Raw genomic sequence first — 57671 nt, 5'->3', positions numbered from 1 at the left:
ATGCTGTCTACGAGTTCATCAATCCAACTCGGGTCACCCATGACAAATTTAAAGCCTGTCGGCTTACCCGTTATCGTGCGGACTTTATCAATAAAATCGAGGAGCTCTTCATTGTTGCTAATCTCAAGATGACGGTTTGGACTAATGGCATCCTGACCGACCTCAATGCCCCGAATTTCTGCGATCTCTTGATTGACTTTAATGCCAGGTAAAATGCCGCCCTTACCAGGTTTGGCGCCTTGGCTGAGTTTTATTTCAAACATTTTAACCGAATCATGACGCCCTAACTCCGCCAAGCGGCTTTCATCAAGCTGTCCATCTTTAGTGCGCACACCAAACTTTGCAGTCCCCATCTGGAACACCACATCACAGTGACCAGAGAGGTGATAGGGCGATAGTCCTCCCTCACCAGTATTCAGCCAACAGCCTGCCTTTTTAGCGCCAGCAGATAATGCTTTAACTGCAACCGGTGAAAGGGCGCCATAGCTCATACCCGAAATATGAAAATATGAGGTTGGAGAATACGGCTTATCACAATAAGGACCAATTTTAACGGGTTGAGGGCTGACCGACTGCTCGGCGAGCGGCGGATAGGGCGCGTTACTAAAAATAATGGTCCCTGTGCGAGTCAAATCTCGCGTTGAACCGAAAGCAACGTTGCGATCGGCGTTTTTAGCCGCGCGATAAACCCAGCTTCGTTGCGCACGGTTAAACGGCATTTCTTCGCGATCCATAGCAAAGAAATATTGCCGCATAAACTCGCCCATGCGTTCGAATATATAGCGAAACCGACCCACCACAGGATAATTGCGGCGGATAGTGTGGCGAGTTTGGATCTTATCGACAACATACATCACACCGATACTCACGATCAGCGTAATGATGCCTAAAACAAAAAGCGCTGCTAACCATTGAGCAAGAGTTAGCAGCGCCGAGTTATCAAACCAAGATTGATTTTCCATTATCGAGCTTCTTGTACCTTATTCAGTGAAGCTGTGATGGAATCGGCATTAACGCCTTCCATTGAGTGCGTTTGCAACTGGCTCCAATCGACAGGTCCACCAACATGACTTTCAATCAATCGACGGCTTTCATCCTTGGTGAGAGGACCATCCACTTTAATCGTGTACAAGCCATCGCTCTCCTTCGTTTCCGCATTTGCAGAATTCGGCAAATAAATAGTGCCGTTGTTAAAGTCTACCGCGTAAGCGATTAAACCGGGAATAACGAATAATAATAAACCCACTCCGTTGAGCGCCGCTACACCTGGGTCAATACGTCCACTCGTCTGCCCCTTGCGCTCGGGGTACATCAGTGTGCCGCATGCCGTTAAATGCAAAATCAGTGTGGCACTCACAGCCGCCTTTAACAATGACTTGGATTTCATAATCGTTCCTTTAATTTTGTAATGAATAATTAACAACATCATTAAGTAAGGCTGTGATCTACAAAGAGATCAAGAAAAGTCATCAAAATCTACAATTAATACGTATACTAAAAATATTCAAAGCTATACAAGTTAAGAGTGGAGGCTCTATGAAAAGTACCCTTACCGCAGTGGCTGCTGCCCTGCTATCAACCACTATGGGCACTACAGCGCTCGCCCAAGAAGTCGAAACAGAACGTCATACGCTATCGCTTGAAACCATCAGCGAAGGGCTCAATCACCCTTGGGGAATCGTCTTCCTACCCTCAGGCGACATGCTAGTAACCGAGCGCTCGGGTACGTTGAACGTGATTACCCCCGATGGTAAAAAAACCGCTATCAAAGGCACGCCAGAAGTGGTGGCTAAGAGCCAAGGCGGTCTACTTGATGTTAATATCGACCCTAATTACGCAGACAATGGCTGGGTTTACATCAGCTATTCAGAACCCGATCCAGACGGTGGCAAGGGCAATAGTACAGCGGTTATGCGTGGCAAAATTGATGGCGATAACTGGACTCAAGGCGAAGTCGTTTTTCGTCAGGCACCAAAGTATGAAAGCAACGCTCACTTCGGTTCACGCTTGATATTCTCCCCTGAAGGTCACCTCTTTATTACCTTGGGCGACCGCTATTCACGTATGCAGGACGCGCAAACACTCGATAACCATCACGGCAAAGTTGTACGCATTTGGCCAGATGGCTCTATTCCAGAAGATAACCCGTTTGTCGGTCAGTCTGACGCGCTCGATGAAATCTGGTCATATGGTCACCGCAACGTACAGGGTGCCGCTATTCACCCAGACACAGGTGAACTATGGACAATCGAACATGGTCCACAAGGTGGCGATGAAGTGAATATCCCAGCAGCTGGTAAAAACTATGGTTGGCCAACGGTCACCTATGGTGAAGATTACGGCGGCGGTGAGATTGGTATCGGCACGCACAAAGAAGGCACAGAGCAACCTTTTTATTATTGGTTACCTTCCATCGCTACAGCTGGCTCAATTTTCTACACGGGTGATCAGTTCCCTCACTGGAAAGGCGATCTCTTAGTCACTGCGTTACGCGGACAGACCATCGCGCGCTTAGATCTTGAAGACGGCCGAGTCTTACACGAAGAACGCATGCTTGAGGATGCAACCAGCTTCCGAATTCGTGATATTGAGCAAGGTCCAGACGGATTTCTATATATCTTAACCGACGCTGATAGCGGTCAGCTTATTAAACTATCTCCTGTAAAATAACTATGAAGTATTTACTTACCATGACAGGGCTGGCACTCGCGCCAGCCCTTTGTTTTAGCCAAGAAATTAATGAGATCATCGAAGTAAACGCACAACAGCCTGATACCGAATGGCGCATGGCGCCGGGTAGCGTTGACTTCATTGATATTACTAATCAGTTACCCTCCCTGAGCATTGATGCGGGCGATACACTAAGAGCAATTCCCGGTATTCAAGCCGATACGCGCTACAACTATGCTCAGGACACGCGCCTCGTTGTGCGTGGCTACGGCGCCCGCGCGGCGTTCGGTGTGCGAGGCCTACAATTAAACGTAGATGGGATCCCGCTATCCATGCCCGATGGCCAAGCGCAAACCTCAAGTATCATTTTAGATGAGGCGGAAACCGTCGAAGTATTCCGCGGACCGCTCGCAGTGCTCTACGGTAATACGGGGGGAGGCGTAGTCGAGTGGAATACGCGTGCACCACAACAAACAGCCAGTCACATCACGCTCGCTGCGGGTGCGAATGATCTGACTCGTGGTAAAGGTCAATTCGATTGGGTTAACGATGTGCACAAACTTCGCTTCATCGCGACTGATTTGTACACTTCGGGACCGCGCCCCCACAATACGGCAAAGCGCCAACAACAAGGGCTACGGTATTACTTTGATATCAACGACCAGCAACAACTTATTGTGCGCTACGATAATAACAAGGCACCACTTTTAGAAGATCCGAGTGCACTCACCCCTGATGCTTGGCGCCAAGATCCCGAGCAGACCGTAGGTCGCGCAATCGACTTTAATACACGTAAGTCGATTCATCACCGACAAGGCTCAATGACATGGAAACTCGAGGCAAGTGACTACCGAGCTCGTGTTGCAGCCTGGCAAGGTGATCGCGATGTCGTGCAATTTCTTCCCTTTGCAGGTGACGATATAGGCAGTTCGGGCGCGGTTATTGATTTATCTCGTCAATTTGAGGGAAGTTCAGCTTACTTTGAGTGGCAAGCAACGTCGCAAACGGACATCGGTTTTGGATTGCGCTATGAGCGCCAGCAAGACCATCGATTTGGGTTTGTAAACGACCAAGGTGAAAAGGGCGATCTACGCCGTAGTGAGTTCAATCACGTTCGCAAACAAGCGGTGTATACTCGACTTACTCACCAGTTTAATGAGCAGTGGCGGCTAACCGCAGGCGCGCGACACAGTCGGTTCGATTTCTCGGTTGATGATCAATTTATAATGCCGGGCGACCCCGATGATAGTGGTCAGAATGAACTGAGCGACAACTCAGGAGCCGTTGGTCTGTCATGGGCTTTTGCACCTAATTGGTCAAGCTATGTTAGTTTGGGATCGGGTTTTGAAACACCAACACTCACCGAGCTTGCTTATCGCAATAATGGTAGTGGTCTCAATACCGAGCTCTCACCCAGCCAATATCGCCAAACCGAATGGGGTTTAAAGTTCAGTCAACCGGGACAGTTCTCGTCGCAGTTAGCAATGTTTGATATCCAATCTGAGGATGACATTGTTATTGATCAGTCAAACGATGGCCGCACTACTTACCGCAACGCGGGCGAGACAGAGCGGCAGGGTATCGAATGGCAACTCAATTTACAACTGACCGAGCAAATCGATGGGTTTATCTCATACAGCTACATTGATGCCACCTATCAAGGCGGTATGTTTAGCGGTAATCAACTGCCTGGCGTAGCCGACAGTCAATGGTTTACCCGACTGACTTGGCAGCCTATAGCCACAACCCAAGTACAGCTATTGGGGCAGTATCGTGGCGAAACTTATGCGGATGATAGTAATGCAGTTAACGCGCCCAGTTATGTCAAATGGGACTTAGCCGTAACCCAGGACTGGCAAATCGGTAACAATGCCTTCGAAGCGTGGCTTAGAGTAGATAACTTACTTGATAAAGACTACGTAGGCTCTGTTGTGGTCAACCAAGGGAGTGGACGTTCGTTTGAACCCGGCATCGGCCGTTCTGCAAGTATCGGAGTAAGCTGGCATCATACATTTTGATGCCAGCTTAGCCGTTTCTTTTTAAATCATAGCTCTTAGCACATCGAGCAGACGTTCGGCCGTTTGCTCAGATGATGCTGGGTTTTGGCCTGTAATCAACATACCGTCTTGTACGGCATATGACTGCCAATCATCGACCTTACGATAATGTCCACCTTTAGCGCTCAGCTCATCTTCGAGTAAAAACGGAACCACTTCGGTCAGCCCAACGGCCTCTTCTTCAGAATTACTAAACCCAGTAACCGTGCGACCTTGAATGAGCGGATCGCCACCCGGTGTTTTAGCGTTTAGTAGCACCGCTGGCGCATGACAAACTGCTGCGACCGGCTTTCCTTTTGACCAGAACTTCTCAATTAGGTCAATCGATTGCTCATCATTCGTCAGATCCCATAACGGACCATGACCACCTGGGTAGAAAATCGCGTCAAAGTCATCAACGCACACTTCATCAAGCTTGCACGTGCTACTTAACTTCTTCTGCGCTGCTTCATCTTTATTAAATCGATCAGTCGCCTCAGTTTGAGCATCATCCGCTTCACTGTTAGGGTCGATCGGTGGTTGACCGCCTTTAGGCGATGCAATTGTTACTTCAGCACCTGCATCGACAAATGTGTAAAACGGTGCCGCGAACTCTTCAAACCAAAAGCCCGTTTTGTTACCTGTATCACCTAACTCATCGTGAGACGTCATAACCATTAGAATCTTCACGGTATACTCCTTTGCGTGTGTACTCTGATGCCTCTATTACGCTTTTAGCTTTCAGATTGATCAGTCTGACCGTCCAACCAACGATAAAGCGTGCGCCGCGTAATACCTAAAATTTCAGCCGCTTTCTTTTTATTACCCCCGACATGATCCATAACATCCTGAATATATGCGTCTTGGTGTGCTTGTAACGTATGCCAGTGCGGCTGCGTATCCGCCGTTGGATCACGCACCTCCAGCATACGCTCAGGTAAATCGTCGACTTGTAAATGATGTGATTGAGCAAAGGTCACTGCGCGCTCAATCGCATTCTGTAACTCTCGTACGTTGCCAGGAAATCGATAACGATAGAGCACATCGAGTGCATCGGTATCAATATCAGTAATACGTTTACCGGCTTTTTCTGCGTACACGCTAATAAAATGATGAGCTAAACGCTCAACATCTTCGCCGCGCTGGCGCAATGCAGGAACCTTCACACTGAAGGTTTCAAGTCGATAAAACAAGTCTTCACGAAACTCGCCATCACGCACGCGCTGCTCTAAATTTTGATGGGTGGCGGCAATAATACGTACATCAACTTGTTCTTCCTCATCGCTACCGACCGCTCGCAAGGTTCCTTCTTGTAGTACCCGAAGAAGTTTAGCTTGCAATGCCAGCGGCATTTCACCAATCTCATCAAGTAACAGCGTGCCACCATCAACCTGTTTAAATAGCCCCAAACGTTTACCTTGTGCGCCAGTGAACGCGCCTTGTGTATGACCAAAAAACTCGCTTTCCATAAGTTCAGAAGGAATACCCGCACAGTTCACGGCTTGAAAAGGCTTGTCACGCCGATCACTGAGTTCATGAATAGCGCGAGCAACCAATTCTTTACCGGTTCCCGATTCACCCGTAATAAGGACGCTTCCACCCGCAGTCCCTAAGCGTTCAATTTGATGATACAGCTTACGCATTGCAGGACTTTGACCAATCAGTCCCGCAGGGCCTTTCTGTTGTGACTTAAACCGGGTTAACTCTTGTTTCAGTAAACGGTGTTCTAATACTCGCTGAACGCTGAGCAGGAGATGCTCAACATCAAGAGGCTTAGTCAAAAAGTCAGCCGCCCCTTGCTTTAACGCATCAACCGCCTGATCGACTGTGGCGAATGCAGTAATCAGGATAAGTGCTGGCGCACCCGCCTCATTAACGTGTTCTAGTAGCGATAAGCCCGAAGAGCCGGGCAAGCGTATATCGCTGACAATCACATCAACCGGGGGGCGTTCACTTTGATACTCCTCCACCGAGGGATAAGCAGAAACGATATACCCCTCGGTCTCAAGCTCCTCAACAAGTAACTCACGAAGTGCAGAGTCGTCCTCGATGACAGCTATCTGCGCTTTACTCGATATCATTCGGTTCTCCTGTTCTGAAGGCTGCGTGCGGAAGCGATAGAATGACACAGCACCCACCTTCTGGGCGGTTCTCAAGTTTTAGCTCGCCCTCATGGTCGCTCATAATATGTTGCACAATGGTCAGCCCCAATCCTGTTCCTTCACCTGTCGTTTTGCTGCTATAAAAGGGCGAGGTCGCATGCGTTTGAGCGCGCTCAGTGAGACCCTCACCATCATCCATAATCATAATTTCAGTTGCACGCGGAGTACGGCTGACAACAATACATACTTCCGATTCAGCGGCTTGATAGGCATTACGAAGTACATTGACTAATGCCAGTTCCATGCGCGATATATCCACCCGACACGTGTCATTACCTGAGTAATCGAACACACAGTGAATATCATCGTGCTCTAGCTCAAAACTAATGCTTGTTTGAGCACGCTCAATGAGTGTCTTAATCGCCACATCTTGGCGTTCACTCACGGGCGTCCGAGAGAAAGCAAGTAACTGATTCACAAGCCGTGTTAAACGATGAACCTGTCCACGAATCGCTTGCAGTTGGCGCTTATCGTCGTCCGCCGTTGCATGTCTCAGCAGTTTTTTCGCTCGGTTATCGATTACCGTAAGTGGTGCACCTAATTCATGCGCTACGCCACTGGATACTGAACCTATCGCGGCCATTTTCTCTTGTGCTCGTAGCGCTTCATTCAAGCGCTGTTCTTCCTGTCGTCTATCGCGAATCTCGTGTTCGGCACGCGTAATGGCTTCGAGCATTTCATTCAACCCTTGGCTAATTGCCACGATCTCGCTCGGACCTTGGGTATCAACACGCACATCGCGGCGACCATCGGCCACCTGCTGCATGATATTTCGTAGATACAATACATGCCGACCCACACCACGGTAGTGACCAAAGACCAGCACCGCGATAGTCACCACTGCAAAAATAAACCAACTGATCCAAGCCACTTGGCTCAGTTGTTCAAACCGTTCATCAAAATCACTGGCTCGCCGATTAATTTGCAGAAGCCCAATAATACGTCCTCCACGATCCACGATGGGGAGAAACTGAGAGAACACCTCACGACCTTCAACTTGGCGATAATCATCTTGCGACACCCCAGTTTGCACCGTTTGCCGTGCTAACCAGCTATCGGATAGGTCAGTTTCTGTAACACCCGCTTCAGCGACCTGCTGGCCATTTACATCGTAAACCGAAGCGCCGTAAACGCGACCAATATTAAATACTGAATCTAAGTTAGCTTGTACCGTCGCGAGATCGTTGTTTAACAGAGCATCACTGATCGGCAAGCTAATCGCTCGACCAATCAGTTTAAGGTCGGTCTTTAAACGTTCCTCTTCTTGTTGCCCAGCGATATTCAAACCAAACGTAATCGCGGCGCCCGACATAAAGAGCATTGGAATCACGACATAAAGCAGCAATCGGCGCTGAATACTTGAGAGTGGCAAAGTGTATCTTTTTGTCACGTTACCTCCTTTGTGTGTATCAAAAGGATACATAAGAAACGGTAAATTTTCCTTGTATGATTTTCGATATTTACTTTTTCTATATATTTCAAACGGTTATAAAGTTGGCACGATATTGGCTTTAGTAGAAGTGAGTAAATTTTTGAACAACAGGAGTTCACCATGAAAAAGACAATGATTGCACTTGCATCAGCTATGACATTGGCTACTACTGCAGCAGCGGCGCAAACTCAAGACAATGCGGCGCAAAATCAGATGGCTCAGCAACAAGCTCAACAAGAAATCACTGAAGGTATGTTGGTGAAGTTTGTTGCAGCAATGGAAGACGTTCAAAAAGTGACGACTAAATATCGTGACAAATTCCAAAATGCTGAGAACCAAGAAGATGCGCGTAGCATTCAGCAAGAAGCGCAAAAAGAAATGATCGCGGCGGTTGAGGATTCTGGCCTGACTCCACAACAGTACAACATGATTATTCAACGTGCGCAAAGCGATGAAGGGTTGCGTACTCGTCTTCAAGACATGACTTCAAGCGAAGATAACTCTTAATCGAGTTTAACGCTGTATAACGAGGGGCGGTCCTAGTCACCGCCCTTTTTTGATCATAATTGCCCGTCACCACGTAACACTTCAATATTCATACGAATTTAAAAGGAGTGTCTTAGTGAAAGCGGCAGACCTCATGGTAAAAGCGCTCGAGAACGAGGGCGTTGAATATGTATTTGGGATTCCAGGAGAAGAGAACCTCGACCTACTCGAGTCACTTTCAAAATCATCCATCGAATTAGTACTCACTCGACACGAACAAGCTGCTGGCTTTATGGCGGCAACCTATGGACGCTTAACTGGCAAGCCTGGTGTCTGCTTATCGACCCTTGGGCCCGGTGCTACCAACTTAGTCACTTCGGTCGCGTATGCGCAGCTTGGCGCGATGCCAATGGTCGTCATTACCGGTCAAAAACCGATAAAAGACAGACCACAGGGTCAATTTCAAATTATTGATGTCATCGACATGATGACGCCGATTACTAAGTACACACAGCCTATCATCAGCGCTAAAACGATACCTTCACATGTACGCGAAGCATTCCGCCGTGCAGAAGATGAGCGCCCTGGTGCCGCACACCTTGAGCTGTCTGACGATATTGCGGCCGAAGAAGTGGATGCCACACCGATTACGCCGAGCTACTCTCGCAGACCAATTACCGAACATAAGTCAGTCGACTATGTCCTCAAACTATTGAAAGAGGCTAAGCATCCGCTGATTGTCATTGGCGCAGCGGCAAACCGAAAAATTACTGCGAAAATGCTCCGCGCATTTGTCGACAAGACGGGTATTCCTTTTATCACGACACAAATGGGCAAAGGCGTCATCAATGAGGACCACCCACGTTGGTTGGGTAATGCGGCGGTTTCGGATGGTGACTATCCCCATCGCGCGATAGAGCAAGCGGACTTAATTCTTAATGTCGGACACGACGTCGTCGAAAAACCGCCGTTCATGATGAAGCCTGATCAGCGTAAGGTGGTTCACATTAACTTCCAAGGCGCGCAAGTCGATTCTGTTTACTTCCCACACGCCAGCATGATCGGCGATATCGGTAACAGTATCTGGCAGCTTAAAGAGGGCATCGAGCCACAGTCACATTGGGATTTCGAGTTCATGCTGAAAGTACGTGAACATATGCGCGACCACACCGATGAAGGAGCGCATGACGAGGCTTTCCCCATGTTACCGCAACGCTTGGTAGAAGAAGTGCGAGAGGTCATGCCGGACGACGGTATCATTGCCCTCGATAACGGTATCTACAAAATTTGGTTTGCCCGCAATTATCCAGCGCGCCAGCCCAACACCGTTTTACTCGATAATGCGTTAGCCTCGATGGGAGCAGGCTTGCCGTCAGCAATGGCAGCGAAACTGGTTCATCCAAACCGCAAAGTAGTATCCATCTGTGGGGATGGTGGCTTTATGATGAACTCGCAAGAAATCGAAACCGCTGTCCGCATGAACCTCGATCTGGTGGTGCTTATCCTCAACGACAGCGCATACGGTATGATCAAATGGAAGCAAGAGCACATGGGGTTACAGAACTTTGGTCTGGACTTCAAAAACCCAGACTTTATCAAGTATGCGGAAGCCTACGGTGCTAAAGGCTATCGATTGAATGCTACCGAGGAGTTACAACCACTGATGCGCGACTGCATGGAACAAGGTGGTGTTCACATTATCGACGTCCCCGTTGATTACTCACGTAACGTAGAGCTTCTCAACGAGGAAATCCCAAAACGCGCAAAAGCAATCCAAGCCTAATCTTTTAGGCTTGGATGTGTATCAGCGAAAATAGGGTAGTCGTTAATTTTATCTAAAAATGCCTGCAGCTTGGGGAATTCGTCGAGCGAGAGCAATGAACGAAATAATCCCCAGCTCAGGAAACAACCGAGACGCAGTTCACCATCACTGAAAGGATGAGGCCCTTCGTACGCCACTGCGTGGTCACGGCGCTCCAGTAACGCAAGTATTTCATGAACACGTGCTTGCTGGCGCTTCATGTAGCCGTTGTTTTCTGGCGTCACGCCCTCTTTACTCAGCAGGAATAAGTTAATCGTCGCGTCCATCGCTGTATTGACCAAGCAATACTGGTCATAGTCTGTAGTATCCGCAAAAAAACGTTCGCCATTCTTTTCACGTACATACTTTAATATGCTCGACGAATCAAAAAGCCGTAACTCATTATGATGCAAGAAGGGCACCTTCTTTGCTGGACTCAATTTTGCACTCATATCGTGGTCGGTTTCAGTGAGCGAGTACGCGATGCCCGTTTCTTTAAATACGATCCGACAGTGACGTACATACGGTGAAGTATAGCTTCCAAACAATTCCATAAATCGGTCTCCTATTAATGGTCTCGACAGGGTTCGTCGGGATACTCAAGTTCGATTGTCGTATGCGCCAAATTAAACCCTTGTAGCGCTTCAGAAATTCTCAATTTCAGCTGAACACGTTGTGCCGCGGTAAGCTCACGCGCAACCACAATATGCGCCGTTAATACGTGACGCTCCCCATCAAGCGACCAAAAATGAATATGGTGGGCATCTTTAACGTCATCTAGTTTTATCAGTTTTTCTTGAATGGCGATATAGGCTTCTTCGCTAGGCGACGCTTGCACAAACAGTTTTACAGTCGAGGCAAGGGTACGGATTACATTCAACAATATAAACAGGGTAAAACCGATAGATAACAAAGGATCCAGAATGGGCCAATTAACAAAATACAGCACGATTGAAACGATCAATACCGCGACCCAACCCAACACATCCTCAATTAGGTGCCAGTTTAAGACACGTTCATTTAGCGTCTCACCCGCGCTTAATTTAAAAGCCGCATAACCATTCACTGCAACCCCAAACACTGCCAAGCCAATCATGCCCTCGACAACCGGCATAACAGGATCCAATAACCGAGGAATAGCGGTATAAAGAACCCATATCGAGCCAGCAATAAGAATAACCGCATTGATAAAGGCGCCGACCAACGACAGCCGTTGATAACCGTAAGTGAATGTTTGGGAGGGATCGCGCTTACTAAATTTATTAAGTAACCAGGCGAGTCCAATTGATAAGCTATCACCTAAGTCGTGCACCGCATCAGCTAAAATCGCTGTACTGTTGGTTAACACGCCACCAATAAACTCAATAATGGTAAAGCCTAAATTAAGAAAGAACGCCCATCCAATTCGGTTTGACGACATATCGTGGTGGTGGTGATGGTGATGATCGTGACTCATAAACTCCACTTCTTAATTCAGTGAAACGGACAACAGAGCATATGTTGACTAAGTAGCTACTATGACACGATAGCATGCATATGCGAAGCGCATCATTCAGAGAGGCAACCCGATAATGATGTCATTTAATGCTGACAAAACAGTATTACTATCGTAATGTATCTTTAATGTTACAAAAAGAGAAAGCACAATGCGCAAAATTCTTCTACTCGGACTGCTTTTAGCCAGCTTCAACTCACTCGGCAAAACACTTGAAACACCTACTTATCTTATCCAATGCCAAGATTGCACTACCCCTCAGCTGCGCGACTGGTTCTTTAACACGATTGTTGTTAATACAAATGAAAACACCGAAAAAGAACATCAAGCTATCTACTCACAATACCGCATCATCGTACATCGACCGGACTCATCTCATTATGACGCCTTTAAGGTGACCGCACCCGTAACACGCTTAATGCAGGGTGATATTAAACCAGAAACCTTTAACGTTTCAGAAACCTCTTATACAAACAGTGAAACGTACCTCGCTACTCAGCTATTTGCTTATGCCGAGCAACTCGATAAGCAATTAGATCGTATTGGCGACCAATTAAGTCGCTCATTTGAGGCTGCGGATGAATACCAGCAATGGCTTAACTCGAATAGCACACAAGCTAACAGCCACGTCTGCTCAAAGGATCCTCACTATCTCGGATTAACGTCTTTCTTTTCTGTCGACGCGCGTAACCAGTTACAACAACAAGCGAATCAACTGTTCAACCAAATCGACTTCAACATCGAACCGACGACGATAAAATTAGCCAACCAGTCTCGTTTTATTAAGGGTACATTCAACCAGTCGTCGATTTACTTAGTTAAAGGACCGGCACCCAATAAATCGACAGTATCCTTAACCTTTGCCGATCCAGAGGACACTAAAAGCTCAGCAGAAGCAGCGTTTCTCCTCATATTAGATGGCGACACGCTGACTATTACCCCAAGTGAGGCACTCACTCAGTTAGGCAATAAAAACCTGAGTCTTTTCGAGGATTTTGGTGGGGAGGTTTCGCCATGTGCTGTTGCCGCAATGAGTAACTATCAAACACCTAAAAAAGTAAGACAAACGCAGAAAGAGCCTACGCTTGCAGCCAATGTTAATCCTGATAATCCCCATTTATGTGCATACATTTATGGCAAACAAGATGATACTCGTAGAATGATTTTGGGCGCAACATGCAAGGCCGCGCCCAGTGGGGCTGATATAGTTGATTTATAGTGTGGGCCACTGTGGGCGGACATTAAAGTTCTTAAATAAAAGACTAGAAACAACGATCTTTAAGGCTAAAAAGCATAAAATTGACAATAAAGATCTAAAAAAAAAGTTTAATCAGTTACTCGAGTAAGCTAAAAAAACATTAAAGATCTTAACTCCTATCACACAAAATTAGTTTTTATATGAATTTCTTTTATAATCAGCCAAACTCGCTAATCAAAATCGTATCCATACTCCTTCATTTTGTTATAGTATTCACCGGTTTCATAACCACATTCTTTAAGCAACTCTACAGTTTGCTGAGCATATTTTAATAGATCAGCCTTATTCTCAGAAAGGTGTTTATCAACATCTAGCGAGGTACTTATCTTATCGATAGCTTTAGTTGCAGATTGAAACTGAGAAAAAGAAAGATCTCTTTTTTCCTTCACTCCTTCAACTAAGCCCAAACTATCCGCTTGGGTAACGTCCTCCTTATAGAAGCGAAAGACAAAAGAATGCATATCAGACACATCCGAATAGAAATCAATTTTATACTTAAATGAACTAACTAATTCAACTTCATGTTCATGTTTGTAACTTTCCTTTATAACCCAAAGTACTAAAGAAATTTGCAGGAGAGTATTAAAATCTGACTCCCTTTCAACGGATGATAAAGCTTCACTGGTCTTGAAAGCTTCATAAATTTCCGAAAAACAATCTTCAACCTTTTGCGATACAGGTTGGTGCTTTAAATATTCGGTGATTATTCTTTCGAATTTCGTAACAATCCCCTCAACTTCTCCACCTCTATTAAGTCGTGTTGTGAGACAAAACAACCAGGGGGTACCCGTCAAATGTGCCATCTGATGGCTTAATAAGAGATAGATAGCACGCAGCGACGAAGCCTTAATAGCTGAGTTACAAAAATCCAAATTTATAAAATGATAGTTTCCAAACTTTTTAATACGATTCCAAGCCTCGGATCTAGCGTTCGCAAGTTCTTCAAACTTAAACTGATCAACTTTAGAATTACCGGAAATATCTTCGGTATCTAATAGCTTGGTTAAACTGACTTGAGCCGCACCATAATCATAAACGGAGTCTACGAATCCATGAACCCCAAGCTTTTTTCCTTTGAAACTGCTTGAACCCTTTAATTCCCGACGTAAAAAATTAACATCTAACAAATCCCCACCGGGCAAACCAAAATAATTCACCGTATCTACATAATTATAGGAGGACCTCTCTAATATACGTTTGATTTGGTCCAACCACTGCCAATCCCTTATTAGTTGCTTTCTAGGCTTATGCCAAGGTTTAAACTCTGATTTATATTCAGAACCCGTTTTCCCAAAAACTTCATCATCATCAAAAAGCGAGTTGTTCGATTTAAAAAAGTTCATATTAAACCTCGACCACTAGCACTTCGATGATATCTGATAACATTTGTTCTTGCTGACTAACAGTCAAATCAATTAATAAATTATATGATTCTAGTATATTTAATACTGCTCTAGATTTTTCTATTACATTTTCTTTCTTTTTTTGACTATTTATTTCATATTTTTTTAATAGTTCATCGAGACGTCTTTTTGAAAAAACATAGTTATCTATCGTTGTTTCGTTATCTATTAAAGATATCGTTTCTTTATTACTAGCTTCATGATTCTGAATGATTAAATCAGACCTTTCATCTGGATCTCGATTATTTATTATAAAGCTACGTTTAACTACATTTTGAATTTCACTTATAAACTTTTTCTTCGCAGTATCACTTGCCTTCTCGTTAATTTCTCTTTTCAAATATTTATATTTATTAACGACCTGACGAATGGCGCTATGAAGCCAACGTACTATTATTTGATAGTGAGGATGTGCAACGTTAAAAGATTCTCTGTCTATATTTAGTGCTGAGTCCAACCCCTTAGTCACGAAAATCTCTGCTGTTAGCTGACTTTTAATTGTCTGTTCGGCTACTTGATGTTTCATAAATGTCTCATCAAAAAGGATTCCGGAAGCATCATGAACTCGTACTAAAACCCCGTTATGATCTCTTGGGCTAACTTTTGGTGTCCACATCAAGTATGCTTCAAATTCCAACTCTCCTCCAGTATCCTTTATACTTTTATCGGTAAGGCTTGGTGCATACTTACCTATAAACATTATCGGCTTCTTAATTTTTGCTTTAGATTCGGGAAGGTCTTTAAATTTGAGAGGCCGATAAAGTTTAATATCATCAACTATAACGTTGAATTTTGATTTTTCACCATGAGATTTAAGCCCAAGATTATCCCCAATGTTAAACTCAGGATCTAGTTTTCCCTTTATATCTATAGCTTGACCAGATTTTTCATTATTTATTACGTATAAATGCTCGAATTCTGACTCCATATGCTCAAATGGGTGTTTTTCAATGTAAGGAAGCGGAACAGACAACCCGAGAGTCCATATAGCATATAAGTAATTATCAAGTATTTGTCCTAGCTTGGGACTAACGGCATTCTTAGTTTGCTCGAGAATAGCTTCATATAGACATTTGAAACGCTCATTTTTATCGGTCTGATTTGTCCAAGGCAGGGAGGGATTTCTGCTAAGTTCACTTTTATAAGAAGATAAACCATTTTCATCATATGATAGGTATCCCACATGATAATCTGGTAATATCGCTTTCGCAGAGTTATTTTTTCTAAGAGTATCTTTACTTTGAAGTAGAATATCTAAATCCGATTCAAAATCCAGATTTGAAACTTCATCTATATAACTTTCGAAGTTTGGATCAGTTTCATTTTGTGTTTGCGACCATCTATCTATACTTCTCAGCTGATCTTTCGCACTTTGCTTTAAGTTTTTTAGTATTATGTCTGTGCCATGAGCAGTTATGTTATCAGTTTTTTCTGTCCAAATGTCGACCTCGCCTGTTTGAAAACTTTTACCTCTATCAGATGAAGTTGAATCCACTTCTTCTAACTCATCCGAGTAATTAAAAAGCTCAACCTTTGCTCGTGAGTAAAAGTCATCTCCCTGTTGTTTTGTTATGACTTCAAAGCTTCTAGTTAATTGAGCAACACTAAACAAACCTATTCCGATTTTTCCGATCAGTTTTCTTTTTTTCTTCAAACTACGAGTATTATCTGAATTATCAGTAACATTTAAATCTCGTCCTTTATTGGAGCGTTTTGCACTACCACCAATATGATGAATCATATTTACTAATGCATCGATAGACATACCATTGCCATCATCTCTAATGGTCATTGTATTGAATCGTGGAACGTCGGTATCAATGTATACGTTTTCTGCATCAGCATCATATGCATTGGATATAAGCTCGCGTAATGCAGAGCTCGGGAACCGATAAATACCATCCGTTACGCGCGCCAAGACCTTATCATCAGTGCGCAGCTTAGTGGATTGCTTCTGCCCTTCTTTCAGCTTAGCTACAATTTCGTGTTCTTTTAATTCTTCTGACGCGCTGCCCATAAAGATCCTGAGAATTCATTATCACTTGAAAATATATGTCGAAAATTAGATATCTAGTTAATTACCATGCCCTTCCTTGAGGTCAAGAATAAAAAGGCAACTGTCAACTTACCTTAAATAATCTGTTTTGTTAATTAAATAACTCATTTTCTAAAGAGAGCAACATGTTGCCCAACGCTTCGCCCAAAAGAGGAGGTACTGCATTGCCTACTTGAGTATATCTCGGGCACTCAACGGCTCTTCTGTTACCCCCCGTTGTATATTTACCACGGAATTCAAACCAATCGGGGAATGATTGCAGTCTCGCGTTCTCTCGAACGGTTAATATTCTTGGCTCACTATAATGCAATAAGTCATCAGGGAGAGTGGTTACTGTGCGTGATGCCTGACGACGGTCGAGTACAGTTAGTACTTGCTTTTTCATTCCTAACTCGAGCTTTTGCTCATCGGTTAAAGACTTGCCAGGAGAAACGATTCTTTGAATTTTTAAAAACTTCTCTTTGGTGCTGTCCTTATGTCTCGCGAGTCTCATGCTGTTGGGGGCTCCAGTAAAATTAGAGCGCATCAAACGTAAGTAGTTATTCACATTAGCTGGCTCCGTATAAGCTAGCTTAAGGAATTTTGATTTCTCCCCCCCAGAGTGAGGTATCAACTGACCGTTAGTAGTAGCTAAATCAGAAATTGCATCGTTTACCGGGATGGGAGTCAATGGTAAACCTTTAGTTTGAAGAAAACCCTCTCTGATCTCGTTTAGAATATCAAATGGGTTAATATTTCTATCTCCGATATATTGCTCGCTAACACCTACTAAAATGTACCTTTGCCTTACCTGAGGCACGCCATAATCAGCACTATTAACTAGACTGGAAAAAATGCGATATCCAAGCTGTTCTAAGTGAGATTTTACTATCTCTGCGTATGACAGTTTATCGACCGTTCCATCAGCCTTCTTAAACTTAGTATTAAAACCTTTTACGTTCTCAAATAATAGATATCTGGGCCTTACTAAATTGACAGTTTGAATATACAGCTCAGAGAGTTTGTTTCTGGGATCATCTCTATTACGACGTCCGGCTAAGGAGAATCCTTGGCATGGGGGGCCACCAACTATAGCGTCTACGTGGCCTCGCAAGCCTCGAATTTCCGTAGAGAAGTTTTCTAATAGTTCTTCTATACCCAAGTGCTGCTTTGGAAGCCAATCAGGCCAATCAAAGTGCGTATCTTCACCTCTTAACAAATTATGTTGAAAGGTTCCAAATGCATCAGGGCTTTTTTCAACTGCAAACCTTCCTTCAAAGCCCGCATTTTTGAGCCCCAATGACAGTCCGCCGCATCCTGAGAAGAGGTCGATATATCGCACGTTTTGTATCCGAGTTAGTAGATTCTAGAAGAGTTTACAACAACCGGGAAAAATTTCCAGGTTTGGCGGACATAAACATAATAGTTTTTTAATATCAACTACTTTTAACTCTATTGAGTCCGAAGTTCTCTAATGAATTTAAATCAAGTTCAAAAACTTTTCACTCCAGACATGCAGCTTTTCAGTAGGAATATTTCCATTGCCAGCTCCTTCATTACTTGGATGGCGCACACTTGAAACACTTTTCTCGTCGAACTCGCTTTTTATAACAGATGTGGGCCAACTCAGAGTTTTCTCAGTGATACTCTCGGTTAATCTACTCCAAACCTCTTGCAGCCTGATTCCACTCACTCTAAAAACTTTTGATGACAGTTTACTAACGCCATCTGACGTATCAACCTCCAGAATATACGCATTTCGTCCCTCAAAGCTCACCTCAGCGCAACAAATGACCCTAGGCTCACCGTTCTTCAATAAATGCTTTTGACCTCGTCCTGACTGCGGCAGAGCTGTTGTCTCTTTTGACAACAAAGTCACTCCGTTTTTCTGAAGCAGTTCCAACATATGGTTAAAAGCCTCAAAGCGACTCTCACACATTCGGCTTAAATCAGTCGCGTCATTAGGTCCTGAAAAGTCAGCCGCCGGAAGTTTCCCGCCCTCCGTGGGTTCATCGCTACTGACTTCTTCGCTGGCAACTTCATTGGGTTCAGGGTTCGAAGCTCCTTTATCACTATCGACTACCTCATTCACTTTGGCGGTTTGGGTATGCCCAAGGAAATTAATGGTATGGGTGTCGTTTCTCAAAATAACGGGTTCGTTATTATTCGATGCAGTTTCATCATCATTGATTTCATGCTCTTCGGGGCGCTGTGTCCACGGAGAACCGTTTGGCGTGCCTCCATTTCGTTTATTTTCATAGCGTTTAAACGAATCGTGCTGGAACAGTACTCTATCCGGCAGGCTTCCGTGAAAGGTTAAATCGGTAATCTCTTCTACAAAGAACTTATTGTTGGTTTCATCTACTCGACCATGGAAGGTAAAAAACCAACCGAGCATTTCAGGCGGTTCAAATGAAAACGTCCACATTTCCCAGCCGTTATTCACTCTGGAATACTGCTTATAGTGCCGAAAAATGCTTTCAAATGACTTACGAGCGTTACGGTCTATTAACAGCCAAGCCAACATCCGCCGAGTACCAGCATCATCAAACGCTTTTTTTGGAAAAGTGGATAGCTTTAAGACATTAACAATCACTTTTCCCTCGTTTAAACGCTCCTGGACGTCAAACTCATGCGCTAATGTTTCAGAGGTAAGTGCCGCTCGGCACAAATAGCTCGAGTGTAAAAACAAAACACGGGCAAGCTCTAGCTGTGGAATGATAAAACTTGGCTTCCCGGGCGTTTCAATCAGGAATCCTTTTTGACGCGCTTCTACTTTTGCAAGTGACGCGTAGGCGAACTCCGGAAACTCGTTCAAATTGCATTCACTAATTATTGAATCTCGTGTGATAGAGCAAGAAGCTCTGTCACGCTTAGGTTTTTCACCTGTGGCGTTCAGCACCCGCCCCCGGGCAAGCATGGGTAAGTTAGAGAAGGCGGCATGACGCTTATTCTGTATCGGACTCAACCAAACATTAATACGCCAATATTTTGCTGTCGTGCTTCGGAAGAGATCGCCCAGATGCAGCAGTTCCGAATTGTTCTCAATATTTTTAAATCTAGTGTCTGACACGAAGAATGACCTCTCTTAAAAAGTTATTAGCTTCATCAGTAATCCGCTCGATACTTAATCCAGCCAGTCGCAACAGACGCCAGTGAGCCAGCTCTTCATGCTGACGCAGAAGTTGGTAAGCAGTGTAAGTCAGTCTTCTTATTTGATAATCCGTTATGGATTCCGAGTAAGTATCAAGACAGTGATTTAATATTGGGAGCTTAGTGAGCTTTTTAGCAGATGAACGACCATGGGGAAGGTGGTTAATCAACCAAAGTTTAGATAACCGGGGAGAGCTTAGATCAGAGTCCTTTTCTGCTATAAGCTCTAAGCATCGCCGCGTTAATGCTAAGTCACGGTAATGCCAGTTTATCGGTTTATGCCCGTTACGTTTCCGTCTCCTGCCTGCATTAAAGTCTATTAACCATTTCCTATCATGCCGATAAAGCCATGCATAAACGCCTCCTTCAGCACGCCTCGCTTCCTTTATTTCTAATCGTCGCAGTAGTGATTGCCACTTCGTTCGATAGATATCGACTTGCCCTTTGGTCTTTTGCTTAACAAGACGGCGAATAGGTACGACCCGCTTTTTCTTTACTTCATGGATCGTTTCCGCGACCGTCCCCTTCAATTTTAATGCTTGCCATACCATTAAGTGCTGCAAGGCACTGAATGATTTCCGGTGTTTACGGAAAATAGTTTTCAGCCAGTTCGTGTCATTTTTGACGTCAAAGTCTAAATTAAGCTCTTGAAGAACAGAGCTCGGAAAACAGGACAATAATGCTTCGGCTATCTTCTCATGGTCTGCGTAGCGCCCTCTGGTCATCGCATTGTCAGCCGCTAACGCTTGATAAAAAGACGTCCACTGGTCAAATGAAGCGGACTCCATTGCCTGTAGCGATAAGACCTCGTTTGCTGATGAGCACAGCTTAAACAAGCCAGGTGGAGTCTTCCCGGTTACTTCTAGCTCATTTTCTGTAGTGGCAGGGCACAAAACGTAGGCGTGTCTATGCTCTTGCCAACTTTCCGGTAAACTCTTCAGGCATGCGGAACATACGCAGTTATTGAGTCCAGGAATAAACCACCGTCTATCCCAGAAGGTTTCTCCGTAATCCCTGATTTGGTTTTCCATACAGGAGGGGCAAAGACGAAAATGGTTTACTGCCTTTACTCTTGATGCAGCGACACCGAGCATCATATGAACCGCACCATTGCTGAACCCTGACATGAGTTTTATCGCACGCTGTCGAATTGACTCGGGTACGAACGGTGCATAAAAAGGGAATAGGGTATGTTGGTAAATCAGTTTTTCAGCAGAATATTGACCTGTTCTTGCCAAGTGTTGGCTGATCTTCTCAATATGGCTGGGTAAATCTAACGTTGATATCACCTTACGGTTGCCAAAGATTTCATCGAGCAACTGCTTAGGGCTGGAAATGGCTTCATTAACGCCTGTCCTCGCTATGACACTGTAAATCAGTTCATTAGGATAGGGGACAGGGACATTCGTCATTTCAGCCGACCTTATCCATCCATTTGTTCATCGGAAATATGAGCCCGGACGATTTAAGCGTTTCATAAGCTTCGTCTTTGGAACTGCTTTGCGAAGATAAAAACCTCAGGTCTTCTGTCGGTAGCGTATGCCACTCATCTTTTTTCAGGCGCTTAGTCTTTTGCTTTTTGGGTGGCGCTTTTACGTCATCATGCTCTGGAGCAGATAACCACGACGATACAATGGGCAATAGTTCCTGAAGCGATGCGTCAGGATGTTCTTTGAAAGCCCGCTTAATCGTTTCAAGAAGCAGAGAGCTATCATCGTATCCAAACTGACTGAGCATCATATACAGTCGTTTTTCATCGTCCGACACCAGCTCATCAATTTCATCCGAGGCAATCGACGCTTCATCAATCTGGGACTGCAATTCAAGTAGGCGTTTATCCGTATCCTTTAACCGTAGGTCTGAGTACTCCGCTATTTTTTCTGCGTCGTTCGAGCGAAGTGCTGCCAGCATAGGATGCACCGGGCCCAATTCATCCTGATAGACTTGTCGCAATAAGCCGGAGGTTATGCGCTCTATTCCTGTCGCAATGGCTCTTAACTGAGCTAAGACAAATAACTTAACAACAATATCCAGTACGCCCTGGCTTAAATCGTACCAAGTGTTTCTGATGTCATCCGTTAACAGCTCATCGCGATGTTTGAGCCATTGAAGCTTCCAAAGTTTGTTAGTGAATGCATGCCATTCGCCCCGGCGACCATTGGACTGATATTTTTTCATTGGCTCCCAAAAAATCGCGCCGAATCCCGCACTACGTCTTGCTGAGCGCAAGTCGACTTCAAATATCTCTTTTGCTTTTGGGGTGCCCACGAGAACAACCGGTAAACCAATGGTATTTACCAGTGTGACAAAGAAATTCAGCATTTTCTCAGAGCCACCTGACTTTGATCGGCTCAAATGCTGGATCTCATCAATAATAAGAACACCCAGGGCATGCGAATTGGCAATTTGCGCCATAATAGCCAGCATGTTCTCTACACTATGTCGCTTCATACCGTAGCGTTGTTCATAGTGAGTATTAAGAACCCGATCTAACGCTCTGAAAAAGTTCTGACAAATACCTTTAAGAGAGCCATCAAACGAACAATCAACTTTTAGGTAAACGACCTGTTCAAGATTATAGTCCGGATGGTAAATGACTTGGGGATAACCAGAGAGTACCCGGCCGATGGTCGTCGTTTTGCCACTGCCAGAGCAACCAATAATCGACATACTTTGAGCGGTTGATTTCACCTCATCAAAGCGAAAGGCCGATAGGTCGCCCGTTAATAATCGCTCGTAACCGTTCTGAAGGTGCTTTTGTCTTGATCCATTTTTTGGATTGCGGCCAACATAACCACCACGGATCATAATGGACAGCTTCTCTTCCAGTTGCACGTGTGTTGATAGCGGTTGAAAGAACTCATCTGTGAGACGGCTAATTGAGTGGGCTCTGACGTGTCCCGAAGCAAGTAAGTCTTCCGGTCGACAATGAGCATCAATTTTCAAAGACTCAGCAATATCTTTTACCGACTTTATCGGCGGTAAAGCCTCAATAAGAGGGTTGCCTCGGTAACTTTCGACGCCTGTATCATGATAACCGGCTGTGATTGATTCAATGCCACCAAATGTCATGAGTTCGGCTCCGAGTCATCACCAAACAGCTCTGAGAGATAATCAGGATAATCGTAAGTCTCATCATTTGAGTGCTTAATCGGAACCACTTTTGCCGGTTCTTTCTTATTCTCTCGTTCTGGGCGAACTGCAGTATCCCGACGCTCTTGTTCTCTGGCTTCAGCTTTATTTTTCTTTATGTTGCGAATACGCTCAGCATCACTGCTTTTTGACCCTCTACCACCCTTGGTCGCTTTTTTAACCTTATCTTCAATAAGCTGATCAAGTTCCCGGGCTTTAGGCGCGTATCCCTTTTCAGCTTTTGCGTGAGCACCTTTGATGATTTGCTGCCTCTCCCAAACTTGCTTCCAGGTAAGATCTCGAAACTCACGGCTTCGAGTCGATAAATCACAAATCCAGAACAGTTTCTTACCCACTTCCGGAAACAAATAAATATGGTTAGCGCTTCCCGGGTCGTAAGCAGCCATAAGGCCTTTCGGTCTTTTAACGGATGAGTCCCGATGCATCCATCCGGCTTCAATCAGTTCCCGGCCGGTATATGTCAGACCCCAAAGTTTTACGCCCTGCTCGGAAACCGTAACTTTCTTCCTGGGCAATAAAACGATCCGGGCAAGGTTCACATCAACATTTCGAAGTTTACCTACACGGTTCTGAATGCCCCAGTTCCAAAGGTGTATGGGAATTGAAGGAACATCTTCCGGAATGTCCGCTGCCCGGTCATACTTTTTCATGGGCTTATGCAGGTTGTGATTAATAATGGCGTTAAGCATTATTTCAGTGAAGTCGCTCATTGAGATTTTAGCTTCCGCACGATAATCACTCTCACCGTGTTTTTTGATCCGGTTTCCTTCAACAACACCCGGTAAATAGGGTTTGAAGGTGCCCTGAATAGTCTTAAAAAAGCGCTCAACTATACCTTTAGCATCACCACGACGGGGTGGCGCACTCTCCAATCGAACGCCTAACCCTTCAATAAGGTACTGAGCCTGATGGCTCATTAACTCACCTCTGTCGGCTAGAACAACATCGGGCAAACCAACTGACGGCCAGTCTTCCGGCGAAATATCGATACCGAACTTCTTGCACACTTCGGTTTTATCGCCAAAACTGGACGTTAAAGCCTTCATCGCAACCACATAAGACGGGTTATCTACACCTATGTAAAATCCCGCTACCATTCGACTAAAAACATCAATCACCATGTATATGGTTGGTCGCCCAATGACTTTCTCGGAATCGTCATCATCGACTAGGTAGATATCAGCTATTGTTGCATCAATTTCGTAACGGCTCCCTGGTCCTAACGCTTGCTCGGTTGCTGTGCCATGTAATGGCCTTATATCTTTGCGGTAGTTAGTTACTGGAGTTTGTGCAATAAGCTTGTCAGTTCTTTCGTATTCACTAAGATAAAAATGCTGAAACTGCCGATAGGTCGGTATCTGCTCTTCGCTGGCATCGGGATTTGCGAACTTATAAGCCGAAGCAAACTTCCGGTACGCATAGCTGACAGACATATTCTTGTCGTTAAGTAGCACCGTTTCTATCGTGCGCCGGAACAGTCGCCGTATATCATCATTTAACGGCACCGTGGTTCCCGGGGTGTGTATTCGACGTTGCCCGGGTGTTTTGTCTTTGAAGTTTCGAGGCTTACCAGCCGCACCGGAGTTCTTAAAGTCGGGAAGCAGCGCATTTTTAAGCTGCCCTCGTTGCCAGTACCGTCTCAAGTATTTGTAGAGTGTGGGAACACTGACTTCTGATTCTTCAGCGGCACCTTTCAGAAGAGCTGCACGCTCTTTTTTAAAATACATTTTCTCATCTGCGATGATGTCTTTAATCGCTTGGTAAGCTTTTTCACGGTGTTTGTAGTCAGAGCTGCCATCTTCCGGCGTGAGTACCTGAAGTTCAGCGAAAGGGTCATCAACACGAATGAGTTGGCCGGAAGCAACTAAGTCTTCAAGTACATCAATATACTCTGAGGTGGGTATTCCTTTATTCTCATCAATGCACAACCAAACAAGCCGGGTGCTCTCGACGAATAAGATGCGGTACCGCTTGTTGTCATATTCAACAACATCATTAACTCGCCACATTCACCGCGCCTCCCAAGCTCTCTAACTCGTGACACGTAAAATCCTTTCCACTCAGTTTTCTGAACGGCTTTCTGACATCAAACGTAATAACCCGGGATGCGCAGAGCACTCTTAAATCATAAAGTGACTCACCCAGCTCAAGATCATAAGCTCGGTCAATGACCTTACACAACTCAATAATATTGAGCCCCAGGTTATCCGCGACTACCGCTTTAAACATCGCAAGACTCGACGCCGTGAGAACCTTGTCGCCCGACTCCAGCTCTCCTTTAACAACATACAGCCAGTCAATATTTGCCTTGGCCACTGGATCAATTTCACGCTCAGTAACGAGATACCAGGGAAGCTCCTTTTGCTTCCAGTAACGACGTTCAATCTCTAGCTTCTCGATAGTGCGGGCATCACCAAAGTTATCCGTATACTTGGCTTGTAGCACGAATTTGGGCTCTGATTTGTCTGTGGAATCAACTAAAAAGTCTGACGACATGACCGTATCGACGCCATTGTTGGCAGGGTGAGGTAAGTTATTTTCCCGGGCGATATCCCGCGTGTCATCGCGAATCAGAGGGAATTGTTCACGTATATCAGTAACGGAAGGGTTGTTATCAAGCAGAAGGAATACAGCAAATTCGAGATCAGAAAGTAGGTGGTGGATGCGTTTGGTAAGGTGAGAGTAGACCTGTCGGGATCGGCCTAAAGATGGAACTTCATCGACCCGCACCCAAGGGCTATAGTCTGCGCCGGAGCCAGATCCGCGTCCTTCCTTTATTCTTTTCGCAATCTGCGCCTCGCTCAGCGAGTATTTTGATTTTGCCATCTCATCAACTCGATTTGCTTTGTTTCAGCATAACTGAGTTTCTATCTTTATCAAGGTAAGCTATCTTTAGCTCTAAGTTACTAATTTTTGGATCTTTTATGCAGAAGATAACAATACTAAAGCGTGGTTTCAGACAAACTGTGGAAATTAGCAAACGAGATTTTGCCGTACTTAAAAGCTCACATAAGCGAATATCAGAAGTATCCAAGTTGGCAAATCAATACGCGGTATTCAAAACCAACCTAAACTCGTTTGAACGAGAAGTTATCTCGCACGCGATTGACGTAAAACAGAGAGATTTTAACGAGTTTATAATTAGCAATGAAATTTTTGCGCGAGCAGATCATATACTTATCTCACACTTGGCTGCGTTTATGCGTTTCCCAGAGCTACTGCCCTCTCATCTAGCAAAAATATTCAGCACTCAATCAAAAAAATGGGCTATAGAGAAAAGGTCAGCTTTATACGATACCCCCTGCACTTATTACGCATTTCTGTGTGAACTAAGAAACGCCATAATTCACTCGAACGTTGCATTGGTTGTTGATGACGGCGTAAAAAATATGGAGTCTAGCAGCATAGGACTCTCTACTTTTGGGTACTTTATTGACTTTGAAAGATTTTTGAGCGAATCCGTCGATAAACCTAATAAAAGAGAAATACTAACCGGTATGAAGGAAGTGCTCTGCAACAAAAAAGGGCGAGTAGACCTAGTTAAAGCACTTTCAACATGTTCACGTTCAATATTCAAAGAGTTAGTCGAGCCTACAGTATCCGAAATTAAAGCTGTACTTAAATTAAATATCGATTCTATCGAGCAAGTCCTCATTACGAATGAACTGCCAAGCATGCTAGAAATGGCTTCAGAAGATTTACAAGATTATTTAGTATTAAGTAGCGACGAATTAGAAATATCCAAAATAGTGATTAAACGGACAGAAAGAACCCTATCTGAATTGACTGCCCACAAACCAATTCGTCTAATATCAATCGCGCCTTCTTTTCAGGAATAGTAACCGTCAATTCGGAAACTTATTCTGGACGCACATTACTCTCGCGATCTTCTCAGTCCAGCATAGCCAGATTCCCGCTTTAAACGACTACAAACTCTGAACCAGATTAAATAAGCAGGCCAAGAAAAAGTCGCATCTTCATTGGAGCAATTTTATTCCTTTGGTAACAACTTACAATTGATCAAATATTGAGCTACCTTTAAATTTCAAATCAATCTAAGGAAATTCACAATGAAAACTCAACCTTGGCATGCTGTAAATTCTGATGTTTATCACGACAACACCAAATGCACTGAGGGCAATAACATCGAGACTCGCAATAGACGACAAGGAACAGGAGGCAAAAGAAAGTGTAATCGATGCAAAGAATTAGATTAACGAATGAGGGCGTTTTCGCCCTCAACCTTTCTAATCGAACTAAAAATAAATATATTTCTGACAAATTGGCAACACACTATCACGCTCTACCTTCGCTTAATGGTTCCGTAATCACGAGCTTTAATTACGCCTGAGGAATTTTTACCGTAGTTTATTATTTTCCTGTCGGTCAAGTATGAAGGGATTGTGTAACGGCTCCACTCAGTCTTATCCAAATCTCTTAGCTTTTCCATTACCAGAAACTTCCCTGAACGGCTCCATGATGAAATTTCACCAAGTTCATTCAGATGTGATTTCATCTGATACAGGACAATTTCGTTCCAATTGGTCAAATGAGATGGCACTTTGACCACCTTTAAAACAAGGTCATGATCTGGAATATCATAAACATCTCTTGTAGTTCCACTTCCAATCTTTCGACAAAGTTGCCACAGAACCTCAAACTCAGAGTCAGGAGAATTCTTTTTAGGTATGGTAATTGACATTAAAATCTCCACTAGCAAGAATTTAATAACTTTAATGTCTCATTTAAGATCTTTAATGTTTATTAAGAACTTTAATGTACGCCGACAGCCACACCCTCAAACTCAGTGACGGTTATTCAACCGTCACTGACTTCGCAAGGTTTCTTGGTTGATCGACATCCGTGCCTTTAATGATGGCCACGTAGTACGACAACAACTGCAGAGGAATGGTGTACACGATAGGCGCAATGACTTCATCGCAGTGACAAACATTTAAAACGTTCATCGTGTCATCACTGGTAAAGCGTGCGTTCTTATCAGAGAACACATACATAATGCCGCCACGGGCGCGCACTTCTTCAACATTTGATTTAAGCTTCTCGAGCAACTCGTTGTTAGGTGCAACGACGATAACCGGCATTTCTTCGTCGATCAGTGCTAATGGACCATGCTTAAGCTCACCCGCTGCATATGCCTCAGCGTGAATATACGAGATCTCTTTAAGCTTCAAGGCACCTTCCATCGCAATGGGGTACTGGTTACCGCGACCTAAGAACAGGCTGTGGTCTTTGCTGGCGAAATCGGGGGCAAGTGCCTCGATTTCAGTGTCCAACTCGACTGCTTCCTCAAGCTTAGCTGGCAGTGTTTGCAGCGCCTTCACGATAGCTGCTTGCTGTTGTTCATTCATACCACGGTACTTACCAATCGCCACGGTAAGCATCAATAAACCAGTAAGCTGGGTAGTAAACGCCTTGGTTGATGCCACGCCGATTTCTGCACCAGCACGTGTCATAAATGCAAGATCGGATTCACGCACCATAGATGACGTTGCCACGTTACAAATCGTCAAGCTGCCGCGATAGCCCATTTCTTTTGAAAGACGAAGTGCAGCCAATGTATCGGCGGTTTCGCCACTTTGCGAAATGGTCACGAGCAAACTGTTAGGGCGGACGAACGACTGGCGGTATCTAAATTCAGATGCGATCTCGACATTACACGAGATATTTGCCATTGATTCGAGCCAATACTTAGCCACCATTCCAGCATGATAACTGGTGCCACAGGCAATAATCTGGACATGCTCAATGGTTTTAAACAAGTCCGCAGCGCCTTCGCCAAACGCATCATCAAGCACTGTCGTTTCCGATAGACGACCTTCCAACGCATTACGCACAGCGATAGGTTGCTCATGAATTTCTTTTAGCATGAAGTGACGATATTGGCCTTTACCACCCGCATCGTAATTGACATCAGAATCAATGACTTCGCGCTCAACGGCTTCGTTAGCACTATCGTAGATCTTGATATCAGAGCGGTTAATGTCCGCTACATCACCTTCTTCAAGGTAAATAAACTTGCGCGTGACAGGGAGCAACGCTAACTGATCCGAAGCAACAAAGTTTTCACCAATACCAACACCGATAACAAGCGGGCTTCCTGAACGAGCAACAACCAGTCGTTCTGGGTCTTTAGTGTCCATCACCACAGTGCCATAGGCACCCTCGAGCTGCCTTACCGCTGCTTTTAAGGCATCAAGCAAATCGTTGTGGGTCTTGCGCTCATGGTGGATCAGGTGAGCAATTACTTCGGTGTCAGTCTGGCTTACAAACTCGTAACCCAACGCTTGTAATTGCTCACGTAAAGTCTCATGGTTTTCGATGATGCCGTTATGCACCACTGCAATTTCGTGTTCTGATAGGTGAGGGTGGGCATTACGCTCGGTCACGCCACCATGGGTGGCCCAACGCGTATGCGCAATACCAATAGTGCCATCAACAGGGGTTTCATCAATGGCATCCGCTAATGCTTGTACTTTGCCGGTACGTTTAATCGTCTGTAAATGCTGCGACTTATCAATAACAGCAATACCAGCCGAGTCGTAACCACGATACTCAAGTCGTTTTAGACCTTCTAGTAAAATTCCGCTAACACGTCGTTCCGACGTCGCTCCTACAATACCGCACATAATTATTGTTCCTTCTTTTTGGGTCGTTGCCAGCCATCAATATTTCTTTGCTTTCCACGAGCGACTGCCAAGTGGCGATCATCAATATCCCGTGTAATCACTGAGCCAGCGCCAACCGTTGCATCCTTGCCTATGGTTACTGGCGCTACTAACGAACTATTTGAGCCGATGAACGCACCATCGCCAATAATTGTTTTCGATTTATTAACACCATCATAATTGCAGGTGATGGTGCCCGCGCCAATATTTGCATTGCGGCCGACTTCCGCATCACCTAAATAGGTTAAGTGACTGGCTTTCGAGCCTTCACCTAAACGTGATTTTTTCATTTCAACAAAATTACCTACTTGCGCACCATTCTCGAGGATAGCCCCTGGACGTAAGCGCGCGAAAGGACCAACTTGGCAACCGGTTTTTATCTGTGCGTCTTCAATATGGCTGTTCGCTTTAATGCGGGTGTTCTTGCCAATCCGACTATTTCGAATAACGGTATTTGGTTCGATTACAACACCGTCTTCGAGTTCAACATCGCCTTCAAGCACCACGTTAACATCAATCACCACATCATTGCCGACGGTGATTGTTCCGCGGCAGTCGAATCGAGTAGGGTCCATCAAGGTAACGCCCTCGGTCATCAGTCGCTCGGCAACACGACGCTGATACGCACGTTCTAGAGCCGCAAGTTGAATACGATTATTCGCACCTTCGACTTCGGTTGTTTCACTCGGATGAGTCGACGCAATCTGTACATTCTCTGACGCCGCCATTGCGACAATATCAGTAAGATAGTATTCGCCCTGAGCGTTATCGTTAGAGAGGGCACTTAACCACCGCTTGAGCGCATCACCTGAGGCTACCATGATACCGGTATTCACTTCATTAACACTTAGCTGCTCTGGATTTGCGTCTTTTTGCTCGACGATTCCAGTTACATGACCTGACTCATCACGAATAATCCGCCCATAGCCGGTGGGATCGTCCAGTTTCATCGTCAACAAACCTAAATCGGTTTGTGAGCTTGCTACAAGGAGCTGCTCAAGTGTTTCAGGCTTCAATAAAGGAACATCACCGTATAAGATCGCCACTTTTTCATCGGCTTGCAATTCATCGCTCACTTGCTGAACAGCATGACCCGTGCCGAGTTGCTCCTTTTGTTCATTCCAGTGCAAAGATGCATCATTAATGGCTTCTTTTAATAGCTCCCCACCATGACCATAAACAAGATTAATGGCATGAGGATTAAGGCGCTTTGCGCAATCAATAACATGCTGCACCATCGGCTTATGGGCCACCGTATGTAATACTTTTGGAAGACTTGAACGCATCCTTGTTCCTTTGCCTGCTGCCAAAATGACTACGCGAAGCTTCATATGCATTGCACCCTTACTGTTATTCATTTGTTGAGATTTACCCATATTCTACATACAAAAAAGGCCTTGTTGTACCGACAACAAGGCCTTTTAAACGCTTTTTTGCTAATTTTTAACGTCTGAGCTTACGAATAACCTCAAGCTGCGCCATTGCACGTGATAATTCCGCAATTGCTTCAGCATACGTCATGTCTGAACCGGAATCTGCAATGGCCTCTTCCGCACGCTTACGTGCCGCTTCCGCTTCTTGCTCGTCCAATTCATCACCACGTACTGCAACATCAGCAAGTACAATCACCTGACCTGGCTGCACTTCAAGAACACCACCGGCAACATACAGCAGTTCTTCTTGACCTTCCTCACTCACAAATCGAACCATACCTGGCTTGATTTTGGTCAGTAAAGGTGCGTGACCTGGGTAAATACCCAATTCACCTTCGCTACCCGACACCTGGACCGTTTGCACAACGCCGGTAAATAACCGACGTTCTGCGCTAACGACTTCCAGATTTAACGTTTGTGTCGCCATTTAAACCTCCCAGTTGGTTACAGGTTTTTGGCTTTTTCAATCGCTTCTTCGATGGTACCTACCATGTAGAAAGCTTGCTCTGGAAGATCATCGTACTCACCTTCAAGGATGCCCTTGAAGCCAGCGATTGTATCTTTGAGCGAAACGTACTTACCAGGCGCACCAGTAAATACTTCAGCTACGAAGAACGGCTGTGATAAGAAACGTTGAATCTTACGTGCTCGAGCAACGGTACGCTTGTCTTCTTCAGACAATTCATCCATACCCAAGATAGCAATGATGTCTTTCAACTCTTTATAACGTTGAAGAACTTCCTGAACGCCCATCGCTGTGTTGTAGTGCTCGTCACCAATAACCAATGGATCAAGCTGACGCGAGGTTGAATCCAACGGGTCAACCGCAGGATAAATACCTAGTGACGCGATATCACGGTTAAGTACGACCGTTGCATCCAAGTGAGCAAAGGTAGTTGCTGGTGATGGATCCGTTAAGTCATCCGCAGGAACATAAACGGCCTGAACCGAGGTAATTGAACCTGTCTTGGTTGATGTAATACGTTCCTGAAGTACACCCATCTCTTCAGCCAATGTAGGCTGGTAACCTACCGCTGATGGCATACGACCCAACAATGCAGATACCTCAGTACCGGCTAGGGTGTAACGATAGATGTTATCAACGAAGAACAATACGTCGCGACCTTCATCACGGAACTTCTCAGCGATGGTCAAACCAGTCAAAGCAACACGTAGACGGTTACCTGGTGGCTCGTTCATCTGACCGTATACCAATGATACTTTGTCGAGAACGTTTGAATCGTTCATTTCGTGATAGAAGTCGTTACCCTCACGAGTACGCTCACCAACACCTGCGAATACTGAGTAGCCGCTGTGCTCGATAGCGATGTTACGGATAAGCTCCATCATGTTTACGGTTTTACCAACACCCGCACCACCGAACAAACCAACTTTACCACCTTTCGCGAAAGGACAGATCAAGTCGATGACTTTGATACCGGTCTCAAGCAAATCGCTGGTGTTTGATTGTTCTTCGTACGTAGGTGCTGCACGGTGAATAGACATACGCTCTTCTTCACCGATAGGGCCCGCTTCATCGATAGGCTGACCTAATACGTTCATAATACGGCCCAGAGTTTTCTTACCCACTGGAACCATGATCGGCTCACCGGTGTTCTCAGCGATGATGCCGCGACGCAAACCGTCGGTAGTACCCATTGCGATGGCACGAACAATACCACCACCTAGTTGCTGTTGAACTTCTAGCACTAGGCCTTCAAGGTTACCTTCGGTCACTTTCAATGCGTCGTATACTTTTGGCACTGCGTCTTGTGGAAACTCAAAGTCCACAACGGCGCCGATAATCTGTACGACTTTACCTTGACTCATGACTATTCCTCTAACTCTTCAATTCTTTTACCGTTGCCGCGTTATACCGCTTCGGCGCCGGAGACGATTTCCGAAATTTCTTGCGTAATCGCTGCCTGACGAGCTTTGTTGTACTGCAGCTGAAGTTTATCAATAAGGTCTTCAGCATTGTCAGTTGCAGCTTTCATCGCAATCATACGAGCAGCTTGCTCACTGGCGAAGTTATCTACAACACCCTGATACACCTGGGTCTCAACATATCGACGGATAAGCGTGTCGAGAATGCTTTCAGGGTTTGGCTCGTACAAGTAGTCCCAGCTACCCGTTTGGACATTTTCGTCCTTTCCTGCTTGCGGCAATGGCAGCAACTGGTGAATGGTCGGCTCTTGTGTCATGGTGTTAACAAACTTGTTGTACACCACGTACAAGCGGTCGATCTTACCTTCTTCAAAAGCGTCCAACATAATTTGAACTGAACCGGTAATCTCCTTAAGTTCTGGCTTGTCACCTAACCCCGATACTTGGGCTTGTAACTTACCGCCAAAACGTTTGAAGAAACCTGTTGCTTTACTTCCGATAGCAGCAAAATCGGCCTCAACGCCTTGCTCTTTCCACTCATTTGCGTGTTTTGCTACGGCTTTAAACTCGTTCGAGTTAAGGCCACCACATAAACCGCGGTCGGTAGAAATCACAATGTAGCCCACACGTTTCACTTCGCGTTCTTCCATAAATGGATGACGGTACTCGATGTTTCCGCGTGCGACATGACCAATCACTTTGCGAATGGTGTCCGCATAAGGACGACTTTCGTCCATGCGTTCCTGCGCCTTTTTCATTTTAGACGCAGCCACCATTTCCATAGCGCTAGTGATCTTCTGAGTATTGCCGATACTCGAGATCTGTGTCTTTATCTCTTTACCGCTGGCCATGATGATTCTCCTTTAACTCAACGACAAATGGCCGCTTGTTAGCGGCCACCGCCAATTACCATGATTGCGTTTGCTTGAATTTCTCAAGTGCCGCTTTCAATTGGCTATCGATGTCGTCGTTATAGTTTCCGGTTTTATCAATTTCAGCCATCAGCTCAGAGAACTCGCTCGCCATGAATGATTGTAGAGACTCTTCAAAATCCATGATTTTGTCGATAGCCACATCTTTCAGGAAGCCTTTCTCAACGGCGTAAATTGATACAGCCATTTGAGCAACGCTCATTGGCTTATATTGCTTTTGCTTCATCAACTCGGTAACGCGCTGACCATGCTCAAGTTGAGCACGAGTAGACTCATCAAGGTCAGATGCGAACTGAGCGAATGCCGCCAATTCACGATACTGCGCCAAGGCAAGACGGATACCGCCACCTAGTTTCTTGATGATTTTAGTCTGTGCAGCACCACCGACACGAGAAACTGAGATACCCGCGTTAACCGCTGGGCGAATACCTGAGTTAAACAGGTCAGTTTCAAGGAAGATCTGACCGTCAGTGATTGAAATCACGTTAGTCGGTACGAACGCAGATACGTCACCCGCTTGTGTTTCAATGATAGGTAACGCAGTCAAAGAACCGGTCTTACCTTTCACTTCACCGTTAGTGTGCTTTTCTACGTAGTCAGCGTTAACACGAGCAGCACGCTCAAGTAGACGCGAGTGTAGATAGAAAACATCACCAGGGAATGCTTCACGACCTGGTGGACGGCGAAGAAGCAATGAGATTTGACGGTAAGCAACTGCTTGCTTAGACAAGTCATCATAGATAATAAGCGCGTCTTCACCGCGGTCACGGAAGAACTCGCCCATAGTACAGCCAGAATATGCTGACAAATACTGAAGCGCTGCTGATTCAGAAGCAGAAGCTGCTACAACAATGGTGTTTTCCATTGCGCCGTGCTCTTCTAACTTACGAACAACTGCAGAGATAGTTGAGTTTTTCTGACCGATTGCGACGTAAACACACTTAATACCAGAGTTTTTCTGGTTGATGATTGCGTCAACTGCCAGTGCTGTTTTACCAGTCTGACGGTCACCGATGATCAACTCACGCTGACCACGGCCGACTGGAATCATCGAGTCAATTGATTTGTAGCCGGTTTGTACTGGCTCATCAACTGATTGACGATCGATAACACCCGGTGCAATCTTTTCAACAGGCTCGTAACCTTCAGCTTCGATAGGACCTTTACCGTCGATAGGTTGACCTAGCGTGTTAACTACACGACCAAGCAACTTGTTACCAACAGGTACTTCGAGGATACGACCCGTAGATTTAACTTTTACACCCTCTTGCAAGTCAGCATAAGGGCCCATTACAACCGCACCAACAGAGTCACGCTCAAGGTTCAATGCGATAGCGTAGCGGTTTCCAGGAAGCTCAATCATCTCACCTTGCAAGCAGTCTGCAAGGCCGTGAACGCGAATGATACCGTCTTGTACAGACATGATGGTACCTTCGTTACGCGCTTCGCTGGTGACTTCGAACTTCTCAATACGCTCTTTGATTAGTTCTGCGATTTCATTTGAATTCAGTTGCATGCTCAAGTCCCCAATTAGGATTGCAGTGCATAGGCAAGACGTTCTAGCTTGCCACGCAGAGAACCGTCAATAACGGTATCGCCTGCTTGAATGGTTAATCCGCCAATCATTGACGCATCTACACTGCAGTTCAGCTTAATTTTGCGTTGCAAACGTGCTTCGAGTGCCTTAGAAAGCTCAGTTTTCTGAGCATCCGACATTTCGACCGCGCCAGTTACATCTACGACAATTTCCTTCTCGTAATCTGCACGGAGCACGTTAAATTGTTCCAACACCGCTGGAAGGGCAGTTAAACGTTCGTTTTCTGCCATCACCTTAATAAGATTCTGTGCTTGTTCGGTTAATGCGTCACCGCATACTCCGATAAACACTTCACTCGTGCGACCAACGGTAGCAGAGCTGCTCAAAAAGCTCGCCATACGGTCATCTTTTGCCACTGAAGCGGCGAAAGACAACATCTCGGCCCACTTATCGAGCGCTCCTTGTTGCAAAGCAAAATCAAAAGCTGCTTTTGCGTAGGGGCGAGCGACAGTAGTCAGTTCTGACATAAGCTCAAACCCCTTGATTAAAGTTCAGCGACCAGTTTTTCAACGATGTCGCGATGAGCGTTCTCATCAATTTCACGCTCAATAATTTTCTGAGCACCAGTAACCGCCAGTACAGCGACTTGCTTACGCAACTCTTCACGAGCGCGATGGCGTTCAGCTTCGACTTCTTCATGACCAGACGCGACGATTTTCTCGCGCTCTTCGTGTCCACGCTGAGTCTCGTCTTCGACGATTTTAGCGCCACGCTTTTTAGCCTGTTCAATGATTTCAGCCGCTTGCTGTTTAGCCTCTTTAAGCTGTTCAGCGATGTCTTCCTGGGCTTTCTCTAAATCTTTTTGAGCACGTTCACCAGCATTGAGACCATCAGCAATTTTCTTCTGACGCTCTTCAATTGCGTTGATGATCGGTGGCCACACGAACTTCATGCAGAACCACACGAACACGGCGAACGCGATCGATTGTCCAATTATAGTAGCGTTGATATCCACAACGGACCTCCTTTATTTGGTGACCGTCGAATCGCGCTTAGCCTGCTACCTGAGTTAAGAACGGGTTTGCGAATGTGAATAGCAAAGCAACCGCAACACCGATCATAGCGATAGCATCGATAAGACCTGCAACGATGAACATTTTAACTTGTAATTGAGGCGCTAGTTCAGGTTGACGAGCTGCCGCTTCCAAGAATTTGCCACCCAACATACCGAAGCCAAGCGCTGTACCCAACGCAGCAAGACCGATCATGATTGATACAGCGATAGCGGTAAAAGCAACTACAGTTTCCATTGATATCTCCAATTTTCAGTAGATTAAAGTTAAAAAATAAAAGTAAAACAAAACTTAGTGTTCAGATGATGCCATGCTTAGGTAAACAATGGTCAACATCATGAAAATAAACGCTTGTAACACGATAACGAGGATGTGGAATACCGCCCAGGCAAAATGCGCTGGTAACTGGAATAATCCAATCATCGCAATAAGAATAAAGATCAATTCACCCGCGTAGAGGTTACCGAACAAACGCAATGCCAATGAAGCAGGCTTCGCAAGTAAGGTAATGCTCTCAAGCACAAAGTTCACCGGCACAAGTGCCCAATGATTAAATGGCGTGAACGTCATTTCTTTGGCAAAGCCTTTGATGCCTTTGTATTTGATCGAGTAAATAATGATCAAAGCAAACACACTTAAGCTTAACGCGAACGTAGTATTCAGGTCGGTCGTAGGAACGACTTTGAAATACACGTCATGCGGATCATTAACGAAACCTAGCCAGTAGCCCGTGTACATTGCCGCAGTTGGCAGCCAGTCCACAGGTACTAAGTCCATCAAGTTCATCAGGAATATCCAGACGAAGATGGTCAAAGCTAAAGGTGCAATGAGTTTATCTTTGCCGTGAAATGACTCTTTGACGCTGTTGTCGACAAACTCGACAACCATTTCGACAAAGCATTGCCATTTACCAGGTACCCCCGCAGAGGATTTTTTGGCTACTCTGCGGAAACTCCACAGAAATAGCACACCTAGTAACACGGACCAGAAGATAGTATCGACATTTACCGCCCAGAATCCTTCACCAACCGTCCAGTTTTGAAGGTGGTGTTGAATATACTGAGTCGGAGTTTGCTCTCCACTTACCATGTTGTTTCCCAGTTACGTTGATTTTAAAAACAAAATCGGTGCAATCCACTGTGCAACTACGGCTAAAATAAAGCCTACAAGTAACCACAATGCATTAGAATCTGTAAGCAGTAAAACTAAACTTAACATTACTGCTGTAAGTATCAGCTTAACGCCTTCACCAACAAAGAAGCTCTTGACCACTTGTTGATTTGCTCTTGCGCCCGCATATCTAAACGCAATCCAGCCAAACAGAGCATTGGGTATGATTGCCGATAAACTACCCATAAAAGCTGCTGTTGCAGCATCTGTTTGACCAACTAAAAAGGCTACAATGGCTGTGCCTAACGACACAACTAACTGACTCAAAACCGTTTTTCGTGCGAGTTTTTTTCCTGCCAAAGCAAGGGGCTGAGTCACTATTGAACCTTTTATCAAAATTTGGTTGTTGACCTATTTTTAAACAGGCGCAATTAAACTCGCGCTAGTATAAAGATCTGCCTGCTAAATGCAAACAAATTTGGCTACAGCCTTTGAGTTTAATGCTACTTAACATACCCGTTACAAATGTGACAACAGGCCTATTTTATGTGCGCTAATATGCCATCTAACTCGTCTAAGTTAGTGTAATTGATGACGACCTTACCCTTGCCCTTTCTTCCATGATTGATCGATACCTTAGCGCCAAGACGTTCTGAGAGCGACGTCTCCAAACGCTCAATATCGGCATCCGGTTTGGGTTTGTCTTGTTGTTTGGGAGGCTCGATAGTTTTACGCACAAGTTTTTCCGCTTCACGCACAGTCATATCTTTTGCTGCGATATGCTGAGCCACAGTGGCTTGTTGCTCGCCTTCGAGCGCTAGTAATAGTTTCGCATGACCTAATTCAATGTCACCGCGTTCAAGTAATAACTTAACACTAGATTCCAAATTATTGAGGCGGAGTAAATTCGTCACTGTGGTACGTGACTTACCAACAGCTTGAGCAACGTCTTGATGCGTCATATTGAATTCATCAAGCAGTCGTTGCAGCGCTGTCGCTTCTTCCATGGCATTGAGATCTTCACGTTGAATGTTCTCAATCAGTGCGATCGCTACAGCTGCCTCATCGGGCACGTCTTTGACTAAACATGGAACACGCTCCAGTTTTGCCAACTGAGCGGCGCGCCAACGGCGTTCACCTGCGATAATCTCGTACTCATCTTCAGCCACAATACGTACGACAATTGGCTGAATAATGCCTTGTGCTTTGACAGAGGCAGCGAGATCTTCAAGTGCCTCAGGGGACATATCTTTGCGGGGTTGGTAACGCCCAGGTTTTAGCTGCTCAATAGGTAACTTTTGCAGTTCGCCCTTAACCAACGCATTAGTATCATCCTCAACTTGCGTTTGATGACCATCTTGGCGTTGTTGACTCGCCGAATTGCTCGTCAATAAAGCGTCTAATCCTCGACCTAAACCACGTTTCTTCGGCGACATACGTTTATTTCCCCAACCCTTACTAATCGTTTTTTATGAATTGACTGCTTGTTCTTCTTTATCGCGTTTTTCGGCGCGTCGGATAATCTCACCTGCTAACGACAAGTACGCTTTGGCGCCGGTCGATGATTTATCATAATACATAGCAGGCGCACCAAACGAAGGCGCTTCAGCCAAGCGTACGTTACGTGGAATCACCGTACGATAGACCTTTTCACCAAAGTGTTGTTTCAACTGCTCTGATACATCATTGGCAAGACGATTGCGCGGATCATACATGGTACGCAGAATGCCTTCGATTGTCAGGCTCGGATTAACGACTTCGGCAAGCTGTCTAATCGTATCCATCAAAGCAGTCAATCCCTCGAGTGCATAATACTCGCACTGCATCGGTACCAAAATAGAGTCAGCTGCAGCCATTGCATTCACTGTCAGCATGTTTAATGAAGGAGGGCAGTCGATGAAAATAAAGTCATAATCATCCTGCACACTTTTCAACGCATTACGAAGCCGTACTTCGCGCGCAAAAAACTCCATTAACTTAATCTCGGCTGCCGTCACGTCTGAATTCGCAGCGATCAAGTGGTACTTACCATTGGTATCGGTGACAACAACGTCTTTAACTGGCTTTTCGTCCACCAGTAGCTCGTAAACGGTGTTATCGACATCATATTTATCGACACCGCTACCCATCGTCGCATTACCCTGAGGATCGAGGTCAATCAGCAACACTTTGCGCTTGGTTGCCGCCATTGATGCGGCCAAGTTCACTGCGGTGGTGGTTTTGCCTACGCCGCCTTTTTGATTAGCTATCGCAATAGTTGTAGCCACGGGTGCATCACCTCTTATTATTAATGGGCGTTAATTGGACGGATAATAACCATGTGTCGCTCGCCTTCCAAACCAGGCACCGATAATCGATGCACGTCGTCAATACCAAACTGTGGATCAAGATCGGTGATCTCTTGCTCAGGATACGTGCCTTTTAGCGCGTAAAAACAACCTGAAGGCTTTGGTAAATGATGACACCATGCAAGCATATCATTAAGCGACGCAAAGGCTCTACTTAACACACCGTCAAAATCGTGTAAGCGTGTTTGATACGCCTCAACACGGCTTTGCACAGCTGTTACATTGGTAATATTGAGCTCGTGGCATACTTGTCGAATAAAACGAATGCGTTTGCCCAAGCTATCCAACAGCACAAACTCACAGTTTGGCATACAAATCGCTAATGGCAAGCCAGGCAACCCTGGACCTGTGCCAACATCAATAAACTGTTCGCCCTTTAAGTGGGGCATGACAACCAAACTATCGACGATGTGTTTCGCGAGCATTTCATTCGGGTCACGAACTGATGTGAGATTATACGCCTTGTTCCATTTGTCGAGCAATTCAACCAATTTGACGAGTTTAACCACTTGCTCGTCCGAAATTGATGCACGAACCGAACCATCAGTCCGTGCCAATAAATACTCTAGTTTTTCTTTCAAACTCATCCCTTAAGCGCTTTTTCTGAGTAGGCCTTGTTTTTTAAGGTGCACAAGTAGCATTGATATCGCTGCAGGCGTGATACCAGAAATACGCGCAGCCTTACCCACGGTTTCTGGCTGATGCTGATTAAGCTTAGCAATCACTTCGTTGGATAATCCTTTGATACTGCTGTAATCAAACTGATTAGGTAAACGAGTATTCTCATGACGCTGTTGCTTGGCAATTTCATCTTGCTGACGCGAGATATATCCTGCGTACTTTGTTTGGATCTCAACTTGTTCCGCAGCGGCTAAATCCGTTAACCCAGGTTCAAAGAACGAGGTTTTTACCAACTGCTGGTAGTTTACCTCTGGACGACGTAACAGCTCTTCACCACTGACTTCTTTAGTGATCGGGCTTTTAACGAACGCGTTAATACTTTCAATTTCTGGGTGATCTTTATGGACCCAGGTACTGCGCAGACGTTGCTTTTCTTGCTCGATCGCTTCCATCTTCAGGTTGAATACCTGCCAACGTTGATCATCAACCAGACCCAACTCCCGGCCTTTTTCGGTTAGACGGATGTCAGCATTATCCTCGCGTAATAGTAAGCGATATTCAGCACGAGAGGTAAACATACGATACGGTTCTTGCGTGCCTAAGGTTGATAGATCGTCAATTAACACGCCCATGTACGCCTGATCACGGCGTGGAGACCAAGTTTCCTTATCTTGCGCTAAACGTGCTGCATTAAGACCCGCGATTAGGCCTTGAGCGCCGGCTTCTTCATAGCCTGTCGTGCCATTTATTTGACCAGCGAAGAATAGACCATTAATCACTTTGGTTTCTAGCGACTGTTTGAGATCGCGAGGATCAAAATAGTCATACTCGATCGCATAACCTGGACGGGTAATCACCGCGTTCTCAAAACCACGAATTGATTGCACTAACTGTTGCTGCACATCAAAAGGTAAGCTTGTTGAAATACCATTTGGATACACTTCAAACGTGTTTAACCCCTCAGGCTCAACAAAAATCTGATGCGAAGCTTTGTCGGCAAAACGCACAATTTTATCTTCAATCGATGGGCAATAGCGTGGACCAACACCTTCAATCTCACCAGAGTACATCGGTGAGCGATCTAATCCTGAGCGAATAACATCATGCGTCTGTTCATTGGTGTGAGTGATATAACACGGAATTTGTTGAGGGTGATCCGCACGCGTTCCCAAGTATGAAAAAACAGGTGTTGGGTTGTCGCCAGGTTGTTCTTGCATCACAGAAAAATCAATTGAATGACTCGCGATACGTGGCGGTGTACCAGTTTTCAACCGATCCACACGCAATGGTAAAGCGCGCAAGCGTTGTGACAATGCGTTTGCGGGCGGATCGCCTGCTCGTCCGCCTTGATAATTATCAAGACCGATATGAATTCGTCCGCCTAAAAATGTACCTACTGTGAGCACTACAGAGCGGGCATGAAACTTAAGGCCCATCTGAGTGACTACACCGGTCACCTGATCGTTTTCAACGATCAGATCGTCACAACCCTGTTGAAACAAAGTTAGATTGGGCTGTGTTTCTAGCGCGTAACGAATGGCTTGTTTATATAATTGACGATCAGCTTGAGCCCTTGTTGCACGTACTGCAGGGCCTTTTGATGAGTTTAATGTTCTGAACTGTATCCCTGCTTTATCGGCGGCTTTAGCCATGATTCCACCGAGTGCATCGATCTCTTTGACCAAATGCCCTTTACCGATACCACCGATCGCTGGATTACAAGACATTTGTCCTAGCGTATCAATGTTATGTGTCAGCAATAAAGTACGCGATCCCATACGAGCTGCGGCTAACGCTGCTTCGGTACCTGCGTGTCCACCACCAACGACAATGACGTCATAGGTTTGGGCGTTATTTTTCAACATTCAGAACAACCTCGATGAAAGGAGATAAAAATAAAACTGATCACCATCAGTGAACCGCGTATTTTAACGCGTTTTGCTCGCGATCGAAACGGTTATTTTTTATTCAGACTGTAAAGCTTTGCTCGATCAATAAAGATCAGTAAAGGATCTTTATTTAGATCTTTATTATTGTTTCTTTTAGGATCGCGATTTCTGTGAATAGATCGCTGTACCCCTTATTTTACCTGCTTTAAACGCAGATCAAAACATGTGAAAAAGATCCTTTGAACTGCGATCATAGATCGTGGATAACTAGGGTGTTTATACACAGGTCGAGTTATCCCCACAGTTATACCCAATTCAATGACAGCGCTTATGGACGCTTATCCTTACTTTGATCACAAGTAAAAAAAATTGTGAATATAACTGTGGATACGATCATCAGATCAGCGTGCAAGGTCCTTTAAACTCGCGATCACTGTTGTGGGTATGATCGCAGTTTATCGATCGATTGAGCTATCCACTGAGATGCCTTTTCTTCTGGATCATCTTCCATCATGTCGATCTCTAAACGTTCGAATAGCCGCGATGCGCGCAAATTTGTCAGTTGATCATCACAGTGACGCCCTGCTGCGCAAAAGGTGTCATAGCAAGATTCACCGATTGCACAGACTGCGTATTTTAGGTCAGGAAGCTGCGGCGCATCCGCTTGCGCAATTACGTCGTAGAAGTCCAACATTGAATCGGCATAGTCGCCTGCACCGTGAGTTGCGAGAAAGATCAGCCAAATTCCTGAAGTGGGTAGACTGTCGAATGTTGGCTCGTAATGCATCTCGGTATTGAAATCATGACTCTCTAAAATGGCTTGTACATGATCGGCTAAAGCCTCGGTATTGCCTGAGGTTGTGCCTACCAATAAATGTATCGTATTCGTCATTGTTAAATGCTTAAATAGTTGCAACAGATACCCCTATTGTACAGGAGTGAAAAACCATGCGTGCAATTTATCTAATGGCATGTGTTCTTATAAGTATTCCTTTATTTACGGTCGCTAAAGGCATCGATACTGCTAAACAGGTCGAACAAAACCTTTGGGTGATGGGAATGCCACAACAAGCCGATATTAAGAGCTTTGCCGAGCAGGGGGGTGATATTGTCATCAGTTTGCTGTCGGTTTCTGAACAATCACAAACTGCTGAAACAGCCTGGGTAACAGAGCAAGGGATGGCGTTTTACCATGTCGCTATTGCAGGTTCGGAGGGTTTGACCTTGGCTAAGGTGCGACTACTCGATAAAGTGTTACTTGAGCATCGAAATAAGCGCGTACTGGTTCACTGTGCATCGGGTAACCGGGTGGGTGCGTTGTTTGCCTTGCGTGCAGTTTGGCTCGATGGAAAAGATAAGGATACGGCGCTAGAAATAGGGCGTGAGCGAGGATTAACCTCGCTCGAGCAAACGGTATCAGAGATGATCACGCAATAAATCGGGTTGGCGATTTGGGGTAAAGATCTCGATCCAATAGCCATCGGGATCTTTTATAAATGCTATCCCTTTCATATTGCCATCGTTTGGTTTTTTCTGGAACTCAACGCCGAGTTCTTCAAAGCGTTCGCAAGCGGCATCAATATCAGGTACGGCAAAGCCAATGTGCCCAAAGCCTTTAGGCTCTTGGTTGCCATTGTGATATGACACGTCGTCATCATCCTCGTCACCCCAGTTATGCGTGAGTTCTAGCATCGCTGGACGGCCGAACGTTTGGACAATGCGTTCATCATGATCGGTAGACCAATGGCTGCGCTCCTCGGGTGAAATCGAAGCCATGAAATAGAGTGTGAACTTCATCTCGGGAAAGTCCAGTCGCTTGATAAGCGTCATGCCGAGCACTTCGGAGTAAAATTTCAAAGTGCGCTCGGGATCTTTGATCCGAAACATTGTCTGATTGAAAACAAATTTATGGGTGGCGGGATCGTGGTGTTCAGATAACCCTTTAGCCTGGTCAAAATGACGACTCATGGAATGCTCCTAAGACAACAATGTGTGAACTAATAGAAATTGGGAACAAGACATTAAATTTCAAGCCAGAGCCTGAAGCTTGTTGGTATGTATACATCGTTGAATGTGATGATCGATCACTCTACACCGGCGTTACGACCAGTATCGAGCGACGTGTGCGGCAACATAATGGCGAAATAAGAGGTGGCGCGCGTTATACGCAAAGTCGTCGGCCGGTCTCGTTGAGTTGGAGCCAAGGTCCATTTTCTAAAAGTCGAGCTTGTCAGCTTGAGGCGAAATTAAAGCAGTTGTCGCGTGCACAAAAGCGACAACTGATTAGTCTGTAGTGGGCCGTTCTTGTTGGCACTGCCAACATTCCTCAAATGACGCGGGATTAAGCTCCCCACAAGCACTACAACACCATTCGGCATTGTTGGCGCTATTCTGCTCGTATACGGTGAGAATTTGCTTTGCTGCGTCGGTCGATTGCGGCAACACATAAATAGCCGTTTCAATGGCATCGGCAGGCAGTTCGCCAACGCCGCCTGCACTGGGGTTATTCGGTATGTGGACCTTAATACCCTCAGCGCGTAACAATCCCCCGAGTAATTCTGCCTCAATAGGGCTACTAGCGCGGTAAATTTTTATCCATTGATCGCTCATGAGACACCATGATTTGTTGATAACGGTGTAGCCAATTTATCACGCTTTGATAAGACGCGTGAGTTTTGTCGGCGATTTGTATGAGTTTGAACAATCGATGGTAGAACCGGGCCCGATATCGACGTTGCCGAGAAGCGGATAACGGGGCACGGCTATGGGCATCAAGCTCATCCGCGATAGCTATGCTGAGTGCATGTTCGCGACGGGCTAAGTTGGTTGGATACAGTAATTTATAGCCGAGCATCGCGATGATCGGAGCGAGTACAACGGCGAGCGCGATACTGAACGAATTGAATAGATCAAAGCTATAAGGCACCACAGGTTGCATAAGCAACAGGAATACCAAGACAAAATCCATACTGCCATTAATGGTGCGGTGGTGGGAAAGTGGCAGGGCGGCGATAAACATAATGGGTATAAGAGATGCGACCATTGCGCCTGTTGTATTTAGGTAAGGCCATACGGCAGCGTGCATAATTACGGACAGTAGGGCACCCGCACACTGGCCAACGAAGACGGTTTTCATCGTTTTAGCAGGATTATCCGTAGTCGAGAAGAGCGTGAGCATGATACTGGCGCCCAACAGTAAGAATGCCACTTGGAACCACTCGGTGTACCACCAGAGTAGACTAATTAAGCCCATAATGACGATGGTCCGGATACTCGCCTCACGAGCGCCTATCCAGTCTCGATGCAATAAGGATAACGAGCGTCGAGTCGACGATGCCGCGCGTCCAGAATCACGGAATGAGAGGCGCTCATCGCAGGCATCAACAAACTCATTAAATGCAACCCGTAACTGCGACTGTTCAATGCCGATAGCGGCTTCTTTTAAGGCATTTAGAATGTCGGTACGGCGCGCGTTTTGGCGGAGTAAATTTGCCGCATCAAGTAAGTGCTCACTTACCTCTTGATTCCTTTCAATTGGCTGAAAATAGACATGGGCTAGCCACTCTAGTTGACTATTGATGACTTTTCTAACGAGTCTAGCGGATTCGTGTGCAGCGGGTGAACCTGTGCCATGCTCGAGTAGTTGTGCTTCAATTTGCGCCAGTTTTGATAGCCGGTCATCAAAATTTAACAGCGTTTTGTCTTGCTTACTAATTGATTGTGCAACATTTTCTAAAGAAATGATGGTTTCACGACGCATTTGGTTAATAAGACTTTGCTCGGCGCGTTTGTAGGTAAATAACCATCCGACGATCAATGCCATCATGACGCCAACAAAGACGGTCAATAAACGGTCGATTCCCAGTGGCAAAAGCGCGTCAGGACTGCGCGTCAGCAAGGCAACCATGGATGCAGAATAGCCTGCTAGAATGGTGCCGTAGGACACTAATCCATGAATTAAATTGCCGATATAAACGCACAGTGCGACCCAAAGAGTAAGACCTATTGCAACAGGAAGGATTTGGTGATCAGCGGAAACGACTAAGATAATGCCAAATAGTGTGCCAATCAAAGTGCCTAACGCACGATAGGCGCCCTTTTCTAACAGAAGCCCTCTCGTTGGCTGGGATACCGCCCAAACAGTCATAGCGGACCATTGAGGATGTTCTAACCCCAACGCCCAGGCAATGATCAATGATAAACAGGCAGCCAACGCAGTTCGCAGACCGAACCGGAAGCGAATATAGTCAAAGCCCAGGTTAGCGAGCGGCTGCCTCAAACGTTGCATGGGATCTATTTACCAATACAGAATGTTTATTATTCTTTAAAAACAGTAACTTGCAAATTTTACGGAGCACTCTCGGAGTGCTGGAATGTGCGAAAAAAGTGTAAATATTTGCAAGTTTCCGTAGATCCGAATGCCGGTGCCCGATCAATGAACCGGGAAAAGTGGGAAACTGGGAACATAAAGTATCTCCTGTTCGATTATTCTGCATCTGTCAATATCCACTCCTAATTGAGTGGTATGACCGACTGCCAAGTTGTTCGCCCCTATGACAGTAGAGTTACTCCGACTTCGAAATAAGATCTTCAGCTTGGGATAGAAATAAGGCGAGCTCTCTGTCTTTTCCTACCCCCTCTGATTCCCATTCTTCCATAGGTCTTAACATAGCAAGGTCGTATGCGTCTCCTGACAAGTTATCTAATTCTACATTAGCTTGCTTCAGTTCGGTTAAATAGTATTGGCACCACCTAGTGAATGCCAATATCCACATTGAGACTACCAAAGCATCGTTCCAGCAAGACCAGTTGGAAGTACTTGCCAGAGGTTGTTGTAAAACTCTTTTCTGCTTATTTAAGATGGGTCGAATCATACCAATTACTTTTCTTTGTTGCTCAGGCGTACTATGAGCGAAGATAAATGCACAAGTATTTGTCATCTGCCCTTCCCGTGAAAGTTGGAACAGTCTTGAATTCCTGCTTTCAGCTGGGCCTATCAATGAAACGATTTCCTCGATCCAGATTTTGCAAGCATCATCCGTATCAGCTTGCTCACTTTGAAGTAGAGGTAAAACTAGATCCCGAAACAACCACGGTTCTGTCCATGGTAATTGGCGCATATGGCCTCTCATCGAATCGATTACGTGCCTCAAATCACTTTCAGATAGCTGTTCTGGTAGTTCGTTTTTGAGTGCGACTAATAATTTCTCGTATTGATCACGTTTTCTTTCATCATTTGCCGATCTGTTAACCAACCAACCTAAATATCTTACCTTTTCCGTGCGGTCAAATCTTGAAAGCAAGCCCAGCTCTGATGTGACGTCTTTAGTTTGATGAATCATCTGCTCTAGAGCATATAAGCCCATCCATCGAATTAAACCGTTACAACTATTCAATAAAGTGCATGTGCGGGAATAGTTTGGTAGCAGCTCTATGGATAGGGAGATCTCGCTAACAATTTGGCTTAACAATGACAGCCTAATTATGTCAGCATGATCCGGCTCTTTCGGAATTTTAGGCGATTCTTCAGCAACCAGTTCTAACAATGATTTTGGGTCATATGACCAAAGCAGTTTTATTGCAAAATATTCTGGCCAAGTAAGTGCTGTATATTTAGTCATATGACACATATGATGAAGCTGGTAAGAGCTACACAGCAGCTTTTCAATTGGTCTTTGAAATAGGAGAGGTTCTAAGACAGTTATATCAGTATCCAGATCTTTATGGGTGCGCTGTATCGATTTAGTAAGGTACCCCATGAGATTCTCTAAGAACGAGGTTTCACTTAATATTTCTTGAAAATCTGTATCACCAGCTCTAGAGTTTGCCAAAAATTCACCAACCACTTCCCATTGATCCATGAAATCTTCAGAGCTGACCTTTTTCTTTACCCAGGCTAAGAACCCCTGAGGATCGATCAAGTTAAGTGAGTCCCCTTCTAATAGCTCAAGAGATATCAACTTGTCTTTCAGTGGTGCACCGTATAATCCTATTAATGAAGGCTCGTTAGCCCATATTGATAGGACGACGCCTGCTAATTCATTATTCAGTATCTTTAGTGGCTCGTATCTTACAGTTTTCCTAGGAGCATCGGAAGAAACATAGAGTTCGCTTAATCCAGGGTTATTTTCTTCAGAATCAGATTTTTTTGCCTCTAATTCTTTCAAAAGACTGCTTTTATATTTTTCGACCTCTAATAAAGTATCAGATGGTATCGGCGTAATAAGTAAGGGATAGTTCTCTGCCACCTTCTGCAAGGAGTTAGACAAATTAAATCCAGCTATTGGTAGGCCGTCGCTCCCTATAATCAGAATATATCGGTCATGGAGTTTACCATCTTTTAAGCCAATGATTCTGAGGTTTATTTTTGAGAGAGTTCGTTTGTTGTTTTCACAAGCAGTAACTAGATCATCTACTCTGTTACGATTAGTAGGATTTTCTTCGTCGCCTTTTTGCTTTGGTAGTGAAGTAAACACTATGTAATTACATTTAGGCGCAGCATATAAAGAAAGCAACGATAATCCAGCTGAATCAAAATACGGATCGAAGATTATAATTTGACTGTCATTATATTTTGAAAAAAGAGCTTTGAACCATTCGACAAACTGTAAACGGCCTTCACCATCGCTTGGTCCATAACGTTCGAAAAACCTTGCATCGGATTTTTTTGGGTGCAGCTTGTTGAAAATAGGGCTTATTTCGCGGTTTATAGCAATCCAAGGGTCGGCTTCTCGGCCGCCAACTTGGCTAGCAAACCCATGATTTCCTATGTTTTTAGTTAGTACTGCTTTCACGCGGCCTGATTGCTTTTCTTTTACCGTGTTCTCTAACCAATCAAGTTTAACGGAGCTTGAATTACCACCGGCCACATTAGCTTTAAAGTTAATTTCTCGAATATATCCGGTACGCCACCTGCAACATAATATATTTTCTTCGTTATCTTCGGCATTAAAACCATAGATTTCTAGTTCAGTAGAGTCAGCGATGGATCTAATTGTTTTATCAATATCGAATTCGCGCATATACATACGGTTGTCGTACTTTTCCGCATTTGCAATTCTTGAGTATATAATTTGGCCGCTGTTAAAGATCTTAATGTTGAATATAAAGCCAGAGTAATTAGGAAGATTTTTGGAGTCGAATTTAACGCTTAACTTTCGTCTTTTATCGCCCCAAACAACTTCAAGTAAATTTTTCTCTTTTTCATCTAAAGTCGGGAAGACAAGGAATTCGATATCACCAAACCGCACTTTATCGTTCTGTTCAAAGTTCAAGCCAGTGTCAAAGTTTAGATGTTCGACAATAAACTTTATTAGGTCGGATCGATAATTATGATCTGCTTGGAAGATAGATAATTTATCTACTTGAGTGATCGATGCGCTCATGGCACCCGCTGCTCCATGGGGGCTAGTAGTCGAGTGAAGTTCGAACGCATCCTTGTTGATAAGATATGTTACGGGTTTATAAACTAAATTTTTTGGATCTAAAAATATTGTGCCGAATTTCTCATCAAACTTATTGCTTCGCTCAAGACCTAAAGTATCGCTGATCGTGGAAATCTTAACTCCATTACAAAGCATTTCCAGAAAATCACTTAACAAATTGCTATCGATGTACAGATTGAGTCGGGTGATTTTCGCTCTGCAATGTTCAAGAGTCGAAAATTTGTCGTTATTGCTGAAAGACCAAGAGTTATTAGAATGTGAGTATGGTACTACACGACCATAGATAATCCGGTTTTTAGTTGTTTCTGTGGAATGAATTTGAAGAATCCAAAGCTGTACTGCGCATGGTCGAGAGTCATCATGGAATAAACGAGCCAGTCTAGGGTCGCCTATTAGGTCTTTTAATGTTGTGCTGACCTTATTATCGTTAAATCCTTTGTTCATTATTGCCTCGATTTATGCTTTTGTATCAACTTTGTAAATTGGTACGTCCCTCGCCGTTACCATCTATCATTTTATAGTGTTTTACAACGGCATGAGTTTCAACGTGACGGCAGTGTACCTGCCGATTTATATGTTTGAGCTCAAGGAACTTTGTTCTGTTAGTACAAACTATTGATTTAAAAGGATTATTTTTAGTTTTCCTCTTGCATATTCTTAACCTCATGAGAATATTTAATAAAAGCAGGAGGACATAATGAAAAGATTAGCACCCTTAACTACAGCAATATTGGCCGCTGCCCTGGCTGGCTGCGCGGCCACCCCACGAGCTTACAATCAGGAAGAGTCTCGGGCTTTAAACCTGGCGAGAGCCGGTGGCATCTACGATATGGACTTGCGTGATTCTGGGGATGGCTCTCGCTCCTACAGTAAAGGCATGTTGGTGCCATTACTGGATCTCGCCAGCCTGGCGACTTCATTCGATGCACCGCTTCGACATCTCTCGGGTAGCCAAACGTTTCTGTTCAACGCTACTGACATCATGATGACACCGGATAATCCGTCGGCGAGACCAAGCCTGATGGGATGGATGCCTGCGTCGATGGCCACTTCGGAGGCTCAGGCATATGAGCAGTATGTGGATCTGGTGGATCAGGCCATCCGATTAGCTGCCAATGATATGGCGTTGAGCGCCACCAAACTCAGTAACGTGGAGGCGCCTGAGATTGATGGCCATCCACTGATGCTCTGGTCCATTGAAAGCACTGAGCCTGGATGCGGTGCAGGTCAATGTGTGGTTGCTTACAACATCAAAACGCCGAATCGCTGGAAGTCTCCGGCCTACGTGGAAGGTGCTGAGCCCGAAAGCTACAACATCGCGGCTAATCATCCAGAGAATTATTCTCGCCTCGTTTTCCGGCAATCAGGTGAACAACTCAGCTTCCCTGTGGATGAGTTCTATCGCACGGTCAGTGGTGCCTTACCATCCTGGATGTTGATGTATTTTCCTCCCGGCACCGTCATCCAGGATAGCGAACCGCTGCCGTACCCTGTGCTTTACGAGCAGGGCCAGCGACTGATGTTCAAGGAGCCAGATCATGAGTGACTGGCATGATGAACTTGAGTTCGCTCTGTTGCCGCTTGAAGACGCCAAAATCGATAGCGACTGCATGACCTTTGTGATCAGCAATGCCCTGAGCGAGCAAGGCATCTTCCATCAATGTCGTATCGGATACGCAGAGGACCGGCTGAGCCGAATAGCCACCGCTCCCCATTGCTGGATCGAACTCGAACAGGGCTGGTGTATTGATCTGCGGCTCAGGCATTGGCTGGGCGATGAGGACGACCTCCCTCACGGTGTATTCCAGCCATCCAGCTACCCCAGAGTTCGATACCAAGGCAGTGCGTGGCTGGTTCCACGCCTGGACGCGGGAGATTTGAAGGCGATGACGAACGATGTCTACGACAAAGTGAAACTGCCATGGCTGGCCGGGCGAGCCAGAGCGGCCTGACGCCGGTCAAAACTTGCATTTTCTCAGGTTCTGATAGCTTCGAAGTAAAGAGCTATCGGGGACTGAAACCATGGTGAGGGTAACAAAAATAGTAGCAGTGGGGCTCGCCGGGATCGGCGTTGTGGAGCTCGCCTTAAGGGGTACCGATGCAGCGCTTTACGCATGGTATCTATTGTTCGTGCTCTGGGTGGTCCTACTGCTCATTCGCTTCGCAATGGCCGCAGTCGATGCTTACAAGACGGTTTTTACCAAGGGACCCGATGGGCAAATGACGTTTCCTGAATTCGAGAAAAAGATGGCGTCGTTTAGTCGAGGTGGTGGTAGGGAAGAAAACGGTCCAAGCAGCACGACAACCTCCGGCACCGGGAGTCAAGAAGACGCAGGCGATCTGTTCGATGACTTCAGAGTCAATCCGATCCTCCGAGAGGATGATCCGTTCGGGGAGTTTTTCGAGTCTTGAGGTGGTTCCTTTTGGGTACACATCAGGGGAACCAACTATTCAGGCCGCTCAACATGAAAAGGAACCATTTAAAACAGACCGGCCAAACGGAACCACTTATAACAGACCGAGGAGGCATTAATGTTTATACGCGCCTATCTGAGAGCATCTACCCAGGAACAAAATGCCGAGCGGGCCAAAGCATCGCTAATCCAGTTTGCCGAGCAACACGGTCATCGCATTGCTGCCTTTTATACCGAGAACGTCTCCGGTGCCACATTGCATCGCCCCGAACTGATGCGACTGATTGCCGAATCTGGTGAAGGTGACATTGTGCTGGTAGAACAGATAGACCGGCTTGCACGCCTTAAACAGCAGGACTGGGATACGCTCAAACAGAAGCTGGCCGCCAAGCGATTGGCGATTGTCTCGCCCGAGTTACCAACGAGTTGGCTCGCACTGGACAAGAAAGACAACACCGGCTTTACCGACTCTATCTTGCAGGCGGTCAACAGCATGATGCTCGACATGTTGGCAGCGGTAGCTCGCAAAGATTACGAGGATAGGCGTCGACGGCAGAACCAGGGGATTAACAAGGCCCGCAGCGACGGTAAGTATCAGGGGCGCCAACCCGATCTGAAGAGGCGGCAACACATCGCCAGTTTACTTCGTACCGGCCATAGCTATAGCGAAATCCAGGACATCCTGGGTTGTTCGCGCCATCTGATTGCCTCTGTCGCAAGGGAACAAAGGCAGTCACATGCAGCATAGGCTGCTATTTGCACTCAAAGAACGAAAACAGGAGAACTCACATGATCGATATGTCCGTCACACTTATTGCTTTCCTCGGCTTTGTCGCCGTTATCTTGGCGATCTGCGGCATCACATACCTGAATGCTGACAAGCTGGAAGCATTTCTCAACAGGAAGTTTAAAGCACGCCGCCAGGTCGATAAAAATTCCAGATAATCTGGGGTAAACGGCTACTTTTGCCCAAATTGGCAAATTGCAGACCCGTGGGTTTGTCTCTGCGGCCAGTAGCATTTCTCTTGAACATCAACCAACAGGAGAATGCTAATGAGCAAACCCAAAACCATTCAGGAAATCACTGATAAGTGGCATGAGGTGGCGCGCGCCGGGGAGTTTGACCATCACCAGGGGCGCCGAATGGCGCTTGATCAATGCAGACAGTATCTACAATCGCTATCCAAAAGCCTGGATATGGAGCGAGCACGCCTACGCTATCTCGCTCAGCGGCTGTCGGACCATTTCTGGGCGCATAATGAGGCTCATCGAACCAAGGAAACGAGAGGCTACCCTGGCCATCACGGCTGCCGGGTGAGAATGCTGCACGGTAGCTTGGAAATGCATTGGTATTACAACACCTTTATAAGAGTGAAAAACGGTAAGGGGCATGCGGTTTTCAGTGAACACATCCGCCGAGCCCTGAAGCACCGGTACTCAAAACCCGCATTTAACCGCGCTCACGACTGGGAAAGGCCCATCATTGAGGAGACCGAAGCCGGTTTTGAGATAGTGCGTATCATGAATGCAAACCTCACTCACATGCGCCGTCTCGTCAGGACAAACCTGAAGCAGTTGGACAGTTTGGAGGCGCACTTCGATGGCCTTCAGCCCCCGGAATCCTAAAAAAAACCATTCAGGCCCGTCCCCTTCCGGCGGGCTTTATGCACCCATTTTTCCATCTGGAAAGGAGCCAAAACTTTCACATGTGAAAGTTCTATAGGACAAATCAAAATGATTGCATGATATAGATTTGTGTAATAAGGTGGCTAACCATATTTAGTCAAAAAAGGTGCGAACGTGCCGGGAAACGCCGCCTTAAAGCTCGAAAATCACTCACACGCCCAGCGCGAGCGCTTGGCGTTCATTGATTTTTGCCTGCAATACCACGGCTCAGTGGGCCGAAGTGAGCTAATGGCGCACTTCGGCACCGCAGTCGCCTCCAGCACCCGGGACTTCACTCTCTACCGTGAGCTAGCCCACGAGAACCTGATCCTCCGTCACGAAAACAAGCGCTACTACCGTACCGACAACTATCAGCCTCTGTTCCACCATGAGCCCCATGCCGCCTTGAAAACTCTGGCTTATGGCTTTGGCGACGGGCTATCGGTGACTCCTGGCCAGTCAGGTTTCTGTGAGGATGCACCAGATCTGATCGCGCCACCACAGGATGTGCTGGCGACAGTGAGCCGGGCCATCAGCCAACAACAGGCTGTGCGGATGACCTACCTGTCCCTCAGTTCAGGCGCTAACGAGCGTGTGGTTGTGCCGCACAGCATCGTCAACAACGGCCAGCGTTGGCACATGCGCGGCTACTGCCGGAAACGAGGTGCATTCCGAGATTTTGTCTGCAATCGCATCACCAGCGTGATTATCGACAAAGCGGATATCGCAGAGCATGAGCATCAAACGTCGGATGCCGAATGGAATGAGCAACTGACCTTAGAGCTCATCCCGCACCCGTGTCACAGCCACCCGGAGGCTATTGCGCTGGATTTTAATATGTCCCGGCGGAACAACCAGCCTGTCCGACAGCTCAGCATCCGTGCCGCTCGTGCTGGCTACCTGCTACGCCATTGGAACGTGGACTGTAGCCCCAATCATCGGTTGCCAGAGCAGGAATATCACCTGTGGCTGCGTAACCACAACATTCTTGAACACTGCGCTAACGCTGTCCTGGCACCTGGCTATGCCGGCACCGGTGACGAGGCAGCGCCAAGTAGTTAACAACAGATATTAAATAGCGAGAACAGCATGCAACAAAACCATCATCAAAACCTTGTCGGCTTCATCTGGAACATCGCTAACAAGCTGCGAGGCCCGTATCGGCCACCCCAGTACCGGCGGGTAATGCTACCAATGATCGTTTTGCGTCGGTTTGACCTGGTATTGGCGGAAAACCAGAAAAAGGTACTGGCTGAGAAGGAGCGCCTGGAAGCCCGCGGCATAACCGGCCCTGCACTGGAAAAAGCGCTTTCGCGCATTGCCACCAGTGGCCGCAAACAGGAACTATTCAATACCAGCGGCTTCACCTTCGATAAGCTGCTGGCTGATCCGCCCAACATTGCAGGCAACATGATTGCCTACATCCAGGGTTTTTCACCCCGCGCTCGGGACATATTCGATAAGTTCGATTTCGAGGCGGAAATCGCCAAGCTGGATGAGGCCAACCGCCTTTTCCTGATTCTCAAAGAGTTCTGTAGCAACGAAATTGACCTCTCACCCAAGACCCTCAGCAACCTACAGATGGGCTATCTGTTTGAAGAGCTGGTCAGAAAGTTCAATGAACAGGCCAATGAAGAGGCTGGGGACCATTTTACTCCCCGCGAAGTCATCCGGTTGATGGTGCAGTTGTTGTTTACCGATGAGGAAGGCATCTTCGCGCCGGGCATTTACCGGAGTATCTACGACCCCACAGCCGGTACCGGTGGCATGCTCTCGGAAGCTGAAAAGTACATTTGCGGTGACGGTACCCATGAAGGATTGAACCCCGATGCCCACATCGAGCTGTTCGGCCAGGAGTACAATCCTGAATCCTACGCCATTTGTTGCTCAGACCTCCTGATCAAAGACGAACCCATCGACAACCTCATCTATGGGGACACGCTGGGCGTGAAAGACGCCAAGAACAAAAACAACGGCTTCGTACCTCACGATGGCCACCAGGAGAAGAAATTCCACTACATGCTTTCTAACCCGCCTTTTGGGGTTGAATGGAAGCCGGAAGAAGATTTCGTCCGTGAGGAGTACTCCGCACAAGGGTTTTCAGGCCGTTTTGGAGCTGGGTTACCAAGTATTGATGATGGCTCGCTTCTATTCCTCCAACACATGATTTCCAAGATGCATCAGCCTCCGAAAATATTAGACGGAAAAAATATAGGCGGAGATGGCTCTAAAATTGCTGTTGTATTTAATGGTTCCCCTTTGTTTAGTGGCGACGCAAGTTCTCCTACATCAAAGGCTAGAGAATCAAATATAAGACGTTGGATTATAGAAAATGATCTATTGGATGCGATTATTGCGTTGCCAGATCAGATGTTCTATAACACTGATATTTATACTTATATTTGGATTGTAAGCAACAAAAAGCCTTCACATAGACGCGGTCAAGTCCAACTCATTGACGGGTCTCGACACTATCAAAAAATGGAAAAAAGCCTAGGTAAAAAGCGTAATGAATTGTCAGAATCGCATATTGCTGAGTTAGTGCGGATGTATGCGTCATACGAAAATGAGGCAAAATCTACAGTGCCAATACATAAGAAAGGTTATTCAAAACCAATCGGTACTGAGGAACGTATATGCAGCAAAATTTTTAATAATAGGGATTTCGGTTATTTAAAAATAACTGTTGAACGCCCGTTGCGCCTAAATTTCCAAGCAAGCCCAGAGCGTATAGCACGTTTAGAAAATCAGGCTTCTTTTAACAATCTAGCTACCAGTAAAAAGCGCAAGAATATAGATGTTTATAAATCCGAAGTTGAGGAAGGTTTACGTAAACAAACTGCTATAAAGTCTGCGTTGAGCAGCCTAGATAGTCACATAATTTATCGGAATCGTGATGAATTTGAGTCGGTGTTCGTTGCTCAGCTCGAAAAGTACGGGATTAAACCGCTTGCTCCGATTAAAAAGGCTATCTTGGCTGCTCTTTCTGAGCGAGATTCGAAAGCTGACATCTGCTTTGATAAGAAAGGTAATCGGGAGCCTGACGTAGAATTACGGGACTACGAAAAAGTCTGCTTACCTAATGATATTGATCTTCCTTTACCATTGAAACTAGATAATGAAACTGGTCACGATGCTTTGATAGCACTAGTGAAAGATCATTGTGAAGCTTATCTTGCGAAAGAAATATTACCGCATGTGCCTGACGCTTGGATTGATCACAGTAAAACCAGAGTTGGATACGAGATACCATTAACTCGTCATTTCTATGTTTATGAGCCACCGCGTCCGTTAGAAGAAATTTCCAGCGAAATTAGTCAGTTGGAAAAAGAGATCGTCGCTATGTTGTCCGAGGTGGTGTAATGAAGAAATACTCGCCATATGCTGACTATAAAAAAACAAAGTCACCATGGATTAATTCTATTCCTACTCATTGGGAATTTAAAAGAGTTACCTAGATTCAACTAATAACTGCAACACTCGCTCTTAGCGTGTTGCAATTGCTCTTTAAAAATTATGTCTGGCTGAATAAAGCCCAGTGTTTTCC

Annotated in this window: 52 protein-coding genes (1 of these 52 running past the window's edge); 16 read left to right on the top strand and 36 right to left on the bottom strand. The window is 45.5% G+C overall.

Annotated features, from left to right (window positions below; genetic code table 11):
• Together DFP83_RS12325 and DFP83_RS12320 are read right to left on the bottom strand one after the other, a co-directional pair.
• Nucleotides 1-962, bottom strand: the 5' portion of a protein-coding gene (locus DFP83_RS12325; RefSeq protein WP_110576182.1) for an FMN-binding glutamate synthase family protein. It extends 553 nt beyond the left edge of the window; 962 of the gene's 1515 nt are visible here — the first part of the coding sequence; it begins with the start codon at nt 960-962; its stop codon lies beyond the left edge, outside the window.
• Nucleotides 962-1387, bottom strand: coding sequence for a hypothetical protein (locus tag DFP83_RS12320; RefSeq protein ID WP_110576180.1), 426 nt, complete (start codon nt 1385-1387; stop codon nt 962-964). The genes DFP83_RS12325 and DFP83_RS12320 overlap by 1 nt, the downstream gene beginning before the upstream one ends.
• 149 nt (nt 1388-1536) lie before the next feature.
• Here DFP83_RS12320 and DFP83_RS12315 point away from each other — a divergent pair, with 149 nt between their 5' ends.
• Nucleotides 1537-2670 carry a PQQ-dependent sugar dehydrogenase gene (locus tag DFP83_RS12315; RefSeq protein WP_110576178.1) on the top strand — a complete coding sequence of 378 codons (1134 nt, stop codon included), beginning with the start codon at nt 1537-1539 and terminating at the stop codon, nt 2668-2670.
• A 2-nt stretch (nt 2671-2672) separates the two neighbouring features.
• A complete protein-coding gene (locus DFP83_RS12310; RefSeq protein ID WP_110576176.1) occupies nt 2673-4688 on the top strand; it encodes a TonB-dependent receptor family protein in 2016 nt (671 codons plus the stop codon).
• Nucleotides 4689-4709: 21 nt separating this feature from the next.
• Here DFP83_RS12310 and DFP83_RS12305 read toward each other — a convergent pair whose 3' ends face one another.
• From DFP83_RS12305 to DFP83_RS12295, 3 genes are read right to left on the bottom strand one after another with little or no spacing between them, the layout of a single operon-like run.
• A complete protein-coding gene (locus tag DFP83_RS12305) occupies nt 4710-5396 on the bottom strand; it encodes a type 1 glutamine amidotransferase domain-containing protein (protein WP_110576174.1) in 687 nt (228 codons plus the stop codon).
• 44 nt (nt 5397-5440) lie between these two features.
• The gene (locus DFP83_RS12300) at nt 5441-6787 is read right to left on the bottom strand and encodes a sigma-54-dependent transcriptional regulator (RefSeq protein WP_110576172.1); all 1347 of its coding nucleotides are present in this window, start codon (nt 6785-6787) and stop codon (nt 5441-5443) included.
• A complete protein-coding gene (locus DFP83_RS12295; RefSeq protein ID WP_241971647.1) occupies nt 6774-8258 on the bottom strand; it encodes a sensor histidine kinase in 1485 nt (494 codons plus the stop codon). Before DFP83_RS12295 ends, DFP83_RS12300 begins: the two co-directional genes overlap by 14 nt.
• A 162-nt stretch (nt 8259-8420) precedes the next feature.
• Here DFP83_RS12295 and DFP83_RS12290 point away from each other — a divergent pair, with 162 nt between their 5' ends.
• Nucleotides 8421-8807 carry a DUF4168 domain-containing protein gene (locus DFP83_RS12290; protein WP_110576170.1) on the top strand — a complete coding sequence of 129 codons (387 nt, stop codon included), beginning with the start codon at nt 8421-8423 and terminating at the stop codon, nt 8805-8807.
• 115 nt (nt 8808-8922) lie between these two features.
• Nucleotides 8923-10569, top strand: coding sequence for an acetolactate synthase large subunit (locus DFP83_RS12285; RefSeq protein ID WP_110576168.1), 1647 nt, complete (start codon nt 8923-8925; stop codon nt 10567-10569).
• Here the strand turns inward: DFP83_RS12285 and DFP83_RS12280 are convergent.
• Complete coding sequence (locus tag DFP83_RS12280; RefSeq protein WP_110576166.1) at nt 10566-11141, bottom strand: glutathione S-transferase family protein; 576 nt, start codon at nt 11139-11141, stop codon at nt 10566-10568. The two genes, DFP83_RS12285 and DFP83_RS12280, sit on opposite strands and share 4 nt — an antisense overlap.
• A 14-nt stretch (nt 11142-11155) precedes the next feature.
• A complete protein-coding gene (locus DFP83_RS12275; RefSeq protein WP_110576164.1) occupies nt 11156-12043 on the bottom strand; it encodes a cation diffusion facilitator family transporter in 888 nt (295 codons plus the stop codon).
• Between the two features lie 190 nt (nt 12044-12233).
• Here DFP83_RS12275 and DFP83_RS12270 point away from each other — a divergent pair, with 190 nt between their 5' ends.
• Nucleotides 12234-13301: a hypothetical protein gene (locus tag DFP83_RS12270; RefSeq protein ID WP_110576162.1), complete on the top strand. Its 1068-nt coding sequence runs from the start codon at nt 12234-12236 to the stop codon at nt 13299-13301.
• 209 nt (nt 13302-13510) lie between these two features.
• On the opposite strand, the gene DFP83_RS12265 is transcribed toward DFP83_RS12270, so the two are convergent.
• The 8 genes from DFP83_RS12265 to DFP83_RS12230 all read right to left on the bottom strand — a co-directional run bounded on the left by DFP83_RS12265 (nt 13511) and on the right by DFP83_RS12230 (nt 25910).
• Nucleotides 13511-14683, bottom strand: a complete 1173-nt coding sequence (locus DFP83_RS12265; RefSeq protein WP_110576160.1) for a PP_RS20740 family protein — start codon at nt 14681-14683, stop codon at nt 13511-13513.
• A 1-nt stretch (nt 14684) separates the two neighbouring features.
• Complete coding sequence (locus tag DFP83_RS12260) at nt 14685-16760, bottom strand: ATP-binding protein (protein WP_110576158.1); 2076 nt, start codon at nt 16758-16760, stop codon at nt 14685-14687.
• 130 nt (nt 16761-16890) lie between these two features.
• On the bottom strand, nt 16891-18120 hold the full coding sequence (locus DFP83_RS12255) for a DNA cytosine methyltransferase (RefSeq protein WP_110576156.1): 1230 nt from the start codon (nt 18118-18120) through the stop codon (nt 16891-16893).
• A 138-nt stretch (nt 18121-18258) separates the two neighbouring features.
• The gene (locus DFP83_RS12250; RefSeq protein ID WP_126753162.1) at nt 18259-19851 is read right to left on the bottom strand and encodes a Tn7-like element transposition protein TnsE; all 1593 of its coding nucleotides are present in this window, start codon (nt 19849-19851) and stop codon (nt 18259-18261) included.
• Entirely contained in the window at nt 19838-21343 is a 1506-nt protein-coding gene (locus tag DFP83_RS12245) for a TnsD family Tn7-like transposition protein (RefSeq protein ID WP_110576154.1), read from the bottom strand. Before DFP83_RS12245 ends, DFP83_RS12250 begins: the two co-directional genes overlap by 14 nt.
• A 1-nt stretch (nt 21344) precedes the next feature.
• Nucleotides 21345-23003, bottom strand: coding sequence for an AAA family ATPase (locus tag DFP83_RS12240; RefSeq protein WP_110576152.1), 1659 nt, complete (start codon nt 23001-23003; stop codon nt 21345-21347).
• Nucleotides 23000-25093, bottom strand: a complete 2094-nt coding sequence (locus DFP83_RS12235) for a Mu transposase C-terminal domain-containing protein (RefSeq protein ID WP_110576150.1) — start codon at nt 25091-25093, stop codon at nt 23000-23002. Before DFP83_RS12235 ends, DFP83_RS12240 begins: the two co-directional genes overlap by 4 nt.
• Nucleotides 25080-25910: a TnsA endonuclease N-terminal domain-containing protein gene (locus DFP83_RS12230; RefSeq protein WP_110576148.1), complete on the bottom strand. Its 831-nt coding sequence runs from the start codon at nt 25908-25910 to the stop codon at nt 25080-25082. Before DFP83_RS12230 ends, DFP83_RS12235 begins: the two co-directional genes overlap by 14 nt.
• Before the next feature lie 98 nt (nt 25911-26008).
• Here DFP83_RS12230 and DFP83_RS12225 point away from each other — a divergent pair, with 98 nt between their 5' ends.
• Complete coding sequence (locus tag DFP83_RS12225; protein ID WP_110576146.1) at nt 26009-26923, top strand: hypothetical protein; 915 nt, start codon at nt 26009-26011, stop codon at nt 26921-26923.
• 464 nt (nt 26924-27387) lie between these two features.
• On the opposite strand, the gene DFP83_RS12220 is transcribed toward DFP83_RS12225, so the two are convergent.
• From DFP83_RS12220 to DFP83_RS12140, 17 genes are all read right to left on the bottom strand, one after another.
• Nucleotides 27388-27786, bottom strand: a complete 399-nt coding sequence (locus DFP83_RS12220; RefSeq protein WP_110576144.1) for a hypothetical protein — start codon at nt 27784-27786, stop codon at nt 27388-27390.
• Between the two features lie 112 nt (nt 27787-27898).
• Nucleotides 27899-29731, bottom strand: a complete 1833-nt coding sequence (glmS, locus tag DFP83_RS12215; RefSeq protein WP_110576142.1) for a glutamine--fructose-6-phosphate transaminase (isomerizing) — start codon at nt 29729-29731, stop codon at nt 27899-27901.
• Between the two features lie 2 nt (nt 29732-29733).
• Nucleotides 29734-31101 carry a bifunctional UDP-N-acetylglucosamine diphosphorylase/glucosamine-1-phosphate N-acetyltransferase GlmU gene (glmU, locus tag DFP83_RS12210; protein ID WP_110576213.1) on the bottom strand — a complete coding sequence of 456 codons (1368 nt, stop codon included), beginning with the start codon at nt 31099-31101 and terminating at the stop codon, nt 29734-29736.
• Between the two features lie 112 nt (nt 31102-31213).
• Entirely contained in the window at nt 31214-31630 is a 417-nt protein-coding gene (locus DFP83_RS12205; protein ID WP_110576140.1) for a F0F1 ATP synthase subunit epsilon, read from the bottom strand.
• Between the two features lie 17 nt (nt 31631-31647).
• Nucleotides 31648-33033 (bottom strand): F0F1 ATP synthase subunit beta, encoded by a 1386-nt coding sequence (atpD, locus tag DFP83_RS12200; protein WP_110576138.1) that lies wholly within the window; start codon nt 33031-33033, stop codon nt 31648-31650.
• A gap of 41 nt (nt 33034-33074) precedes the next feature.
• Complete coding sequence (atpG, locus tag DFP83_RS12195) at nt 33075-33941, bottom strand: F0F1 ATP synthase subunit gamma (RefSeq protein WP_110576136.1); 867 nt, start codon at nt 33939-33941, stop codon at nt 33075-33077.
• A 55-nt stretch (nt 33942-33996) separates the two neighbouring features.
• Nucleotides 33997-35538 carry a F0F1 ATP synthase subunit alpha gene (gene atpA, locus DFP83_RS12190; RefSeq protein WP_110576134.1) on the bottom strand — a complete coding sequence of 514 codons (1542 nt, stop codon included), beginning with the start codon at nt 35536-35538 and terminating at the stop codon, nt 33997-33999.
• A 14-nt stretch (nt 35539-35552) separates the two neighbouring features.
• Nucleotides 35553-36086 (bottom strand): F0F1 ATP synthase subunit delta, encoded by a 534-nt coding sequence (gene atpH / locus DFP83_RS12185; RefSeq protein WP_110576132.1) that lies wholly within the window; start codon nt 36084-36086, stop codon nt 35553-35555.
• Nucleotides 36087-36103: 17 nt separating this feature from the next.
• The gene (gene atpF, locus DFP83_RS12180; RefSeq protein WP_071462822.1) at nt 36104-36574 is read right to left on the bottom strand and encodes a F0F1 ATP synthase subunit B; all 471 of its coding nucleotides are present in this window, start codon (nt 36572-36574) and stop codon (nt 36104-36106) included.
• A 37-nt stretch (nt 36575-36611) separates the two neighbouring features.
• Nucleotides 36612-36869 carry a F0F1 ATP synthase subunit C gene (gene atpE / locus DFP83_RS12175; protein WP_006954753.1) on the bottom strand — a complete coding sequence of 86 codons (258 nt, stop codon included), beginning with the start codon at nt 36867-36869 and terminating at the stop codon, nt 36612-36614.
• 54 nt (nt 36870-36923) lie between these two features.
• On the bottom strand, nt 36924-37721 hold the full coding sequence (gene atpB / locus DFP83_RS12170) for a F0F1 ATP synthase subunit A (RefSeq protein WP_110576130.1): 798 nt from the start codon (nt 37719-37721) through the stop codon (nt 36924-36926).
• A gap of 12 nt (nt 37722-37733) precedes the next feature.
• The gene (locus DFP83_RS12165; protein WP_110576128.1) at nt 37734-38120 is read right to left on the bottom strand and encodes an ATP synthase subunit I; all 387 of its coding nucleotides are present in this window, start codon (nt 38118-38120) and stop codon (nt 37734-37736) included.
• 161 nt (nt 38121-38281) lie between these two features.
• Complete coding sequence (locus tag DFP83_RS12160; RefSeq protein WP_110576126.1) at nt 38282-39178, bottom strand: ParB/RepB/Spo0J family partition protein; 897 nt, start codon at nt 39176-39178, stop codon at nt 38282-38284.
• Nucleotides 39179-39211: 33 nt separating this feature from the next.
• Complete coding sequence (locus DFP83_RS12155; RefSeq protein ID WP_110576124.1) at nt 39212-40009, bottom strand: ParA family protein; 798 nt, start codon at nt 40007-40009, stop codon at nt 39212-39214.
• A 20-nt stretch (nt 40010-40029) separates the two neighbouring features.
• Nucleotides 40030-40677 carry a 16S rRNA (guanine(527)-N(7))-methyltransferase RsmG gene (gene rsmG, locus DFP83_RS12150; RefSeq protein WP_181416418.1) on the bottom strand — a complete coding sequence of 216 codons (648 nt, stop codon included), beginning with the start codon at nt 40675-40677 and terminating at the stop codon, nt 40030-40032.
• 3 nt (nt 40678-40680) lie between these two features.
• The gene (mnmG, locus tag DFP83_RS12145; protein ID WP_110576122.1) at nt 40681-42576 is read right to left on the bottom strand and encodes a tRNA uridine-5-carboxymethylaminomethyl(34) synthesis enzyme MnmG; all 1896 of its coding nucleotides are present in this window, start codon (nt 42574-42576) and stop codon (nt 40681-40683) included.
• A gap of 454 nt (nt 42577-43030) precedes the next feature.
• Entirely contained in the window at nt 43031-43492 is a 462-nt protein-coding gene (locus DFP83_RS12140; RefSeq protein WP_110576210.1) for a flavodoxin domain-containing protein, read from the bottom strand.
• Between the two features lie 56 nt (nt 43493-43548).
• On the opposite strand from DFP83_RS12140, the gene DFP83_RS12135 reads away from it, so the two are divergent.
• Complete coding sequence (locus tag DFP83_RS12135) at nt 43549-44037, top strand: protein tyrosine phosphatase family protein (protein WP_110576120.1); 489 nt, start codon at nt 43549-43551, stop codon at nt 44035-44037.
• Here the strand turns inward: DFP83_RS12135 and gloA are convergent.
• The gene (gloA, locus tag DFP83_RS12130; protein ID WP_110576119.1) at nt 44017-44568 is read right to left on the bottom strand and encodes a lactoylglutathione lyase; all 552 of its coding nucleotides are present in this window, start codon (nt 44566-44568) and stop codon (nt 44017-44019) included. The two genes, DFP83_RS12135 and gloA, sit on opposite strands and share 21 nt — an antisense overlap.
• A gap of 20 nt (nt 44569-44588) precedes the next feature.
• Here gloA and DFP83_RS12125 point away from each other — a divergent pair, with 20 nt between their 5' ends.
• Entirely contained in the window at nt 44589-44894 is a 306-nt protein-coding gene (locus tag DFP83_RS12125; protein WP_110576117.1) for a GIY-YIG nuclease family protein, read from the top strand.
• Here the strand turns inward: DFP83_RS12125 and DFP83_RS12120 are convergent.
• From DFP83_RS12120 to DFP83_RS12110, 3 genes are all read right to left on the bottom strand, one after another.
• Entirely contained in the window at nt 44884-45210 is a 327-nt protein-coding gene (locus tag DFP83_RS12120; RefSeq protein ID WP_110576115.1) for a putative signal transducing protein, read from the bottom strand. The two genes, DFP83_RS12125 and DFP83_RS12120, sit on opposite strands and share 11 nt — an antisense overlap.
• Entirely contained in the window at nt 45176-46888 is a 1713-nt protein-coding gene (locus DFP83_RS12115; RefSeq protein WP_181416417.1) for an FUSC family protein, read from the bottom strand. Before DFP83_RS12115 ends, DFP83_RS12120 begins: the two co-directional genes overlap by 35 nt.
• A gap of 277 nt (nt 46889-47165) precedes the next feature.
• A complete protein-coding gene (locus DFP83_RS12110; protein WP_110576113.1) occupies nt 47166-50489 on the bottom strand; it encodes a VPA1262 family protein in 3324 nt (1107 codons plus the stop codon).
• Between the two features lie 253 nt (nt 50490-50742).
• Here DFP83_RS12110 and DFP83_RS12105 point away from each other — a divergent pair, with 253 nt between their 5' ends.
• The 8 genes from DFP83_RS12105 to DFP83_RS12075 all read left to right on the top strand — a co-directional run bounded on the left by DFP83_RS12105 (nt 50743) and on the right by DFP83_RS12075 (nt 57487).
• Entirely contained in the window at nt 50743-51591 is an 849-nt protein-coding gene (locus DFP83_RS12105) for a hypothetical protein (protein ID WP_110576111.1), read from the top strand.
• Nucleotides 51584-51997: a hypothetical protein gene (locus DFP83_RS12100; RefSeq protein WP_110576110.1), complete on the top strand. Its 414-nt coding sequence runs from the start codon at nt 51584-51586 to the stop codon at nt 51995-51997. The genes DFP83_RS12105 and DFP83_RS12100 overlap by 8 nt, the downstream gene beginning before the upstream one ends.
• Before the next feature lie 187 nt (nt 51998-52184).
• Nucleotides 52185-52457 carry a hypothetical protein gene (locus DFP83_RS12095; RefSeq protein WP_244912978.1) on the top strand — a complete coding sequence of 91 codons (273 nt, stop codon included), beginning with the start codon at nt 52185-52187 and terminating at the stop codon, nt 52455-52457.
• Nucleotides 52458-52577: 120 nt separating this feature from the next.
• Entirely contained in the window at nt 52578-53207 is a 630-nt protein-coding gene (locus DFP83_RS12090) for a recombinase family protein (RefSeq protein WP_110576106.1), read from the top strand.
• A 41-nt stretch (nt 53208-53248) separates the two neighbouring features.
• Nucleotides 53249-53404: a hypothetical protein gene (locus tag DFP83_RS13570; RefSeq protein ID WP_008929699.1), complete on the top strand. Its 156-nt coding sequence runs from the start codon at nt 53249-53251 to the stop codon at nt 53402-53404.
• Between the two features lie 108 nt (nt 53405-53512).
• On the top strand, nt 53513-54085 hold the full coding sequence (gene mobI / locus DFP83_RS12085; RefSeq protein ID WP_110576104.1) for a conjugative transfer protein MobI(A/C): 573 nt from the start codon (nt 53513-53515) through the stop codon (nt 54083-54085).
• 174 nt (nt 54086-54259) lie between these two features.
• Nucleotides 54260-55186 carry a WYL domain-containing transcriptional regulator gene (locus DFP83_RS12080; protein WP_110576102.1) on the top strand — a complete coding sequence of 309 codons (927 nt, stop codon included), beginning with the start codon at nt 54260-54262 and terminating at the stop codon, nt 55184-55186.
• A gap of 27 nt (nt 55187-55213) precedes the next feature.
• Nucleotides 55214-57487, top strand: coding sequence for a type I restriction-modification system subunit M (locus DFP83_RS12075; RefSeq protein WP_110576100.1), 2274 nt, complete (start codon nt 55214-55216; stop codon nt 57485-57487).
• The last annotated feature ends 184 nt before the right edge of the window (nt 57488-57671 follow it).

Source organism: Idiomarina fontislapidosi, from assembly GCF_003226255.1.
GTDB classification, from domain to species: Bacteria; Pseudomonadota; Gammaproteobacteria; order Enterobacterales; family Alteromonadaceae; genus Idiomarina; species Idiomarina fontislapidosi.
Note: the sequence above shows the minus strand (reverse complement) of the source record. Positions and strands in the feature narration are given on the sequence as shown.

Coding starts and splice junctions, on each gene's coding strand:
- rsmG (WP_181416418.1), bottom strand. CDS start 40,677: ATGAGTTTGAAAGAAAAACTAGAGTATTTATTGGCACGGACTGATGGT.
- DFP83_RS12320 (WP_110576180.1), bottom strand. CDS start 1,387: ATGAAATCCAAGTCATTGTTAAAGGCGGCTGTGAGTGCCACACTGATT.
- glmU (WP_110576213.1), bottom strand. CDS start 31,101: ATGAAGCTTCGCGTAGTCATTTTGGCAGCAGGCAAAGGAACAAGGATG.
- atpE (WP_006954753.1), bottom strand. CDS start 36,869: ATGGAAACTGTAGTTGCTTTTACCGCTATCGCTGTATCAATCATGATC.
- DFP83_RS12120 (WP_110576115.1), bottom strand. CDS start 45,210: ATGAGCGATCAATGGATAAAAATTTACCGCGCTAGTAGCCCTATTGAG.
- DFP83_RS12140 (WP_110576210.1), bottom strand. CDS start 43,492: ATGACGAATACGATACATTTATTGGTAGGCACAACCTCAGGCAATACC.
- mobI (WP_110576104.1), top strand. CDS start 53,513: ATGAGCAAACCCAAAACCATTCAGGAAATCACTGATAAGTGGCATGAG.
- DFP83_RS12110 (WP_110576113.1), bottom strand. CDS start 50,489: ATGAACAAAGGATTTAACGATAATAAGGTCAGCACAACATTAAAAGAC.
- DFP83_RS12300 (WP_110576172.1), bottom strand. CDS start 6,787: ATGATATCGAGTAAAGCGCAGATAGCTGTCATCGAGGACGACTCTGCA.
- atpH (WP_110576132.1), bottom strand. CDS start 36,086: ATGTCAGAACTGACTACTGTCGCTCGCCCCTACGCAAAAGCAGCTTTT.
- DFP83_RS12235 (WP_110576150.1), bottom strand. CDS start 25,093: ATGTGGCGAGTTAATGATGTTGTTGAATATGACAACAAGCGGTACCGC.
- atpB (WP_110576130.1), bottom strand. CDS start 37,721: ATGGTAAGTGGAGAGCAAACTCCGACTCAGTATATTCAACACCACCTT.
- DFP83_RS12220 (WP_110576144.1), bottom strand. CDS start 27,786: ATGTCAATTACCATACCTAAAAAGAATTCTCCTGACTCTGAGTTTGAG.
- DFP83_RS12125 (WP_110576117.1), top strand. CDS start 44,589: ATGTGTGAACTAATAGAAATTGGGAACAAGACATTAAATTTCAAGCCA.
- DFP83_RS12075 (WP_110576100.1), top strand. CDS start 55,214: ATGCAACAAAACCATCATCAAAACCTTGTCGGCTTCATCTGGAACATC.
- mnmG (WP_110576122.1), bottom strand. CDS start 42,576: ATGTTGAAAAATAACGCCCAAACCTATGACGTCATTGTCGTTGGTGGT.
- DFP83_RS12160 (WP_110576126.1), bottom strand. CDS start 39,178: ATGTCGCCGAAGAAACGTGGTTTAGGTCGAGGATTAGACGCTTTATTG.
- DFP83_RS12090 (WP_110576106.1), top strand. CDS start 52,578: ATGTTTATACGCGCCTATCTGAGAGCATCTACCCAGGAACAAAATGCC.
- atpD (WP_110576138.1), bottom strand. CDS start 33,033: ATGAGTCAAGGTAAAGTCGTACAGATTATCGGCGCCGTTGTGGACTTT.
- atpA (WP_110576134.1), bottom strand. CDS start 35,538: ATGCAACTGAATTCAAATGAAATCGCAGAACTAATCAAAGAGCGTATT.
- DFP83_RS12225 (WP_110576146.1), top strand. CDS start 26,009: ATGCAGAAGATAACAATACTAAAGCGTGGTTTCAGACAAACTGTGGAA.
- DFP83_RS12205 (WP_110576140.1), bottom strand. CDS start 31,630: ATGGCGACACAAACGTTAAATCTGGAAGTCGTTAGCGCAGAACGTCGG.
- DFP83_RS12245 (WP_110576154.1), bottom strand. CDS start 21,343: ATGACGAATGTCCCTGTCCCCTATCCTAATGAACTGATTTACAGTGTC.
- atpG (WP_110576136.1), bottom strand. CDS start 33,941: ATGGCCAGCGGTAAAGAGATAAAGACACAGATCTCGAGTATCGGCAAT.
- DFP83_RS12240 (WP_110576152.1), bottom strand. CDS start 23,003: ATGACATTTGGTGGCATTGAATCAATCACAGCCGGTTATCATGATACA.
- DFP83_RS13570 (WP_008929699.1), top strand. CDS start 53,249: ATGATCGATATGTCCGTCACACTTATTGCTTTCCTCGGCTTTGTCGCC.
- DFP83_RS12310 (WP_110576176.1), top strand. CDS start 2,673: ATGAAGTATTTACTTACCATGACAGGGCTGGCACTCGCGCCAGCCCTT.
- glmS (WP_110576142.1), bottom strand. CDS start 29,731: ATGTGCGGTATTGTAGGAGCGACGTCGGAACGACGTGTTAGCGGAATT.
- DFP83_RS12260 (WP_110576158.1), bottom strand. CDS start 16,760: ATGGGCAGCGCGTCAGAAGAATTAAAAGAACACGAAATTGTAGCTAAG.
- DFP83_RS12270 (WP_110576162.1), top strand. CDS start 12,234: ATGCGCAAAATTCTTCTACTCGGACTGCTTTTAGCCAGCTTCAACTCA.
- DFP83_RS12290 (WP_110576170.1), top strand. CDS start 8,421: ATGAAAAAGACAATGATTGCACTTGCATCAGCTATGACATTGGCTACT.
- DFP83_RS12265 (WP_110576160.1), bottom strand. CDS start 14,683: ATGAACTTTTTTAAATCGAACAACTCGCTTTTTGATGATGATGAAGTT.
- DFP83_RS12115 (WP_181416417.1), bottom strand. CDS start 46,888: ATGCAACGTTTGAGGCAGCCGCTCGCTAACCTGGGCTTTGACTATATT.
- DFP83_RS12280 (WP_110576166.1), bottom strand. CDS start 11,141: ATGGAATTGTTTGGAAGCTATACTTCACCGTATGTACGTCACTGTCGG.
- DFP83_RS12105 (WP_110576111.1), top strand. CDS start 50,743: ATGAAAAGATTAGCACCCTTAACTACAGCAATATTGGCCGCTGCCCTG.
- DFP83_RS12135 (WP_110576120.1), top strand. CDS start 43,549: ATGCGTGCAATTTATCTAATGGCATGTGTTCTTATAAGTATTCCTTTA.
- gloA (WP_110576119.1), bottom strand. CDS start 44,568: ATGAGTCGTCATTTTGACCAGGCTAAAGGGTTATCTGAACACCACGAT.
- DFP83_RS12275 (WP_110576164.1), bottom strand. CDS start 12,043: ATGAGTCACGATCATCACCATCACCACCACCACGATATGTCGTCAAAC.
- DFP83_RS12230 (WP_110576148.1), bottom strand. CDS start 25,910: ATGGCAAAATCAAAATACTCGCTGAGCGAGGCGCAGATTGCGAAAAGA.
- DFP83_RS12315 (WP_110576178.1), top strand. CDS start 1,537: ATGAAAAGTACCCTTACCGCAGTGGCTGCTGCCCTGCTATCAACCACT.
- DFP83_RS12100 (WP_110576110.1), top strand. CDS start 51,584: ATGAGTGACTGGCATGATGAACTTGAGTTCGCTCTGTTGCCGCTTGAA.